This is a genomic window from Streptomyces sp. NPDC025833 (genome assembly GCF_055558055.1).
The window spans coordinates 221,696-277,859 of record NZ_JBVHNF010000007.1 but is presented as its reverse complement, the minus strand read 5'-3'; the positions used below and the strand labels follow the sequence as shown (position 1 = coordinate 277,859).

Sequence of the window (56,164 nt, the reverse complement as noted above, 5' to 3'; positions counted from 1 at the left end):
GCTCGGCGTCCGCCGTCAACGCCGCGCACCGGCGGAGCACTTCGACACCGCCGCCGCCCGGCAGATGGACGTCGAGGAGGACCACCTCGGGCCGCGTCGCGGTGATGACCGCCACCGCCTGGTCGACGTCCGCGGCCTCGCCGACCACCTCGACCCCGGTCTCGGCGGTCTGCCCGATCTCGGCCTGGACGCCGGTGCGGAACATCCGGTGGTCGTCCACCAGCACCACCCGCACGTGCCGGCCGCCCGCGCCCCCTTCGGACTGGCCGGCCCCGGCCGATCCCGCCGTGCCGCTCGCCTCGCTCATGACGTCTTCTCCGCCCTCTCCATCTCCAGCTCGACCTCGGTCCCGCCGCCCGGCACCGACCGCAGCCGGGCCGTGCCACCGTTGCGCTCCATGCGGCCGATGATCGATTCTCTAACGCCCATGCGGTCCGCGGGTATCGCGTCGAGGTCGAAGCCGGGGCCGCGGTCGCGCACGGACACGAAGACCGTTCTCCCCTCGACTTCGGCGTAGACCTGGACGGCACCGCCCTCGCCACCGTACTTGGCGGCGTTCACCATCGCCTCGCGCGCGGCCTGCATCTGCGCCCCCGTCCCCTCGTCCAGCGGGCAGTCGCCGACGACCACGACCTCGATGGGCACGCCGTGCTTGTCCTCCACCTCGGCCGCGTTGCGCCGCACCGCCTCGGCCACCGTGTCCGGCTCGTCGGCTTCGTCCTTGCCGGTGCCCTCCGGCTTGTACAGCCACGTGCGCAGGTCGCGTTCCTGTGCGCGGGCGAGGCGGCGCACCTCGCCGGCGTTGTCGGCGTTGCGCTGGATCAGGGTGAGGGTGTGCAGCACCGAGTCGTGGACGTGGGCGGCGACCTCGGCGCGTTCCTGTGCGCGGATGCGCATGAGGCGCTCCTCGGACAGGTCCTGGGTCATCCGGACCAGGTAGGGGCCCGCGAGCAGGGTGATGCCGACGAGCACGGCGAGCGCGGCCTGCAGCACCGCGCCCAGGTGGGCGGTCGAGCCCTGCAGGACGAAGACGGCCGAGACACCGGCCGTGACGAGCAGGACCCCGGCGGCCGCGCGCAGCAGTGTCAGGGTGCGGCGCCGGCGGCCGGCCTCGGCCCAGCGGGCCCGGCGGGCGTTGTCCGCCTGGCGCCAGACGAGGGCGACACCGGCCGCGACGAGAACGGCGGGCACCAGGTACGCCTTGGCCGCGCTGCCCAGGTTCACGCTGCTGACGAAGACCATGGCGACGATGACCATGAGGAGCAGGGCGACGATCTGGCCCCGGTCGGGCTTGCGGGCCACCAGTCTGCGGCGGCCGTCCGGCGAGGTCTCCGTGCCCACCAGCGACCGCTTGTGGTCGCCGACGCCACCGATGCCGAGCGGGACGAAGAACCAGAACGCGGCGTACAGCAGCGCTCCGAGTCCGTCGGCCATGAACAAGCCGACGAAGACGAGCCGCACCCAGACGACGGGCAGTCCGAGATGCCCGGCGAGGCCCCGCGCCACTCCGCCCAGCCAGCGTCCGTCGCTGCTGCGGTAGAGCTTGCGCGGGGGCCGCGGGTCGTCGAGTGGCAGGGCTGCGGCTTCCGGCATGCCAATGATGGTCACACGCCCGGCGGGGCAGGGCATCAGGGTCGGTCCCGGAGACGCCCCTGATCTTCCCTCGGGACCGGTGCGGGACGCCCACCCGGAGGGTCCGCCGTGGCGGTCCGGGGCCGCTCGAACACCTCCCCGCCCCGTCTCAGGGCCGATTTCAGGGTTGGCCCAGGGTCGACCCGACTGCCGCGGCGACGGCCCGGCCGTCACCATGGACACATGACGGATCACGAGCACGCCGCGACGGGTCCGGGACCCGGCACCGGCCCGCGCCCGGCCCCGGGCACCGGACCGACGGATGCCGCGCCCGCCGCGACGGGGAAGACAGGAGCGGACGGTCCCGGCACCGGCGGACCCGACGACTACGGCACCGAGCCACCCGCCCACGACCGCCCCGGCGCCGACGCCGGCGACCCCCGTGCGCAGGCCGGTTCGCACGCCCGCTCCCGGACCGGCGCCCATCCTCCCGTGGACGAGCCGGAGCAGGGACGGGAAGCCGGGCTGCCCGTCCGGTTCCGGCGGGACCGGCGGCACAAGATGATCGCGGGCGTGTGCGCGGGCCTCGGCCGGCAGACCGAGATGGACCCGGTGATCTTCCGGATCACCCTGGCCGTGCTCTCCGCGGCCGGCGGCCTGGGGCTGATCTTCTACGGTTTCGCCTGGCTCCTCGTGCCCTACGAGGACGAGGAGGAGAACGAGCTACGCAAGCTCTTCACGGGCCGGGTGGACGGCCAGGCGCTTGCCGCCGTGCTGTTCGCGCTCGTCGGTTGCGGGATCTTCCTGACGATGCTGAGGAACGGGAGCGTGCTGGCCTTCGCCACGGTGCTCTCGCTGCTGCTCGCGGGCGCGGGGTACTGGTCGCAGCACCGCGGCGCCCCCAGCCCCGACCCCCTGGCCGCCCAGGCCGCCGCCGACGCGCCCCCGGAGGCCCAGGCGCCGCCGGTCGTCACCGCCTACCCGTCCTGGTGGCGGGACCCGATCGTCAAGGACGGCACCCACGTCGGCGGCACCGGCTACCTGTGGGGGCCCGGCAGCGCCCGCGAGCGGGACCTGACCTCGGTCGTGGACGTCGGCGTCGCCTTCCCGTGGACGCATGACGGGGCGATACAGACGCCCCGCGCCACGCCCCCGATACCGCACGGCTCGCACGGCCCGCGCGGCCCGCGCTGGATCGGTGGCTGGGTGTTCCTGCTCGCCCTGCTGGCGGGGGGCGTGGGCACCGGGCTCGGCTGGCACAGCCATCCGCTGGGCACCAGCCTGCAGACGGGGCTGGCCTGCGCGCTGGGGGTGTTCGGGCTGGGCATCGCAGTCAGCGCGTTCCTGGGCCGGACGGGCGCGGGGACGGTGTTCCTCGCACTGGTCACGGCGGCCCTGCTCGCCGGGGCGGCGGCCCTGCCCCGGGACATCACCGCCGACTGGCGCGAGACGTCCTGGAAACCGGCCGCGGCGACCCAGGTGCGCTCCGGCTACGACCTCGGCACCGGGCGGGGCACCCTGGACCTGACCCGGGTGCGCCCGGCCGCGGGACGGACGGTCGCCACGGAGGCGCGGGTGGGAGCGGGACAGCTGAAGGTGATCGTGCCGGCGGACGTGACCGTGCGGATGGCCATCGACGTGGGCGTGGGCGACATCCAGTTGCCCGGGGACGGCGACAAGGACGTGGACGTGCAGCCCGGCCGGCACAAGGACGTGACACTGACGGTGCCCGGCGGTGCCCGGAACTCGGGCACGCTGGACCTCACGCTCGGTGTAGGAGTGGGACAGGTGGAGGTCAGTCGTGCTGCGTCATGAGTTCCAACCCGGGAAGCTGGTCGCCGGGCTCTTCCTCACCGCCGCCGGTGCGGTCTTCGCGGGGGACGCGGCCGGCGCGTGGGACACCCCCTGGATCGCGATCATCCCGCTGGTCGTGGGCGGCCTGTGCCTCGCCGGCGCCGCAGCCGTGCTGACCCGGGGCATACGCAGACGGGGCAACGCCGAACGCGGCTAGAGACGGGGCCTCGCCGGGCCGGCGGCCGGTTTCGGGCTGCCGGGGCCGGCGGCGGTTTCCGGGGACCACGACGGCTCACCTCGGGGGACGACGCCCGGCGGCAGCCAGCCCCGGCAACGTGCCCCCGGCGGCAGCTCTCGGCCCGAGTAACCAGGTCCCGTCAGTAGCCGCGGTTTTCCCGGCGAGGCACCACCAACGTGCCCCGCCAGTGGCCGCCTGCCGCACAAGGTGCTCCCCCAGTGGCCGCCTGCGCCCTGGCGCGTTCCACGTGCGCTACGACGCGGTCCTAGCGGTAGCCGCCGGACCACCGTCGGCGGCGCCAGGCGGCGTCCACGGAGAGGTAAGGGGTGCCGGCGAGAACGAGGGGGATCCAGGCCATCAGGTAGGCGAGGTCGTTTCCGTAGTAGTAGGGGGTGGTGGCCCAGCTCACCGTCAGCCAGAGGCTGAGCGAGATCAGCGCGCCGCCGAGCGCGGCCAGTCGGCCGAACAGTCCGAGCAGGACGCCGACGCCGACGGCCAGCTCCCCGAGGGACATGGCATAGCCGAAGCCGACGGGATTCTTCAGGGCCAGGTCCACCAGGGCCGGGAGCGCGGCGGAGTCGCGGGCGGCGCTCATGGTCTCACCGATCGACCCGGCACCACTGGACCGCATGAAGGCGCTGTCGGTGAGTTTGTCCAGGCCGGCGTAGAGGAAGGTGGCGCCCAGGAAGAGGCGCAGGGGCAGCAGGGCGTAGTGGGCGGCGGTCTCCCGCCGGCCACGCAGACCCTCCAGCCGGATGGTGTGCGTGTCCGTCCGCATGCCTTGAGTCATCGCTGCCAGCCGCCTCTCGTCCGCCGAGCCCTCCTTGTCCGACGATACGTATGACGAAGGGAGTCTGTTCAATCCTGTCCCGGGTGTTTTTCCGGATTTCGGGTGCTCGTCCGGTACTGCCCGGCGGTCACTCCATCACCCGGACTCCCGGACACCCCGGACTCTCGGACCGGACGGTCGCCCGAGCACCCGGACCGAACGGTCACACCAACTCGGCGGCCGCTCCCTCACCCGGACTCGACGGCCCCCCTCACCCGGGACCGACGGTCCTCCGTCACCCGGGCTCGACGGTCCTCCGTCACCCGGGCTCGGTGGCGGTCACTCCGTCACCTGAAGCGGGTAGCGGTTGGTCGCCACGCCGGCGGCGGTCATCACCTGGACGTCCACCGCGCCGGGCTCCACGTCGGGGGGCACCGGCACGGTCAGGGTGGTGTCGGTGGGGTTGCGGAAGCCGCCCGCGACGGGGACCAAGGGGACGTGGACGTCGACCGCGCCGATGCGGACGACCATCCGGGCGAGCCGGTCCGCGCTCCGGGCGCCCGGCGGGACGAAGCCGGTGCCGCGGATCTCGATGTCGTCGCCGGTGCGGACCGGGCCGTCCAGATCGCCGGGCTCGCGGGCGCGGACCACTGACAGGATCACCGGCCGGCCGCCCTCGGCATACTTGCCGGCCAGGTAGGTCGCGGCCGACACGAGCACGATCACACCCAGGCCCCAGGGCAGGTCGGGCAACTGATCGGGGCGGCGGGCCAGCCGTACGGCGGCGTACACCAGGGCTACGGCGCTGATGGCGACGTACTGGATGTCCGCGAAGGCACCCCGGCCGGAGTCGTCGGTGAGCAGGTCGGCGGCGCGCGGGCGGTGGGCCGGCACCTTCTGCAGCCGCTGGCCGAGAATGCGCAGGCCCACCACCCGGCGGACCAGGACGGCGATGCCGCACACCACGGCGAGGACGGTCACCACGCCCGCGCCGCGCGCCAGGTCGAGGCCCGAGATCAGCGCGTCCCGTTCGGCGTGGCCGGAGGCCGCGGCCAGGCGGACGGCCAGCAGCAGGACCGCGTACAGGACGAACAGGACCCAGCAGGCGGCGACGGTACGGGAGGTGGAGATGCGGTTGTCCTCGCCGATCACCGGGGCGAGCGCTCCGCCGCGCGCCCGGTGCAGGAAGCAGGCGGCGCTCAGCGCACCGGCGACCACGAGCGCGGCGAGCAGGGCCGCGGTGCGGGCGCCGGTCCAGCCGGCGCCGATCGCGGTGAGCGCCTCGACGAGCAGCAGCACGGTGACCGCGCCCCACACCACACACACCGTCCACAGCCACATCCGGGCGAGCCGGACCGCGCCCTCGGCGCGGCCCTGCTCGGCGACGGCCTCGGCCCGCTGGGTCAGTTCCTCGGACACCCACTGGCGGGATGCGGTGGACGAGTGCGCCACGGCGGCCGGCAGTCCCCGTCCGGCGGCGAACTCGTCCCGCCGGCGCAGGAACGCGGCGACGGCCCGCCGGTGTCCCTCCCGGGCGCCGTGCGGGCAGTCCCCGCAGGTGCAGCCGCCGTCGTGGGCACCCCCGGCGCCCGTGTCACCTCTCGCCTCCTGCACCGCCACGCCCGCCGCCCGCCTTCCCCGCGCCCCGCCGCCCCCGCCACCGGCGCCCTCGGGACGCGTGACGGCCGGGCAACTCCCCTCCGATGACGTCGAATTCTGCCCTACATCGAGCTCCCGGGGTGGCTGGTCCGAACCACTGCGGGTGAAGCCGGGACCGCCGTGTTGACCCGGCCGCGCGGACCACGGCAGGGGGCGGAACCGGAGCCAGGACCACGGCCGGGACCACGGCGACGGCAAAGGCCAGGGCCGACGGCGAGGTCAAAGGCGAAGGCGAGGTCAAAGGCGAAGGCGCCTGAAGTGAACGCGACAACGGCGACGCCCGTGACAGCGATGACACCGACACCGACGACCAAACGCTCAGCTCAGCAGGTCCGGTTCGCCGCGGCTGATGTCCTGCCACAGCGGCTGGTAGTTGATCCAGGCCACCAGGTCGCCGCCGAGCTGTTCGCGGGTGGCGACGGCCGCCTTGTGGTCGATGAGCACCGGCCGGCCCGCCGCCTTCGCCAGCAGCTGCACCTGGCAGGACCGGTCCAGGGACAGGAACCACCAGGCGGCCGCGTCCACCGAGTCCCCGACGGTGAGCAGCCCGTGGTTGCGCAGTACGAGCGCCTTGCGGGAGCCCAGCGCGGAGGCGATCCGGCGGCCCTCCTCGGCGTCGACGGTGACGCCGGTGTAGGCGTCGTACAGCGCGAGGTCCTCGTAGAAGGCGCAGCTCTCCTGGGTGATGGGGTCGATGAGGTCGCCGAGGGCGGCGAGGGCGCGGCCGTGCACGGAGTGGCAGTGGGCGACGGCGACGACGTCGGGACGGGCGGCGTGCACCTGGGCGTGCACGGTGAACGCGGCCTGGTTGACGTGGTAGCGGCCCTCGATGACCTGCCCGTCCTGGTTGGCGAGGACGAGGTCGCCGACCGTCACGTGCCGGAACGGCATCCCGAACGGATTGACCCAGAAGCAGTCGGAGTACTCCGGGTCCCGGGCCGTGATGTGGCCGGACACCCCGTCCTCGAAGCCCGCGCGACCGAAGATCCGCAGGGCGCCGGCGAGCCGTTCCTTGCGGTGCCGGCGTTCGTCCTCGGCGGACTCGTGCATCGGCGGCATGGCGAACCGCAGCCGGTCGGTGGGCACCGGCAGGGGTGGGGTGGGCCCAGGCATGGATCCTCCGGTCGGGGATTGCGGTACGCGCCGGAAGGTACCGCCGGTCGTCTCGGAAAGGCAGAGCGGAATCGTGAAGATGCCGTACGCGGCGCATACCCGACAGGAGGTGTCGGGTATCCCCGTGAGACTGGGCCGCATGAACTGGACGGACTTCCGTGCCGCCGCGCCCGCCCTCGCGCGGACCGCCGAGAACCGCTTCGGCGCCCACCGCCACCACGTCCTGGCGACGCTCCGCGCGGACGGCTCGCCCCGCACGAGCGGTCTGGAGGTGCGCTTCGTGGGCGGCGAGCTGTGGCTCGGGATGATGCCGGGTTCCCTGAAGGCCCTCGACCTGCGCCGCGATCCCCGTTTCACCCTCCAGGCCAACCCGGGCGACGGGACGGACCTGGCCGGGAGGGTGGACCCGGCCGGGGGGACGGACCCGGCCGGGGGGACGGACCTGGCCGGGAGGGTGGACCCGGCCGGGGAGGCGGGCCCGGGTGCCGGGACGGACCTGGGCGGTGGCGACGTCCGGATCGGCGGGCGGGCCTTCGAGGTCGGGGAGGGCCCGGTCAAGGCCGCGTACGTGAAAGAGGTGGAACCGCCGCAGCCGTTCCACCTCTTCCGCACCGAGCTGACGGAGGTCGTACGGACCTGCGTCGAGGACGGCACGTACCTGGTCGTCCAGGTCTGGAGGCCCGGAGAGCCGGTGCGCGCTCTCAGGCGGACGTGACCGTCACCCGCGGGAGGACTACTCCCACTCGATCGTCCCCGGCGGCTTCGACGTCACGTCGACCACGACCCGGTTGACGTCCCGGACCTCGTTGGTGATCCGGGTCGAGATGCGGGCGAGGACGTCGTAGGGCAGCCGGGACCAGTCGGCCGTCATGGCGTCCTCGGAGGACACCGGGCGCAGCACGATCGGGTGGCCGTAGGTGCGGCCGTCGCCCTGGACGCCGACGGAGCGGACGTCCGCGAGCAGGACCACCGGGCACTGCCAGATCTCGCGGTCCAGGCCGGCCGCGGTCAGCTCCTCGCGGGCGATGGCGTCGGCGTCGCGGAGGAGGTCGAGACGCTCCTTCGTCACCTCGCCGACGATCCGGATGCCGAGGCCCGGGCCGGGGAACGGCTGGCGGTGGACGATCTCCTCGGGCAGGCCGAGCTCCGCGCCGACCATGCGGACCTCGTCCTTGAACAGCTTGCGCAGCGGCTCGATCAGCTTGAACTCGAGGTCCTCGGGCAGGCCGCCGACGTTGTGGTGCGACTTGATGTTCGCGGTGCCGGTGCCGCCGCCGGACTCGACGACGTCCGGGTAGAGGGTGCCCTGGACCAGGAACTCCACGGCCGGGCCCTCGTCGGCGATGATCTCGGCCTGCGCCTGCTCGAAGACGCGGATGAACTCACGGCCGATGATCTTGCGCTTCTCCTCGGGGTCGCTGACCCCCTTCAGCGCGGTGAGGAAGCGCTCCTCGGCGTCGACGACCTTCAGCTGCACGCCGGTGGCCGCGACGAAGTCCTTCTCGACCTGCTCGGTCTCGCCCTTGCGCATCAGGCCGTGGTCGACGTAGACGCAGGTGAGCTGGGAGCCGATGGCCTTCTGGACGAGGGCGGCGGCGACGGCGGAGTCCACGCCACCGGACAGACCGCAGATCGCGCGCTTGTCGCCGACCAGTTCGCGGATCGCGGTGACCTGCTCCTCGATCACGTTGCCGGTCGTCCAGTCGGGCGCGAGGCCGGCGCCGCGGTACAGGAAGTGCTCCAGGACCTGCTGACCGTGCGTGGAGTGCATGACCTCGGGGTGGTACTGGACGCCGTAGAGCTTCTTCTCGTCGTTCTCGAAGGCGGCGACCGGGACGACGTCCGTGGACGCGGTGACCGTGAACCCCTCGGGGGCGGCGGAGCAGGCGTCGCCGTGGGACATCCACACGTGCTGCTCGTCCGGGGTGCCCTCGAAGAGGGTGGAGGAGTTCCGGGAGACGTGCAGGTCGGTGCGGCCGTACTCGCGCGCCCCCGTGTTGTCGACGGTGCCGCCGAGGACCTGCGCCATCAGTTGGAAGCCGTAGCACATGCCGAAGACAGGAACGCCGGCCTCGAAGAGCTCGCGGTCGAGGCGGGGAGCACCCTCCTCGTACACCGACGAGGGGCCACCGGACAGGACGATCGCCGCGGGGTTCTTGGCGAGCATCTCCCGGACCGGCATGGTGCTCGGCACGATCTCGCTGTAGACCCGCGCCTCGCGGACGCGACGGGCGATGAGCTGGGCGTACTGCGCGCCGAAGTCGACGACCAGGACGGTGTCGGGGGTGGCGGCAGTGGGAGTCACTGATGACACGGGGTGCCTTCTGGTGGTCGGGCGGGGGTCTGTGCTACCGAGTCTAACGGGGCGACGGCGGGGCTTCCCCTGCGCGGCCCGTGGCATACTGGCCACATGCTCCAGCACACGACCTTCGTCTTTACCTATGGCACCCGGCCCGCCGGCTGCCATGGTCGTGCTGCTTGAGCTGACGCCAAGCGACTTCCCAGGCGCCCCGGGCCGACAAGGCCCGGGGCGCCTGTCGTTGTTCCGGGTCATGTCGTCCCAGGGCCTCCGCCTTCCCGACCGAGGAGCCCACCATGACCACCACCAGTGCGGGGACGAGCACCAGCGCGGGGACGACCGCCGCCCCGGAGGCGACCATCGCCGACGCCCGGGAGCGCATCGACGTGCTCGACGACCGGATCATCGGCCTGATCCAGGAGCGGATGGCCGTCTCCGCCGTCGTCCAGCAGACCCGTATCGCCGCCGGCGGGCGGCGCGTGCACCTCTCCCGGGAGATGGAGATCCTGGGCCGCTACCGGGACGCCCTGGGCAAGCCCGGCACCTCCTTCGCGATGACGCTGCTGGAGCTGTGCCGGGGCCGCATCTGAGTTCGGCCCCGCTCTCACCCGTGCGGAGCGTGACCGGTCAGGGCGCCGCCTCGTTGAGGGGGTGTCCGTGCCGGCCAGGTGCGGGCCCGACAGAACCCACGCGTGGCTCGCCGGGGCGATGAGGTGTACGGGTCGTGCCGTATGCCGTGGACCTCGCCCCGGGCAGTGACCGGACGGCAGGGGACAGCGGCCCGGTCACGCAGGAGGACGGCCGGCTCCGGGGACGACCGGGGCCGGCCGGCGGAAGACTGCGGACAGATCCAGGGCACATCCGCCGGATCGCCGCGGAACTCGGGCGCAGCCCCTCCGCGGTCAGCCGTGGGACACGCGGCGTCAGCCCCAACAACCTGACGCGGTATAGCCCGCGTAGTTGTCGTTGTAGACGTAGAACCAACCGTTGCCGTTCGATGTCCCGCAAGCGGTGTACCGGCCGCCCAGGATGACGCTGTTCGCACCACAGGCCCACGTCTGCCCCTTCAGGGCGGTGGTCACCAGAGCGGCACTGGTACTGGTGGTGGTGCGGATGGCCACGTTCTCCGACGCTGTCGCCTTGCCGTCGTCGCAGGCCGTGTTGGACCTGAGCTGGGTCGAGCCGTCGGCCGCACCGGCGACTCCCGGGAGGGCAAGGCCGACGGCGGCGGCAACCGCCAGCGTGACAGTCAGCCTCGATCGCATGATCTTTCCCATTGAGCCCCCTTTGATCGGTATGTGCGCAGTGAGTACCGATAAGTAGCGCCCGAGCTCCGCGCCCCGTCAAGCACCCGGTATGAGGTTGACCTGTTTTCGCGTCCGCCCCTGGTCGAGGGACTGGAGACTCGTCGGCCGGGTGCGGCCGTCAGGAGCCGGACACCGCTGCCGCCGAACTCGGCAACGGCTATGTGACTCACCTCACACAGTGAATCCCGGGTATCCGGAGCAACCCTTCTCGCTTGCCGCCGATCAAACCTCGCGGAAACGGCGAGAGGGACCTGCCTTCGGAGGGGGATGCAGGTCCCTCTGGACCGTCGCGGTCACTTCTTGGGCGGTACCGCCGGCATCCCCAGGAACGGCAGCCGCAGCGCGCCGAACGCGTCCGCCGGCACCGCCGGCGCCTTGGGCTCCACCGGCCGCAGCCGCTCGTACGCCGCACCCGGCGCCGGCCGCGGGTCCTCCTCGCCCTTGTTCGGCCAGAACGACATCGCCCGTTCGGCCTGCGCGGTGATCGTCAGCGAGGGGTTCACCCCCAGGTTCGCCGAGACCGCGGAGCCGTCCACGACCGAGATGCCCCAGTGGCCGTGCAGCCGGTGGTACGGGTCGATCACGCCCGTCTCCGGGGAGTCGCCGATGGGGCAGCCGCCCAGGAAGTGCGCGGTGAGCGGGGTGCCCATCAGCTCGCCGACGTTGCTGCCGGCGAAGCCGTTGATCTCGGCGGCGAGCGCGGAGGCGGCCTCGGTCGCGGCCCGGATCTGCTTGGGGTTCGGCGCGCCGTGCCCCTGCCGGGCGGTGAGCAGGCCCTTGCCGACCCCGGCGGGCTTCAGGTACGTCGTCAGCGAGTTGTCCAGGGACTGCATGACCAGGCCGATGATGGTCCGCTCCGACCAGCGCCGGTTGGACAGCGAGCGGCCGACCAGCAGCGGGTGGCGGACGGCGTTCGCCAGCCAGGCCAGCACGCGCGAGGAGCCCTCGGCGTAGGGCACCTGGAGGATGGACAGGCCGCCCATCGAGTTGGAGCCCTTGCCGTAGCGGACCGGTTCGACGTGGGTGTTGCCGTCCGGGTGGATCGAGGACGTGATGGCGACCCCGCGCGTGAAGTCGGCCCGCGGCTCGCCGGTCGCCCTGCGGTAGCGGCGGTCGTCGGTCTGCGCGCCGACCAGCGCCTCGGAGTTGGTGCGGGTCAGGTCCCCGAGCCGGCGCGACACGTACGGCAGCCGGCCGTCGGCCTTCATGCGGTGCAGCAGGGTCTGGGTGCCGTAGGTGCCGGCCGCGAGCACGATCCGGCGGGCGGTGAACAGCCGTCCCTCGCTCTTCTTCCTCCGGTGCGTCGGCAGGGTCGCGACCGCGTACCCGCCGCGCGAGTCGTCGGTGACGGACACGACGGTGGTCATGGGGTGGACCACCGCGCCCGCCTTCTCGGCGAGGTGGAGGTAGTTCTCGTTGAGGGTGTTCTTCGCCCCGTGCCGGCAGCCGGTCATGCACTCGCCGCACTCGATGCACGCCCTGCGGGAGGGGCCCGCCCCGCCGAAGTACGGGTCGTCCACCTCGCCGCCGGGCGGGGCCGCGGCCGTGCCGTCGGCGTCCTCGCCGTCGCCGAAGAAGACGCCGACCGGGGCGAGGTGGAAGGTGTCGCCGACGCCCATCCGCTGCGCCGCCGCCTTCAGGTGGACGTCGGAGGGGGTCATGGTGGGGTTGAGCCGCACCCCGAGCATGCGCCGGGCCTGGTCGTAGTACGGCTTCAGCTCCTCCTGCCAGTCGGTGATGTGCCGCCACTGGGGGTCCTCGAAGAACGCTTTCGGCGGTACGTAGAGGGTGTTGGCGTAGTTGAGCGAGCCGCCGCCGACCCCGGCGCCGGCCAGCACCATCACGTTGCCCAGCAGGTGGATGCGCTGGATCCCGTACATGCCGAGCTTCGGGGCCCAGAGGTAGTTCCGCAGGTCCCACGAGTTCTTCGGGAGGGTGGCGCGGGTGAAGCGGCGGCCGGCCTCCAGGACGCCGACCCGGTACCCCTTCTCGGTCAGGCGGAGGGCGGACACCGAGCCGCCGAACCCCGAACCGACGACGATCACGTCGTAGTCGTACCCGTCCTCGTCCCGGGCCTGGACAGACTTCTCCTGCGACACGTGCTCTCCTCGTCGGGAACGGGGGCGGATGGGGAACGGAGCGGGTCGGGAACGGGGGCGGCCGGCCGGTGCGCGGGGACTAGCGGAACCGGAAGGCCTTCATCAGGCGGAGGCTGGTGCTCATGAAGGCGGCGTACTGCTCGTCCGTCATCCCCAGGGACGGCGCCATCGGCAGCAGCCGCTGCTGGGCGACGGTCTGGGCCTCGGTGTACTTGAGGATGCCCTCGGAGCCGTGCCGGCGGCCGAGCCCCGAGTCCTTCATGCCGCCCATCGGGGACTGCGCGCTGCCGTAGGCGGGCGCGTAGCCCTCGTTGACGTTGACCGTGCCGGTGCGCAGGCGCGAGGCGATGTCGCGGCCCCGGCGGGCGTCCTTCGTCCACACGGAGGCGTTCAGGCCGTACGGGGTGGCGTTGGCGCGCTCCACGGCCTCCTCCTCGTCGGCGAAGCGGTAGACCGAGACGACCGGGCCGAAGGTCTCCTCCCCGCACACCGCCATGGAGTCCTCGACGCCGTCGAGGACGGTCGGCTCGAAGAAGTACGGGCCGATGTCCGGGCGGGCGACACCGCCCGCGAGCACCTTCGCGCCCTTGGCGACCGCCTCCTGGACGTGCCGCTCCACGGTCTTGAGCTGGCGCTCGCCGGCCAGCGAGCCCATGTCGGCGCCGTAGGCTAGGGAGTTGCCGAGCCGCATGGCCCGGGTGCGGGCGGCGAAGCGGTCGAGGAAGGCGTCGGCGACGGACTCGTGGACGTACAGCCGCTCGATGGAGATGCACAGCTGCCCGGCGGAGGAGAAGCAGGCGCGGACGGCGCCGGCCCCCGCCTTCTCGATGTCGGCGTCGTCGAGGACCAGCATGGCGTTCTTGCCGCCGAGTTCGAGGGAGACGCCGACCAGGCGGGCGGCGGCACCGGTGGCGACCTCGCGGCCGGTGCGGGTGGAGCCGGTGAAGGAGACGTAGTCGGCGTGCCTGACCAGCTCCGGGCCGACGACCGGGCCCTCGCCGAGGACGACCTGGAAGACCCCCTCGGGCAGACCGGCCTCGATCAGCAGGTCCCGCGCCCACAGCGCGGTCAGGCAGGTCTCCGTGTCCGGCTTCATCACCACGGCGTTGCCCGCGGCGAAGGCGGGCAGGGCGTCGCCGACGGACAGCTCCAGCGGGTAGTTCCAGGGGGCGATCTGGCCCACGACCCCGCGCGGGTGGCGCAGTTCGGTGACCTTGGTCAGGGCCGGCACGGCGCCCGCGTGCCGCTTGGGCCGCAGGTAGGCGGCGGCCCGGCGGCCGTAGTGGCGGGCCGCGACGGCGACGGCCTGCACCTCCTCGTGCGCGTGCAGGCGGGCCTTGCCGGTCTCCAGCTGGATCAGGTCGAGGACCTCGGCCTGCCGCTCCAGGACCAGGTCGTGGAAGCGGAGCAGCACGGCGGCCCGCTGCCGTACCGGGGTCCGCTCCCACACGGCCTGGGCGGCGCGGGCGGCCCCGAACGCCTCGCGGACGTCCTCCGGGGTGGACTCGGGCAGATCGGCCAGCTTCTCGCCGGTGAGGGGGGTGTGGTTGGCGGTGCGGCCGGAGCCGACGACACCCTTGGTGAGCTGGGCGACCAGCTCCGGGGTGACCACGTCGGCCGCGGTGCGGACGCCCGCGGGTGCGGGCGCGAGCGGGTTGGTACCGGCGGTGTGCGGGGCCTGCGAGTCCGTCATGAGGCGCAGGGTATGCCGCGGCGCACACTTTGTGTACCCGTCGGTAACGGGATTCACCGGGTACTCACACGCTGCCAGTGATCACTGGCAGGAAATGCGCTGATCAGGGCGTCGACGGGAGACGATCACTCGGCTCCGGGTTTCTTCGCGAGCAGCGGGCGCAGGGCGTCGAGGGGAGAGCGGCGCCGGGTGCCCGGCACCGTCCGCGCCTCCGTCCCCCCGGCCTCGCCGGGCGCCTCGGCCGGCTCGGGCTCGTCAGCCGGCTCGGTCGGCTCGGGCTCGTCGGCCGGCTCGGCCGCCTCCGCCTCCGGCCGCGCCCGCGGTACGGCGGTGCGGGGGAGCTGGTCGCCGAGGACGGCGGCGACCTCCTGCGGACCGGGCCGGTCCGCCGGATCGTCGGCGCACAGCCGGTCCAGCAGCGGGCCCAGCGCGCCCGCCCCCTCCCCCACCGCGGCGCGCAGCAGCGCGCCGAGGGACCACAGGTCGGAGGCCGGGCCCGCGCCGGGGCCCGCCGCCCGCTCGGGGGCGACGAAACCGGCGGGCGCGTCCTCCGCGTGCCCGTCCCCGATGCCGAAGTCGGTGAGGACGACGCGTCCGGTGCCGGACTCCAGCAGGACGTTGGCCGGTTTCACGTCCCGGTGCACGATGCCGACGGCGTGGCCGGCGCGCAGCGCGCCGAGCACGGCGAGCCCGATGCGCGCGGCCTCGGCGGGCGGGAGCGGACCGCGCCGCAGCACCTCGCGCAGGGACTCGCCCGCCACCAGTTCCATGACGATCCAGGGGACACCGTCCTCGGTGACGACGTCGTACACCGTCACGGCCGAGGGGTGGCGCACCCGGGTGACGGCGCGGGCCTCGTGGCGGAGCCGGTGCGCGGCGCGGCGGCTCTCCTCGTCCTCGGCCGGATCGCCGGGCAGCAGCGGCTCCTTGACCGCGACCGGCCGCCGCGCCTGTTCGTCCCGGGCCCGCCAGACCGTCCCGGTCGGGCCGGAGCCCAGACGTCCGGCAAGCCGGTACCGACCGCCGATCAGCCGTGCGCCGGGCGGGTGTTCGCCGTCTTCGGTCATGTCACATGAGTACCGTGCGCACCGCGCCGTTGTCGAAGCGGGCGCCCGGGCGGTACGGCGCCCTCCGCCCGCGCTCCCGCTCCCCTGTCCACGGCGGCGGGGCGGGTGAACCGGTCACCGGCGCGTGACCGAGAACGTGTCGACCGCCACGTCGAAGTACTCCCGCGCCTCCCGGACCTTGCCGACCGGCGCCGACACCCAGACGTCGTACAGCCGGCCGTCCTCCTCCCAGCACAGGTCGTAGGTGTGCCGGGGTCCCTCCGCCGGGCTGAAGCCGTTCCAGGTGAACTCCCAGAGCGCGGCGCGGTGCCCGGCGCGCGTGGCCGGGGTGACGCGGCCGTCGTGGTAACCGGGGTTGCTGGCGGGGCCGTCGGCGGCGGCCCGGTCCAGCACGCCCCGCGGGCCGTCCGGCTGCGTCTCGAAGACCCTGACGCCCAGGCGGAAGGTCTGTCCCGGCGAGAGGTAGAAGACGCGCTCGTCCTGCGGGCTGCGGGTGAAGTCCTCGGGTACGGCGAGGGAGAAGCCGGCCGGGTCCCGCGCGGTGCGGTAGCCGGAGGGCGCGGTGCGGACACCGGGGCCGGGCGGGAGGGAGGGCCGGGGGACGGACGTGCCGGAAGTCGACGTGGACGGCGACGGCGTGCCGGGAGGGGTCGTGGACGGTGCGGGTGACGGCGTGCCCGTGGGGCCGGTGCGCGTCCCGGGCGCCGGGCTCGTCGCCGTGCCGCCCGGGGCTCCCCCACCGCCGTCCCCGCGCCCGTGCAGCAGCAGCGCCGCGGCGGACACGCCCGCCCCGGCCAGCGCGGCGACGAGCAGCGCCGCCACCAGTAACCCCCGCGGGGACGACCGGGTCGCGAGCAGTTGTGTCGCGACGGGGAGCGGCCCGCCGTGCGGCAGGTCCGGCAGGGCCGGCGGGTACGGCTCCGGGGTCTTCGGCGTACGGCCTCCCCCGAGCAGGTGGATGAGTCCGGTGCCGTGCGGTCCCGCCGCGCCCGGTCCGGCGGGCGCGGGCGGGGTCCGGCCGGTCTCCAGGTACGTCCGCAGCATCCGCTCGGCGTCCACCGCGCCCAGCCGCCGGTCGGGATCGCGCTCCAGCAGGCCGCGGACGACGGGGAGCAGCGGGTCGGCCTGCGCCGGCGGGCGGATGTCGTCGCTGACGACGGCGTGCAGGATGCCGCCGAGCGAGTCGCGCCGGAACGGCGACTCGCCGCTCAGCGCCGTGCACAGCAGCGCGCCCAGGGACCACAGGTCGGACTCCGGGCCGGTGCGCAGCCCGGACATCCGCTCCGGCGCGGTGTACTCGGGCGAGCCGACGAAGGAGCCGGTCTCGGTGAGCGTGGTGGCGCCCTCGACCTGGGCGATGCCGAAGTCGGTGAGGACGACCCGGTCGGTGCCGTCCTCCAGCAGGACGTTCGCGGGCTTGATGTCCCGGTGCAGGACGCCCGCCTCGTGCGCGGTGTGCAGCGCGCTCAGCAGGGCGATGCCGATCCGCGCGGCCTCGCCGGCGTCGACGGGCCCGTGCCGGGAGATCCGGTCGGCGAGCGAGCCGCCGTCGACCAACTCCATGACCAGGTACGGCCGCTCGTCCTGTTCGATCACGTCGTGCACGACGATGATGTGCGGGTGCCGAAGCTGGCAGACCGCGCGGGCCTCCCGGAACGTACGGTCGCGGCGGCGCCGCATGTCGTCGTCCGGGAGCGAGTCGTCCGGCAGGAGTTCCTTGACCGCCACCTGACGGCCCAGTACCTGGTCGCTGGCCCGCCACACGACGCCCATGCCGCCGCGCCCGACGCGTTCCTCCAGGCGGTAACGGCCCGCGATCAGCCGGAAGCCGGCTCCCTCGGTCCCCATGCGCCCATCATGCCGCAGCGGGCGTCCGCCTCCCCGGAAACCGGGCGCCGCCCGGGCACATCCGGCCCGCCCACCGGCGGCTTCCGGCCGCGGCCGGGGTCCCCGGGTGCGCCGGTGCCATCCGCCCGCGCGGGCGCACGGGACCGGCGCGCGGTGCCGGCGCTACTGCTGCCAGCCCTGGAGCACCGACTTGAACTGCGCGCTCGTCGTCGCCCAGTCGGCCGCGGGCGAGGACATGTAGATGACGTACTCGACGCCGTCCCGGGAGATGTACATCTCCTCGACGGCGCGCCGCGGCCCCGGGAAGGGGGTGTCCTTGGGCTGTGCGGTCCAGGTGTACTCCCAGACGGAGCCGTCGATGTCGCGGTAGAGGTTGTTCTCCAGCCGCACCCGCCGGTAGTCGACCAGCCGGCGGCTGATCTGGTCGTCCAGGTCGAGCTGGTGCGACCTGGCGTCCTTGAAGTCCGGTGAGGTGTCGATGGCGATGCGGACGAAGTGCTCGCCGCCGTCGGGCGTGTAGTCGACCTGCCTGAGGTCGCCGGAGACGCCGACCACCTCGCGCGACCAGCCCTCCGGCAGGTAGACGCTGAAACCCCACTCGTCATCGTAGCGCCGCCAGGAGGAGGGGATCGTCCCGTCCTGGCCCGGTTCGGCACTGCCGCCGGCGCTGGCGGAGGGCGACGTGACGACCGGGGTGACGGTCCCGCCCCGCCCGTCGGTCCGCTCCATGTCGCCCCAGAGCTGGAAGGCCGCCGCCGCGCCGGCGCCGAGCACGGCGGCGGTGACGACGACGAGCGCGAACGTGCGCAGCCGGCGCCGCGGCCGGGCCGGTGCCGTACCGGCCGGGGGCGGGAACACGGGGGACACGGGTGTCACGGACGTCGGGCCGGTCGCGGGCCGGCCCGCGCCGCCCGGCGCCCCGGGGAAGGGACCGGCGCCGGGGGTCCCGGGCACGCGACCGGCGGACGGGCTTCCGTGGAAGGGACCGGCGGCCGGGTGGCCGGCGGAGCCGTGGCCCGGGTCGCCCGGCCCGCCCGGGGGCGCATCGGGCATCCGGGCCGGCACGAACACCCGCGTGGTGCCCGGCCGACTGCCCTCCGCCACGTCGGCGAGCATCCGCTCGGCCTCTTCCGGGGCCGGCCGCCGGGCCGGGTCCTTGTCCAGCAGGGCGGCGATGACCGGTCCGAGCGGACCGGCGTGGCGCGGATCCGCCACGTCCTCCTCGACGATCGCCTGCATGGTGCTCAGCGGCGAGGTGCGCCGGAACGGGGAGCGCCCCTCCACCGCCGTGTACAGCGTGGCGCCGAGGGCCCACAGGTCGGAGGACGGGCCCGGGTCGTGGCCGCGCACCCGCTCCGGTGCCAGGTAGTCGACGGAGCCGACGACCTCCCCGGTGCGGGTGATGGTGGTGTCGCCCTCGATCTGGGCGATGCCGAAGTCGGTGAGCAGCACCCGGCGGTCCGTGCCGAGCAGCACGTTGCCGGGCTTGACGTCCCGGTGCAGCACACCGGCGGAGTGCGCGGCGCACAGCGCGCGCAGCACCCACAGGCCGATCCGCGCGGCCTCCTGGGGCTCGATCCGGCCGCGCTCCTTGACCGCGTCGGCCAGGGAGTTGCCCTCCACCAGCTCCATCACGATCCACGGGCGGCCGTCGTGTTCGAGGACGTCGTGGATGGTGACCACGGCCGAGTGGTTGATGCGCGCGGCGGCCCGCGCCTCGGCACGGGTGCGGGCGAGCAGCACGGCCTGGTCGCTGTCGGACACGTAGAGCGCGGCGGTCAACTCCTTGATGGCGACCTGCCGGTGGAGCACCTCGTCGTGGGCGCGCCACACCCGGCCCATGCCGCCGCTGCCGATGGAGTCGGCGAGCCGGTAGCGGCCTGCTACGAGCAGGCCCTGCATCTGATTCACGTTGCCCCGCAATGCTTTTGACAGGGCCAGACTAGGGACCGGCCCGCACGCGGGGAACCAGCGGGGTGCGAAGTAGAGCGCACTGTGACGATGGTCATTTCCGCGCGAGAGGGGGAACCGGACCGCCGTGCCCCGCACATGGATACACGTGCTCAACCGGTGTAGCGATAGGTCGCGGTGGCCTGCTCGTACAGCCGCGTCACCTCGTCCCGCTCGGCCTCCGGCCCCCGCACCTGGACGATGTGGTAGCGGCCGTTCAGCAGCAACGCCATGTTCCGTACGAACAGGTCCCTGCCCTGTCCGTCGGTCCAGGTGAACTGCCCCTCGGCCATGGTCCGTCCGCCCACCTCGGTGGTCCGCAGCCCGGTCGCCGTGGCCCAGCTGGAGTCGCGGTACGGCTGCAGTTCGCGCTCCTTGTCCCGCTGGTAGACCATCGGGTCGCCGCCGAACGCGGACGCGCCGTCCCGGCCCGGTACGACGATCATCTCGAAGTTGCCGTGTGCGTAGACGACTTGGCCGCTGCCGTTCTTCGGGGTGTGCTGCCAGCCGTCGGCGACGGCGACCTGGAAGCCGACCGGGTCCTTGCGCAGGGTGAACCCGTCGGGGACGGCCGGGTCCCCGCCGGTCTGCGTCTCGGTCGCGGGCGTGGACGCGGAGGCGTCGCCCTCCGGTGCGCTCTGCCCGGACGACGGCTGCCGGGTGTGCGAGGGCACGGGACTCGGCTGCCCGGCGTTGCCGGTGCGGTCCGCGCCCGCGGTGTCGCCGCCGTCCTGCTTCGGCATGAAGAGCATCGCGTACGCGATCGCGCCGGCCAGCAGGGCGAGGACCAGCAGGAGCAGGCTCCGGCCGAGGCTGCGGGGCGAGCGGGCCTCCGCCCGCTCCCGGGCCCGCTTGTGCCGGCCGGCCGGATGGGCGGCGGGCAGCCGGGCGCGGCGGCGGCGCACCAGCTCGCCGCGGCGCCGGACGATCGGCAGCCGGGCCGGGTCGGCGGGCGGCACCGGGACGACGTGGACGCCGGCGTCCGGCTCGGGCGCGGACCGCACCAGGGAACGCAGCCAGCCGCTCAGCTCCTCGACGTCCGGCCGGTCCAGCGGGTCCTGGCGCAGCAGCGACTCCACGACCGGGCGCAGCGGGCCGCACTCCTCGGCGAAGGCGGGCGGCTCGGCGCACACCAGCTGCACCAGCTCGGCCGTCGAGTCCTCCGGGTAGGGGGCATGGCCCTGCACGGCCCGGAAGAGCAGCGCACCGAGTGCCCACAGGTCGGTGGCGGGGCCGATCGGCGCGGCGAGCTGCCAGTTCTCGTGCACGGAGCCGGCCTGTTCCGGTGCCCACCGCTCGGTCACCGGGCCCACCACGGTCATCCGCACCTGCCGCGCCCGCTCGGCGGCGAGGGCGGTGCCGGGTCCCCGGGACCCGGGTCCCGGCTCGTCCCAGCGGTCGGCCGGCTGCGCGGGGACCGGGGCGGGGGCGAGTCCGGCACGGGCGGGGGCGGGGTCCGGCCGGTTCCCGGCGCCTGCCGGGCCGCGGCCGTACCCCTGGACCGGCACCTGTCCGGGACGTCCGGCGCCGGCGCCCGGGGCCGGGGCGGTGCCGCCGGGTCCGGGGCGCGGTGCGGCGCCGTGCCAGGGGGCGCCGCCCACCCCGTAGGGGTCGACGGTCCGGCCGGGCGGCACCGCGCCGCCCGGCTCCGCGGGGTACGGCGGCCGTACCGCGGCGTCGGTGCCGGGGGTGCCGGTCCCGCTCTCGGCGGGCGGGCGGGCACCGGGCAGCGCGGGGCGCGTGTCGCCCTGGGCCTCGTGCACCCGGGCGGCGGCGCGGGCACCCGCCCGGTACGCGGCGATGGCCCCCGCCCGGGCGGCCCGGATGTCGGCACCGGGCTCCAGGGCCGGCTGCGGCACGCCCGGCGCGGCGCCGCCGCCCGGGGCCGGTCCGCCCGCCGACCGCGCCTGGATGGCGGCCCGCCGCGCGGCCTCGGGGTCGGTCCCGGCGGCCGCCGCCGGGGCGCCGCCCGCACGGACGCCGGGCCCGTCGGGGGTGCCGGGTGCGGAGCCGGGAGCATGGTGCGGGGGGCCGCCGTCACCGGGTGCGGCCGGACCGGTGCCGGGCGCCCCCTCGGGAGCCGGCACCGGGTCGTACCCGCACAGCGCCTCCTCCGCCGCGCCGGCCGCCAGACCGGTCAGCATCACACGGCCGTCGTCGCAGACCAGGACGGTGCGGACGGTGATGTTGCGGTGCACCCAGCCGTGGGCGTGCAGCACCCGGAGCGCCATGAGCACGTCGGCGGCGACCTCGGCCGCCCGGTACGGCGACAGCGGCTTCCCGGTGAGCAGGGCGGCCAGCGGGCGCGCCGCCACCATCTCGCTGACGATCCACAGGGACCCGCCCTCGGCGAAGACGTCGAAGACCTGGTCCAGGCGCGGGTGGTCGGGTATGCGGGCCGCCGCCTGGGCGGCCTCGACGGCGCGCCGCACCGCCGGATCGGCGGGCTGCCGGGTGGCGCCCCTGGCCTCCGGCGCCCGGCGGGTGGTGCGCTCACGCGCGGTGAAGCCCTCGGGCAGTCCCTCGGCGTCGAGCACCTCGGCCTCGACGACCTCCGGCAACGGCACCTGGCGGATCAGCACTTCCTGACCGCTGTAGGTGTCGAAGGCGCGGGTCTCGGTGAGTTCGTACTCCTCGGACGGCGGCAGCGGCAGGCGGTAGCGGTCGGCGAGCACCCGACCCGCGTAGTCGTCCACTTTGCCTCCCCCGGCCGCCCGGTTGGTCGCATCCGTTCGCCTCGCGGTCCGTCTCGCACACGCATGCGGCTGCGTACGGTCCGCGATCCTTCACGATACGTGCCGCAGGCAACCCGCAAGAAGCGGATGACGGATTCTCACGCACCAAACCGGTGCGCGGCGCCTACGACTTCGGCGTGAAGGACTTGGTCAACGTCTTCCAGGTGTCCTTGCGCGGGCCGCCGTGCCAGTCGGCGGCCTTCGCGGTGTACATCAGCGCGTAGCCGAGGTGGCCGCCGACCACGAAGCCCCGGTCGATCGTCCGGTAGGCGGTGCCGTCCTCGGTGTAGGTGAACTCCCAGTCGGCGGTGTTCCAGCCGCGGTAGCCCACCTTCTCGATGCGGATCCGGTGGTACTGCTCGCGCACCATGTACCGCTCCTGGTTGCGCCAGTCCGCCACCGGGTCGTCCTTGGGCGTGCCGGTCCAGGCGACGAGCAGCTTCTGCCCGTCGGGGCCGGTGTAGCGGTCGCCGGCGTCCGCGGCGGTCCGGAACGACCACCCCGCGGGCAGCCCGATCGAGTAGCCCTGGCCGCTCTTGTGCGTCTTCACGGCGGGCGCGCTCCCGCCGCCCTTCGCGCCGGCGTCGGCGGAGCGGTCGGCGGACCGGCTCGCGCCGGTGTCCGGTGCGGTGTCCGACGCCGACGCCGACGCCGACCCGGGGCCGGGGGACGGCGGGACGGCGTCGTCCGTACGGGGGCCGTTGTCCGCGCCGCCGTCCGTCCTGGTGTTCCGCTCGGCGGTCGTGGTGGCGGTGACCGCGCCCTTGGCCCCGCCGGCGCCGTCCTCGCCGTCACCGTTCAGGGTGAGGGCCAGTACGGTCCCGATCACCGCGAGCACGACCAGCACGGCGATGACCACGAGCGTGCGCCTGGGCACCACGTCGGTCAGCGGCGCCCTGGGCGCCTGCCGGGGCGGCAGGTCCAGGTCCGGCGGCGGCACCACGGGCCAGCCCGAGTTCGTCCGGCCCGCACCGGAGTTCGGCGCGCCGACGGCACCGGGCACCGGTCCTCCCGGCCGCCCGGCGCCCGCCGCGGCAGCCGTGCCGGGGCCGCGTCCGGCCGGGTCGCTCCCGCCGCCGCGCGCCGCCGCGCCCGGGGCCGCCGGCCCGGTCGCCTTGCGCGCCGGGCGCAGCGCGCCGCGCGGCTTCTCGCCGGGCCGCTCGCCCCGGCGGCCCGCCGGGGCGCCGGGCTGCGCCGGCAGCGGCACCACCTGCGTGGCGTCCAGCGGCCGCACGTCGGGCGCGTTGACGACGGCGGCGAGCAGGGCGCGGGCCCCGGCGTCGTCGAGCCGCTTGGCCGGGTCCTTGGTCAGCAGGCCGTAGATGACGTCCCGCAGCGGTCCCGCGTGCCTGGGCTCGTCCAGGGGCTCGGTCATCACCGCGGTGAGCGTGGCGATCGCCGAGCCCTTGTCGTAGGGCGGCGTGCCCTCGACCGCGGCGTACAGCAGGCCGCCGAGCGACCAGAGGTCGGCCGCCGGGCCCGGCTTGTGGCCGCGGGCCCGCTCCGGGGAGATGTAGGACGGGGCGCCGACGAGCATGCCGGTGGAGGTGATGGACGGGTCGCCCTCGACCTGCGCGATGCCGAAGTCGGTGAGGACGACCCGGCCGTCCTCGGAGATGAGCACGTTGGACGGCTTCACGTCCCGGTGCAGGATGCCCTCCCGGTGCGCGGAGCGCAGCACGTCGAGGACCGCCAGGCCCACCTCGGCGGCGCGCCTCGGCCCCAGCAGGCCGTCCTCGCGGATGACCTCGGCCAGGGACTTGCCCTCGACCAGCTCCATGACGATCCAGGGCCGGTCGTCCTCGTCGACGACGTCGAAGACCGTCACCGCGCTGTTGTTGCGGATCCGGGCGATCGCCTTGGCCTCGCGCAGGGTGCGCGTGATCAGGCGCCGCTTCTCCTCCTCGTCGATGTTCGACGGGAACCGCAGCTCCTTGACCGCGACCGTCCGGCCGAGGGTCTCGTCCTCGGCGCGCCAGACCGTGCCCATGCCGCCCCGGCCCAGTACGTCTCCCAGCCGGTACCGGCCCGCGAGGAGACGCCGCTCGTTCTTGTCCTGACGAGTCTCCTGACGAGATGTCCCCGCCCGCTCCGCCTCCGACATGCGTCCCCTCATACAACCCGCCCTGACAGAGCCTCCATTGTCTCTCACCCGGCAAGTGCCCGGCGCCCAGGGGGGCCCTGCCGGGTACCCGCCCCCGCCGCCCCGCGGCGTCGCCTGAAGGCGGTGTTCCGTTTGTCGGGATGACGGGGCGTAAGGGGGGAGGAACCGCCATTCCGGCGCTTCGAGCGGTCCTGTCCCCACCGGCGGCCCGGGACACCGGGGACGGGGAGCGCCCTTCCGGGTGCGGTCCGGACCGGGTCCCGGGGCCGGGCGTCCCGGGACGCGGGAGCGGCGGGCCCGGAGCGCCGGACCCGGGTGCTACAGCGGGACGATGTCCGGGGCGCCCAGCCGGGCCGCGTCGGCCGTCTGGTCGTCCGGCTGGAGCTGGGACTCGCGCTCGGCCTCCACCCGCTTCTCGTAGTGCTCCACCTCCCGCTCGATCCGCCCCTCGTCCCAGCCGAGGACCGGGGCCATCAGCTCGGCCGCCTCCCGGGCGCTGCGGGTGCCCCGGTCGAAGGTCTCGATGGAGATGCGGGTGCGGCGGGTGAGGACGTCGTCCAGGTGCCGGGCGCCCTCGTGCGAGGCGGCGTACACCACCTCGGCGCGCAGGTAGTCGTCGGCGGCGTGCAGCGGCGCGCCGAGCGCGGGGTCGGCGGTGACGAGGTCCAGGACCTCCTGGGCCAGCGAGCCGTACCGGTTCAGCAGGTGCTCCACACGGACCACGTGCAGTCCGGTGCGCGCGGCGATCCGCGCCCGCGCGTTCCACAGCGCCTGGTAGCCCTCCGCGCCCAGCAGCGGGGTCTCCTCCGTCACGCAGTCGGCGACGCGCGCGTCCAGGCCGTGCACGGCCTCGTCGACGGCGTCCTCGGCCATCACCCGGTACGTGGTGTACTTGCCGCCCGCCACGACCACCAGTCCGGGCGCCGGGTGGGCGACCGTGTGCTCGCGGGACAGCTTGCTGGTGGCGTCGGACTCGCCGGCCAGCAGCGGGCGCAGGCCGGCGTACACGCCCTGGACGTCGTCGCGGGCGAGCGGCACGGACAGCACCGAGTTGACGTGTTCCAGCAGGTAGTCGATGTCGGCGCTGGACGCGGCCGGGTGCGCCTTGTCCAGGTCCCAGTCGGTGTCGGTGGTGCCGATGATCCAGTGCCGGCCCCAGGGGATGACGAACAGGACGGACTTCTCGGTGCGCAGGATCAAGCCGGTGGTGGAGTGGATGCGGTCCTTGGGCACGACCAGGTGGATGCCCTTGGAGGCGCGGACGTGGAACCGGCCGCGCTCGCCGACCATCGCCTGCGTGTCGTCGGTCCACACGCCGGTGGCGTTGACGACCTGCTTGGCGCGGATCTCGTACTCCCCGCCGCCCTCCACGTCCCGCACCCGGGCCCCGACGACACGCTCGCCCTCGCGCAGGAACCCGGTCACGCGCGCGCGGTTGGCCGCCTTCGCGCCGTAGGAGGCCGCCGTGCGCACCAGCGTGGTCACGAAGCGGGCGTCGTCCACCTGGGCGTCGTAGTACTGGAGGGCGCCGACCAGGGCGTCCTTCTTCAAGCAGGGGGCCACGCGCAGGGCCTGGCGGCGGGTCAGGTGGCGGTGCGCGGGCAGGCCCCGGCCGTGTCCGCGGGCCATGGACATCGCGTCGTACAGCGCGACGCCCGAGCCGGCGTACAGCCGCTCCCAGCCCCTGTGCTCCAGCGGGTACAGGAACGGCACCGGTTTGACCAGGTGCGGGGCGAGGCGTTCGAGCAGCAGGCCGCGTTCCTTGAGCGCCTCGCGGACGAGGGCGAAGTCGAGCATCTCCAGGTAGCGCAGGCCGCCGTGTATGAGCTTGCTGGACCGGCTGGAGGTGCCGGACGCCCAGTCGCGGGCCTCGACCAGTCCGGTGGACAGCCCGCGGGTGACGGCGTCGAGCGCGGTGCCGGCCCCGACCACTCCGCCGCCGACCACCAGCACGTCCAATTCGCCCTCCGCCATGGCCGCCAAAGCCTCGGCGCGCTGGACCGGCCCCAGAGTCGCTGTCCTCACCGCTGCCTCCCGCTGTCGCAGACTCGCTCGCGTCGGCCGCGCCCGGTGGACGAAGCCCGGTTCATCCCCTCCTCATGCCCAGATTCTGACCGGGTTGCCCGGCCCCGGCCACCACGGGCTCCCCAGCTGTGGACAACTCCCACACAACCCGCAAGACACACAAACACAATCACACAGAACGGTCATATGTGTACCTAGTCTGACAGTGCACTCGCTCATGCTGTCCACAGCGGTTGCGCACCTGTCCCGCTTCGGCTACTGGGAAGGACGGCCCACGCATGCCCGCAGACCTCGCCGTCATCGGACTCGGCCCCTACGGCTCACCGCTCGCCCAGGCCGCCGTCGCCGCCGGGATCTCCACCGTCGGCTTCGCCACCGGACCCGAGGCGGGGCCGCTCAGCCCCGCCGAACTGCGCCGGATGCACGCGGCCGGTTTCCGGCCCGGCACCGACCCCGCCCAGCTCGGCCGCGTCCGCACCGCGGTGATCTGCGCGCCCACCCCGCGCGGCGCCGACGGCGGGCTCGACCTCGGCCAGGTCGAGGCGGCGGCCCGCGCCCTGGCGGAACGGCTCCGCCCGCACACCACGGTCATCCTGGAGTCCCCCGTGCTGCCGGGCACGACGGAGGAGTTCCTGCGCCCGCTGCTGGAGGAGGGCTCCGGCCTGCGCGCCGGCCGCGACTTCCACCTGGCGTACTCCCCCAGCCGGGTCGCCCCCGGCCACCGCGACCACCCGCCCGCCGGCACCCCGAAGGTCATCGGCGGCCTCACCCCCGCCTGCACCGAGTCCGCCGCGGCGTTCTACGGCCGGCTCACCGACAAGGTGGTACGCGCGCGTGGCCTGCGCGAGGCGGAGACCGTGCAGTTGCTGGAGACCAACTTCCGGCACGTCAACATCGCGCTCGTCAACGAGATGGCCGTCCTCTGCCACGAGCTGGGCGTGGACCTGTGGGACGTCATCCGGTGCGCGGAGACCAGGCCGTTCGGCTTCCAGACGTTCCGTCCCGGTCCGGGCGTCGGCGGGCACGGGGTCGCCCAGGACCTGACGGGGCACGCGACCCGCACCCTGCGCATGGTCGAGCTTGCCCAGCAGGTCAACAGCCGGATGCCCCGGTACGTCGTGCAGCGGGCCGCCACGCTCCTGAACGAACACGGCAAGTCCGCGCGCGGGGCCCGCATCCTGCTCCTCGGTGTCACCTACAAGCCCGACCTCGCCGACCTCCAGGGCACGCCCGCCCACGAGATCGCCGTCCGGCTCATGGAGTTCGGCGCCTCGGTGAGCTACCACGACCCGTACGTGCCGTCCTGGAACGTCCTGGACCGCCCGGTCCCGCGCGCGGACTCCCTGTACGAGGCGGCGGCCGACGCCGACCTCACGGTCCTCCTCCAGCCGCACCGCACGTACGACCTGCAAGGCCTGTCGGTGAAGGCGCAACTGCTGCTGGACACGCGCGGGGCCACGCCCACGGGGGCGGCGCACAGGTTGTGAGCGGGGGCGCGCGGACGGGCCGGGCCCCCGGGACCGCTGGCACCGGGGCCGCCGCGCGAGTACCTTACGGACACAGGTGGAGCCCACCGCAGCGGGTACTGCGGCAGGCTCCCGGATGGTTCACGGAGTGTCCGCCCCTAGTTTGCGTGGGGGCGGCCGCTCACCATCCGAAGATCCGCAAGATCCACCTCCTCCGGCACTTGACCGTCCACAGACGGATCCGGTCGCCCGCCGGCCGGATTCGCCTCGAACGCAACCACGCGCCCCCTCCGCACCACGCGCCCCGGGCCGTCCGCGGCCCCGGGCACGCGGAGGGGCCGGTCACCCGTTCGGGATGACCGGCCCCTCGGACGCCGCGGGGAGCGCGTGCGCGGTTACCGGCGGTGCTGGCTGTCCGCCACCGTCACCTCGACCCGCTGGAACTCCTTCAGCTCGCTGTAGCCGGTGGTGGCCATGGCGCGGCGCAGGGCGCCGAAGAAGTTCATGGAACCGTCCGGGATGCGGGACGGACCCGTGAGGATCTCCTCGATCGTGCCGACCGTGCCGAGGTCGACCTTCTGGCCGCGCGGAAGCTCCTCGTTGACCGCCTCCATGCCCCAGTGGTGGCCCTTGCCGGGCGCGTCCGTGCCCCGGGCCAGCGGGGAGCCCATCATCACGGAGTCGGCGCCGCAGGCGATCGCCTTCGGCAGGTCGCCGGACCAGCCGACGCCGCCGTCCGCGATCACGTGCACGTACCGGCCGCCGGACTCGTCCATGTAGTCACGGCGGGCCGCGGCCACGTCGGCGACGGCCGTGGCCATCGGCACCTGGATGCCGAGGACGTTGCGCGTGGTGTGCGCGGCGCCGCCGCCGAAGCCGACCAGGACACCGGCCGCGCCCGTGCGCATCAGGTGCAGCGCGGCGGTGTAGGTGGCGCAGCCGCCGACGATCACCGGGACGTCCAGTTCGTAGATGAACTGCTTCAGGTTCAGCGGCTCGTGCGAGGACGACACGTGCTCCGCCGAGACCGTCGTACCGCGGATGACGAAGATGTCCACGCCCGCGTCCACGACCGCCTTGGAGAACTGGGCGGTGCGCTGCGGGGAGAGCGCGGCGGCGGTGACCACGCCGGCGTCACGCACCTCCTTGATGCGGGCGCCGATCAGCTCCTCCTTGATCGGGGCCGCGTAGACCTCCTGGAGGCGGCGGGTCGCCTGCTCGGCCGGCAGCTCGGCGATCTCGTCGAGCAGCGGCTGCGGGTCCTCGTACCGGGTCCACAGTCCCTCGAGGTTGAGCACGCCGAGGCCGCCCAGCTCGCCGATGCGGATCGCGGTGGCCGGGGAGACCACGGAGTCCATGGGCGCGGCCAGGAACGGCAGCTCGAAGCGGTAGGCGTCGATCTGCCAGGCGATCGAGACCTCCTTCGGGTCCCGCGTACGGCGGCTGGGGACGACGGCGATGTCGTCGAAGGCGTACGCCCGGCGGCCGCGCTTGCCGCGCCCGATCTCGATCTCAGTCACGTTGGTGGCCTTTCCCTATGCGTTGCAGCGCCTTCCAGTATCGCCGACGGGTGCGGCGAGGGCGGCCCCGGATGCTCCGGGACCGCCCTGGCACGACCTCACGCGCGCGCGTGCGTCACCTCTTGCTGCTGTAGTTCGGCGCCTCGACCGTCATCTGGATGTCGTGCGGGTGGCTCTCCTTCAGACCCGCCGAGGTGATGCGCACGAACCGGCCGTTCTCCTGGAGGTCGGGAACGGTCCTGCCGCCGACGTAGAACATCGACTGGCGCAGGCCGCCGACGAGCTGGTGGACGACGGAGGACAGCGGGCCGCGGTAGGGCACCTGGCCCTCGATGCCCTCGGGGATCAGCTGCTCGTCGGAGGCGACGCCCTCCTGGAAGTAGCGGTCCTTGGAGAACGACCTGCGGTCGCCGCGGGTCTGCATGGCGCCGAGCGAGCCCATGCCGCGGTACGACTTGAACTGCTTGCCGTTGATGAACAGCAGCTCGCCCGGGGACTCCTCGCAGCCGGCCAGCAGCGAGCCGAGCATCACCGTGTCGGCGCCCGCGACCAGGGCCTTGGCGATGTCGCCGGAGTACTGCAGACCGCCGTCGCCGATCACCGGGACACCAGCCTCCCTGGCGGCGAGCGCGGCCTCGTAGATCGCGGTGACCTGCGGGACGCCGACGCCGGCGACGACGCGGGTGGTGCAGATGGAGCCGGGGCCGACGCCGACCTTGATGCCGTCGGCACCCGCGTCGACCAGGGCCTTGGCGCCGTCCCGGGTGGCGATGTTGCCGCCGATGACGTCGACGCCGGAGGAGTTCGACTTGATCTTGGCGATCATGTCGCCGACCAGGCGGGAGTGACCGTGGGCGGTGTCCACGACGATGAAGTCGACACCGTTCTCGATCAGCGCCTGGGCGCGCTCGAAGGCGTCACCGGCCACGCCGACGGCGGCGCCGACCAGGAGACGGCCCTCGGCGTCCTTGGCGGCGTTCGGGTACTGCTCCGCCTTGACGAAGTCCTTGACGGTGATCAGGCCCTTGAGGACGCCCTCGTCGTCGACCAGCGGCAGCTTCTCGATCTTGTGCTTGCGCAGCAGCTCCATGGCCTCGGGGCCGGAGATGCCGACCCGGCCGGTGACCAGCGGCATCGGGGTCATGACCTCGTGCACGCGCCGGCTGCGGTCGCTCTCGAAGGCCATGTCGCGGTTGGTGACGATGCCGAGGAGGCGCTTGTCCGCGTCGGTCACCGGGACGCCGCTGATCCGGAACTTCGCGCACAGCGCGTCGGCATCGGCGAGCGTGGCCTCCGGGTGGATGGTGATGGGGTCGGTGACCATGCCGGACTCGGAGCGCTTCACCAGGTCGACCTGGTTGGCCTGGTCCTCGATGGACAGGTTGCGGTGCAGGACGCCGACACCGCCCTGGCGGGCCATCGCGATCGCCATGCGGGACTCGGTCACCTTGTCCATGGCGGCGGACAGCAGCGGGATGTTGACCCGCACGTTCCTGGAGACGTACGAGGCGGTGTCGATCTGGTCGGGCGCCATGTCCGACGCGCCCGGCAGCAGCAGCACGTCGTCGTAGGTCAGCCCGAGTGTCGCGAATTTTCCGGGCACTCCGTCGACGTTGGCAGTCATGACACCTTCCCCAAATGGCCTTGATCGGTGCGGATGTCCATGCTAACGGGAAGCGTCGCTAGCAAATTCCACGGTAGGCGGTCACTTCAGGCTTCGTATGTTCGTACGGAATCCGTGGCACACCCGTGCGGCGCGGGAGCTGTGGGGCCCCGCGCACGGTGGTTACTGTTCGGCGAGCGCCCGGAGGCGGCTCAGCGCCCGGTGCTGGGCCACGCGGACCGCTCCGGGTGACATACCCAACATCTGTCCGGTCTCCTCCGCGGTCAAGCCCACCGCGATGCGCAGCAGGAGCAGCTCGCGCTGGTTCTCGGGGAGGTTGGCCAGCAGCTTCTTGGCCCACTCCGCGTCGCTGCTGAGCAGGGCGCGCTCCTCGGGGCCGAGGGAGTCGTCGGGCCGCTCGGGCATCTCGTCCGACGGCACCGCGGTCGACCCCGGGTGGCGCATGGCGGCGCGCTGGAGGTCGGCGACCTTGTGGGAGGCGATGGCGAAGACGAACGCCTCGAAGGGGCGGCCGGTGTCGCGGTAGCGGGGCAGGGCGAGCAGCACCGCCACGCAGACCTCCTGGGCGAGGTCCTCCACGAAGTGCCGCGCGTCGCCCGGGAGCCGGGACAGCCGGGTGCGGCAGTAGCGCAGCGCCAGCGGGTGGACGTGCGCGAGCAGATCGTGCGTGGCCTGCTCGTCGCCGTCGACGGCACGGTGCACGAGCGGGCCGATCGCCCCGTGGGCCGTGGCCGCATCGTCGTCGCGCATCGGTCCATGGTGCCTTGCGGCCGTCCGGTCCGTCGCATCGTGTTCGTGGTTGTGCACCGAAGCGTTATGAGCAGGTGCGCCGGCACTCATCCCCTGCGCCCTCCCCTTCCGCTCGACCGACTCGTCCCCGAGAGACTCCACATCTCAAGGATGCGGCATCCGCGCCGAAACGAGCAGCGCGCGTCCGGCGGGCCGCCTCGCCCGGCCCCCTCCGGGGGGCCGACGGCGGTGGTGCGCCGGTGTGCGGTGGTGCCCCGTCGAGGCGTTTCGTGCGCCGGGCGCGCGCGCTCGCCGCGGGGGGCCGCCGTTCCGCGCCGGGCCCGGTCCGCCCGGCCGTCCGCGGCGCGCCGGAACCCGCGCGCCGCCCGACACCCGTGCGGACGTGTCCGCCGGGCACCCGCGGGGAGCACGCCCGGTCGGCCGCTCGCACCCTGGTCACGGAAAGCCCTGTTCAGGACGGAGACCGTGGCATCTGGTGCGGTGCGGTGCGGTGCCGTCCGGCACCTCCGTCCGGGCGCCGCCGACGGGGGCGGGTGCCCGCGCGGGAGACCGGCCGGCGTACCGCGCGGTGCCCGGCAGCCCGCGCCGGGCGGGTACGCGCCGGACACCGTGAGTCACCGCGCCGGACCGCCACGCGGCGCGTCCGGCGCCGCGTCCCCGTGCGGTCGTCGTTCGGGCGGGAACCGTGCGCGAGGGGCGCGCGGAGGAGCACGGACGGCGGGGGGAACGGGAGCCGGGCCGGGTGCCGCCCGGCGTCGGGCGGCCCGCAGCGCCTGGCACCGGTTACCGGACCAGTCCCCAGCGGAAGCCGAGGGCCACCGCGTGTGCCCGGTCCGAGGCGCCCAGCTTCTTGAACAGGCGCCGTGCGTGGGTCTTGACCGTGTCCTCGGAGAGGAACAGCTCACGGCCGATCTCGGCGTTCGAGCGGCCGTGGCTCATGCCCTCCAGGACCTGGATCTCACGCGCGGTGAGCGTGGGCGCGGCACCCATCTCCGCCGAGCGCAGCCGGCGCGGGGCGAGCCGCCAGGTCGGGTCGGCGAGGGCCTGCGTCACCGTGGCGCGCAGTTCCGCGCGCGAGGCGTCCTTGTGCAGGTAGCCGCGCGCGCCGGCGGCGACCGCGAGGGCCACGCCGTCGAGGTCCTCGGCGACGGTGAGCATGATGATGCGCGCCCCCGGGTCCGCGGACAGCAGCCGGCGCACGGTCTCGACGCCGCCCAGGCCGGGCATGCGCACGTCCATCAGAATGAGGTCGGAGCGGTCGGCGCCCCAGCGGCGGAGGACTTCCTCGCCGTTGGCCGCCGTCGTCACACGCTCGACACCGGGCACGGTCGCGACCGCGCGGCGGAGCGCTTCTCGGGCAAGCGGGGAGTCGTCGCAGACGAGGACGGATGTCATGACCGCCCTCCGCAGCTGATGCGCGTCACCTTGAGCCTCCAGGCTGGTACGGAATCGTCACCTGTGCGGTCGACCGTCTCGGACGCCTGCCCGAGCGCTTGTTTTCTCAACCGCCTCCGCACTCTCAACGACGGTCACTCGAAAGAGTTACGGGGCCGCGTGCCGTCTTCGGCACTCTACGTGAGGGCGTCGACACGGTGCAGACATGCCCGACGGACTCTCAACTTTTCATCACAACCTATGCCCCATTCGGCCCCTTTTCTTCCCGTTTCGTAGTGTCCGGGGCTAGATTCGCAATGAGTCATATTTTCATCTCCTTAGACCGGAGATGTACGGTCGTTGGCACCGTATCCGCCCAGAACGGCGACAAGGGGTCACGTAATGGCAGATTTCTCCCGCCTTCCCGGACCGAACGCGGACCTGTGGGACTGGCAGCTGCTGGCTGCCTGCCGCGGGGTGGACAGCTCGCTCTTCTTCCACCCGGAGGGCGAGCGCGGGGCGGCTCGGAGCGCTCGCGAGAACTCGGCCAAGGAGGTCTGCATGAGGTGCCCGGTCCGTGCGGAGTGCGCGGCGCACGCGCTTGCGGTGCGCGAGCCGTACGGCGTCTGGGGCGGCCTGACCGAGGACGAGCGTGAGGAGTTGATGGGGCGCGCGCGCAACCGCCTGGTGGCGGCCTCGACCACCGGCGGGGACACCGCTCCGAATCACTGAAGGAACGTTTCAGCACCCACAGCCCACCGGGTGCGCACATCCATCCCCACTTGGGCACGCGCGCGCGTGCCCAAGACTCTGCCGCCGCCCCTGCCCCACACGCCGAACCCGCCGTACCCGCCGGGCCGGCCGGCCCCGCCGGCCCGCGCCGCGTACGGCACCCGCCGCCCGCCCGTCAGGCGCGCCCGGCCGCCCGGGCGAGCTGCTCCAGCGTCGCGGACACGGCCGGCACCTGTGCCAGGTCGGGCAGGGTGAGGGCGACGATCTCGCGCCGCACCGCCGGCTCCAGCCGGACCGTGCGGGCGCCCCGCGGCCGGACCGGCTCCACGGCGAGCTGGGGCAGCACCGCCACCCCGAGGCCCGCGCCGACCAGGCCGACCACGGCCGGGTAGTCGTCGGTGGCGAAGTCGATGCGCGGGGTGAACCCGGCCCCCTCGCAGACCTCGATCAACTGGCCGCGGCAGCGCGGGCAGCCCGCGATCCACGGCTCGCGGGCCAGCTCGCCGATGGCGACGGACTCCGCGCGCGCGAGGCGGTGCCGCTCGGGGACGAGGGCCACCAGCCGGTCCGTCAGCAGGGGGCGCACGACGAGGTCGTCCCAGTCCTCGGCGACCGCCGCGCCCTCGTAGCGGAAGGCCAGGGCCAGGTCGCAGTCGCCCTCGCGCAGCAGCTCGACGGAGCGCGGCGGCTCGGCCTCCTCCAGCGAGACGCGGGTGCCGGGGTGGGCGGCGCGCAGGGCGGCCAGGGCGGTCGGGACCAGGGTGGAGCTGCCGCTGGGGAAGGAGACCAGCCGGACCCGGCCCGCGCGCAGGCCGGCGATGGCGGCGACCTCCTCCTCGGCCGCGGTGAGCCCGGCGAGGATGCCGGAGGCGTGCCGGACCAGGGCCTCGCCGGCCTGGGTGAGGCGCATCTCGCGCCCGTTGCGGACCAGCAGCGGGGTGCCGACGGAGGCCTCCAGGGCCTTCATCTGCTGGCTGACGGCGGGCTGGGTGCAGCCCAGTTCGCGCCCGGCCGCCGAGAAGGAACCGGTGGTGGCCACGGCGCGCAGGACGCGGAGATGACGTGCCTCGATCACCCTTCGAGCATAAGCCCAGCTTGGACCGGCGGCCCGATATTCGCTCGCTCCTTTGGGATCGCTCCCGTACCGTGCTGCCATGAGGCTTCTCTCGGTCAATCTGGGCCGCGCGCGGACGGTGCCGTACACGGACCAGCCGCAGGGTGTGACGGGCATCGACAAGCGGCCCGTCGACGGCCCGGTGCGGGTGGCGGCCCCCGGCCCCAAGGGCACCGGCGGCAGCGGCCTGACCGGTGACACCGTGTGCGACCTGCGCCACCACGGCGGTGACGACCAGGCGGTGTACGCCTACGCGCGCGAGGACCTCGACGCCTGGGAGCGCGAGCTGGGCCGGCCGCTGGCCAACGGCTGCTTCGGGGAGAACCTCACGACGGACGGGCTCCTCGTCTCGGACGCGCTGATCGGCGAGCGCTGGCGGATCGGCCGCGAGGTGGTTCTGGAGGTGACCTCGGGGCGCATCCCGTGCCGTACGTTCCAGGGCCATCTGGGCGAGCGCGGCTGGGTCAAGAGCTTCACCCGGAAGGGCGCGACGGGTGCCTACCTCCGGGTGATCGAACCGGGCGAGATACGGGCGGGCGACCCGGTGGAGATCGTGCACCGGCCGGAGCACGGGGTGACGGCGGCCATGGAGTTCCGCGCGACCACCACCGAGCGGGACCTGCTGCCCCGGCTGCTCGCCGCGGGCGCCGCGCTGCACCCGGAGGCGCTGGCGAAGGCCCGCAAGTACGCCGCCGCGCACGGGGTCTGAGCCGGCGTCGGTCCGGGACGGCGCACGGGCGCTCGGACCACCGGGATCATCGGCCCGGGTCACTACCCTTGGGCCATGACAACGGCTCTGATTACGGGATCGACCGCGGGCATCGGCGCCGCGTTCGCGCGGCGGCTGGCGGCGGACGGGCACGACCTCGTCCTGGTCGCCCGGGACACCGGGCGGCTGCGCGACCAGGCGACCGAACTGCACGACCGGCACGGCATCGAGGTCGAGGTGCTGACCGCGGACCTGGCGCAGGACAAGGGGATCGAGGCGGTGGCCGACCGGCTCGGCGACCGGCGGAAGCCGGTCGACCTGCTGGTCAACAACGCCGGCTTCGGCAACAAGGGCCGCTATCTGGACGTGTCGATGGCCGACGAGCTCCGGATGCTGAAGGTGCACTGCGAGGCGGTGCTCCGGCTGACGTCGGCGGCGGCGGAGGCGATGCGCGGGCGCGGCCGGGGCGGGGTGGTGAACGTCGCCTCGGTGGCCGCCTTCCTCCCGCGCGGCACGTACGGCGCGTCCAAGGCCTGGGTCGTGCAGTTCACCCAGGGCGCGGCGAAGGACCTGGCCGGCACCGGGGTGCGGCTGATGGCGCTCTGCCCGGGCTTCGTGCGCACCGAGTTCCACGAGCGGGCCGGGATGGGCACGGACAACATCCCCGGCTGGATGTGGCTGGACGCCGACAAGCTGGTCGCCGCGGCCCTGACCGACCTCGCGCGCGGCAGGACGGTGTCCATCCCGGACCCGCGCTACAAGGCGCTGATGGGTCTGGTGAAGGTGACGCCGCGGGGGCTGCTGGGCGGGATCAGTTCCCGTACGGGGCGCAAGTACGGGCCGCAGTAGCCGGCGGGTGACGCCGCGGTCCCGGTGGGAGAATGGGCGGGACGGTTTCCGGGCCAGGGGGGCCTGAGCCTGAGGCGGGCGCCATGACCTTCGTACAGCTCATCGAGTGCAGGACGAGCCGGCTGGACGAGATGAACCGGCTCCTGGACGACTGGGTCCGGCAGGCCGGGGGGAAGCGGGCGGCGACGCACGCGCTGGTCGGCACGGACCGCTCGGACGCCTCGCACGTCGTCGAGATGGTGGAGTTCCCCTCGTACGAGGAGGCGATGCGGAACTCGAACCTCCCGGAGACCGACCGGGTCTACCGGGGGCTGGTCGCGCTGTGCGACGAGCTGCCGACGTTCACCGACCTGGACGTCGTCCGGGACGAGAACCTGTCCGAGCACGTCGTGCGGAGGTTCTTCGAGGCGCTGTGCGCCCCGGACGAGCTGCCCCCGCTGAACGACCTGCTGGACGAGGACGTGCACAGCCGCGATCCGATGAACCCGCAGGACACCATCGGGCTGGACCACGTCCGCGCCGAGTTCCGGATGTGGCGGGCGGCCTTCGACTTCCGGTTCACGGTCGAGGACGTCCTCGCCCAGGGCGGGCGGGCCTGCGCGCGCTGGAACTGGCGCGCCACGCACCGGGGCGACTTCCTGGGGATCGCCCCCACCGGCAGGCGGGTCGCCAGGACCGGGATGACCCTGTTCCGCTTCGGAGCGAGCGGCCGGATCGCCGAACTGTGGTGGCAGCACGACCAGCTCGGGCTGCTGGAGCAGCTCGGGGCGCTGGACGAGTGGGAGCGGTAGGCCGGGCGGACAGGGCGAAGGCCCGGCCCCCTCGACGGGGTGCCGGGCCTTCACTCACGGGCGGTCGCCTCAGTGGGCGTGGCCGTGGCCGTGACCGGCGGCGGCCGGCTCCTCCTCTTCCTTCTTCTCGACGACCAGGGTCTCGGTCGTGAGCAGCAGGGAGGCGATGGAGGCGGCGTTCTCCAGGGCGGAGCGGGTGACCTTGACCGGGTCGATGACGCCGGCCTTGACCAGGTCGCCGTACTCGCCGGTGGCGGCGTTGTAGCCCTGACCCTTGTCCAGGTCCTTGACCTTGGACACGATCACGTAGCCCTCCTGGCCGGCGTTCTCGCCGATCCAGCGCAGCGGCTCGACCACGGCGTTGCGGACCACGGAGACACCGGTGGCCTCGTCGCCGGTCTTGTCGAGGTTGCCCTCCAGGACCTTGGAGGCGTGCACCAGGGCGGAGCCACCACCGGAGACGATGCCCTCCTCGACCGCGGCGCGGGTCGCGGAGATGGCGTCCTCCAGACGGTGCTTCTTCTCCTTCAGCTCCACCTCGGTGGCGGCGCCGACCTTGATCACGCACACGCCGCCGGCCAGCTTCGCGAGGCGCTCCTGGAGCTTCTCGCGGTCCCAGTCGGAGTCGGTGTTCTCGATCTCGGCCTTGATCTGGGCGACGCGGCCGGTCAGGTCCTCCTGCTTGCCGCCACCCTCGACGATCGTGGTGTCGTCCTTGGTGACGGTGACGCGGCGGGCGGTGCCGAGCACGTCGACGCCGACCTGGTCGAGCTTGAGGCCGACCTCCTCGGAGATGACGGTGGCGCCGGTGAGGACGGCCATGTCCTGGAGCATCGCCTTGCGGCGGTCGCCGAAGCCCGGGGCCTTCACCGCGACGGCGTTGAAGGTGCCGCGGATCTTGTTGACGACCAGGGTCGACAGGGCCTCGCCCTCGAGGTCCTCGGCGATGATCAGCAGCGGCTTCGAGGCACCGGCCTGGATGACCTTCTCCAGCAGCGGCAGCAGCTCCGTGATGGCGGAGATCTTGCCCTGGTTGATCAGGATGTACGGGTCGTCGAGGACGGCCTCCATACGCTCCTGGTCCGTCACGAAGTACGGCGAGAGGTAGCCCTTGTCGAAGGCCATGCCCTCGGTGAAGTCCAGCTCCAGACCGAAGGTGTTGGACTCCTCGACGGTGATGACACCGTCCTTGCCGACCTTGTCCATGGCCTCGGCGATCAGCTCGCCGACCTGCTGGTCCTGGGCGGACAGCGCGGCGACGGCGGCGATGTCGGACTTCTCGTCGATCGGGCGGGCCGAGGCGAGGAGCTCCTCCGAGACGGCCTTGACGGCGGCGTCGATGCCCTTCTTCAGGGCGGCCGGGGAGGCGCCGGCGGCGACGTTGCGCAGACCCTCGCGGACCAGCGCCTGGGCGAGGACCGTGGCGGTGGTGGTGCCGTCACCCGCGATGTCGTTGGTCTTGGTCGCCACCTCCTTGACGAGCTGCGCGCCGAGGTTCTCGTACGGGTCCTCGATCTCCACCTCACGGGCGATCGTGACACCGTCGTTGGTGATGGTGGGGGCGCCGAACTTCTTGTCGATGACGACGTTGCGGCCCTTGGGGCCGATGGTCACCTTGACGGTGTCGGCAAGCTTGTTGACGCCGCGCTCAAGGGCGCGACGGGCGTCCTCGTCGAACTTCAGGATCTTCGCCATGGCAGCGGGAGCCCTCTCGGGAATCTGTGGGTGAAAAACGCCGCGCCCCGGGCGCCCGGCTTCATATCGATCGCGGGGGCCAGGGGCGCAGCTTCAAGCAGAGAGTCGCTTGAGGTGACTTACTTCTCGATGATCGCGAGCACGTCGCGAGCCGAGAGGACGAGGTACTCGTCGCCGTTGTACTTCACCTCGGTGCCGCCGTACTTGCTGTACAGGACGACGTCGCCGACCTTGACGTCGAGCGGCAGACGCTCGCCGTTCTCGAACCGGCCCGGGCCCACGGCGAGGACGGCGCCCTCCTGGGGCTTCTCCTTCGCGGTGTCCGGAATGACCAGGCCAGAGGCCGTGGTCTGCTCGGCGTCCAGCGGCTGGACCACGATGCGGTCCTCGAGCGGCTTGATGGCAACCTTGGAGCTGGCGGTCGTCACGATCCGACCTCCCCCTTCGGAGATCTCGCGGGGTTAACTGTCTGAGGTGGCGACCAGGTCGATCCGTCGTCGCGGGTGCCGGACCTGCCCGTCGCTTTGTTGGCACTCTCACCTGCTGAGTGCCAGAGCCGAGACTATGACCGTGATTAGCACTCGGTCAAGCGGAGTGCCAATTGCCGTGCGGCGCGTCGGCCGGGGACGGCCGCGGGCGGGCACCCCGGCGGCCTGCTGCCGCACCCCTGTTCCCGGCTCGGAGCCCGCTACACGTAGTCCTCCAGGCGCCCCACCGTCAGCCCGTCCTCCTGCGCCTTGCGGAGGACCCGCACCGTGCGCTCCCGCAGGGAGAGGTCCGCCGGCCCGCCGGGTCCCACCAGGACGATGTCGCCGGGGCCGAGCCGCCGGGGGCCGTGGACGCAGACCAGGCCCGCCGGGGTGAGGGCGGCGCGCCACAGGACGAGCGCGGTGATGCCGCAGTCGGCCGCGGCGCGCAGGGTGGTGGTGTCGTAGGAGCCGTGGGGCGGGCGGAGGAGGTGCGGGCGGACGCCGAGCCGGGTGCGCAGGCGGTCCTGCTGGCCGCAGATCCCGGCGCGCTGCTCGGCGTAGGGCAGTCCGGCCGGGGCCCGGTGGCCGGCGGTGCGGTTCTGGAGGCCGGCGCCGAGCGCGCGCAGGCGGGCGAGGCGGCGGCGGCCGGTGCCGGTGTCGGTGCCGGTGCCGGTGCCGGTCAGGAACAGGGTGACGGGCAGCCGGAGTTCGCGGACCATGTCGGCGAAGCGGGGGTCGCGCTCGGCGCCGTCGTCGTAGGTGAGGAAGACGACCGGGTCGCGGGTGGGGACGTGGTCGACCACCGGGGGCGTCCGGTGCGCCCCCGGCCGGCCGGACGGCCGGGCCGGGGGCGCCGGGACGTGGGCGAGCGGCCGGGCCAGCCCCCAGCGCAGGTAGCCGCGGTCGGCGGCGGGGCGGTGCGGACCCACCCCTTCGGCGGCCTTCCTGCCGAGGCGTTCGATGGGGTCGACGGACTGGGCGCAGCCCGTGAGGAGCAGCGCCGCGGCGAGGACCGCGGCCGGACCCCGCCCGCGCCTCACAGGTAGTCCTCCAGGCGGGCCACGGCGTAGCCCTCGCGCGTGACCTTGTCCAGGAAGCGGCGCATGTCGTCCACCATCGTGCCGTCCCACTCGTCGCGGCCGCGGAAGTGGGTGAGGACGATGTCGCCGGGGCGCAGCCGCTGGTCGTCCTCGCGGAACTCCCAGTGGTCGACGAAGACCTCCTCGTTCCAGATCGGCGCGTACTTGATGCCGCAGGACTTGGCGGCGACCAGGGTGTCCTGGTTGTAGTTGCCGTAGGGCGGGCGGAAGACCTCGGGCGCCCTGCCGTACTGCTTGCGCATGACGTCCTGCATGCCGCAGATCTCGGCCCGCTGCTCCTCGTAGGACAGGCCCGGCAGGTAGGGGTGGTGCAGGGTGTGGTTGTTCAGCGTGTTGCCGTGGTCGCGCATCCTGCGGAAGTACGCGTAGTCGTCCTTCACCAGGTAGTCGCTGAGGAAGGCGGTGTACGGGACGTTCAGCTCCCGCATCATGTCGAGGAACCGGGGGTCCTTCTCGGCGCCGTCGTCGATGGTCAGGAAGACGATCTTCCGGTCGGTGGGCACGGTGGTGAAGACCGGGGGCAGGTTCCAGTCCTGCTGGTGGTCCACCTCGAACCCGTCGCGGGCGGTGATCCTCGGCTTCTTCGCGGGCGGCGGCGGGGGCGCCAGCGGAACCTGCCCCAGCCCCCAGCGCCGGGCGGCGGCGGCCTGGCGTGCGCGTTCGGCGGCCTGGCGTGCGCGTTCGGCGGCCTGGCGGGCCTCGGGCCCCATGGCCTGCGCGGGTTCGCGCCCGGCGGGTGCGGAGTGCCCGGAGCCGGCGCCGGCGCAGCCGGAGAGCAGGGCGGCGGTGGCGAGCGCGGCGGCTCCGCCGCCCAGGGCCAGCCGCCGGAAGCGTGTCCACTTTTTGTCATTTTGTACTACTGCTCGCATGGTGCCGGATCCTCGCAGGCGCCGGGCCGCGCCGGGGGCCGACACCGCCGCCGGAGGCGCACCATCCACCGACTGGCCCACAATGACCCGGTGAACGACCTCGCTCTGCTCCTCACCCCCGAAGGCCGCGCCCTCCTCGACGAGGTGCGGGACACCGAGCCCGCGCGGGAGCTGGCCGTGGCCACCCGGCTGCGCCGCGACCACCCGGCCGAACTGGTCTCGGCCGCGCTCGGCCAGGCCCGGCTGCGGCAGCGGGCGGTGGCCAAGTTCGGCGCCGAGGACGCCGGGCGGATGTTCTTCACCCCGAACGGGGTCGAGCAGTCGACGCGGGCCAGTGTGGCGGCGTACCGGGCCCGCCGGCTCGCGGAGCTGGGGGTGGCCTCCGTCGCCGACCTGTGCTGCGGCATCGGCGGGGACGCCGTCGCGCTGGCCCGGGCCGGGATCCGGGTGCTGGCCGTGGACCGGGACCCGTCCGCCGCGGCGGCCGCGCGCGCGAACGCCGCGGCGCTGGGGCTGTCCGGCCTGATCGAGGTGCGCGAGGCCGACGTCACGGAGGTGGACACCGCCGGGTACGACGCGGTGTTCGTGGACCCGGCGCGCCGGGGCGGGCGCGGCCGGGTGTTCGACCCGGAGGCGTACTCGCCGCCGCTGTCCTGGGCCGTCGAGGCCGCCGCCCGGGCGCCCCGCGCAGCCCTGAAGATCGCCCCGGGCATCCCCCACGAGATCGTCCCGGCCGCGGCCGAGGCGGAGTGGATCTCCGACGGCGGGGACGTGAAGGAGGCGGTGCTGTGGTTCGGCACCGGCGCGCCGGGCGCCGTCCGGGCCACCCTGCTGCCGGGCCCGCGGACCCTGCTCGGCCGCGGCCTGCCCGATCCCGCGGTGCGGCCGGTCGGGCGCTACCTGTACGAGCCGGACGGCGCCGTCATCCGCGCGCACCTGGTCGCGGAGGTGGCCGAGGAGGTCGGCGGCGGTCTCGTCGACCCGACCATCGCGTACGTCACCGCCGACGAGCCGCGGCCCACCCCGTACGCCACCGCCTACGAGATCACCGACCGGCTGCCGTTCAACCTCAAGAGGCTGAAGGCCCTGCTGCGGGAGCGCGAGGTCGGCACGCTGACCGTGAAGAAGCGCGGCTCGGCGGTCGAGCCGGAGGAACTGCGCCGCAAGGTCAAGCCGCAGGGCCCTAACGCGGCCACGGTGTTCCTCACCCGGGTGGCCGGGGCGCCGACGATGCTGATCGGGGCCCCGGTGCGGGCGCGGACCCCGGGCGTCCCGCCCGGCTGAGCAGCAGTTCCCGCTCCCTGCCGTTGTGGGCCAGCCCCGCCGCGCGGACGAACTCCTCGCGGGCCTCGGCGGTGCGCCCGAGCCGGGCCAGCAGGTCGCCGCGGACGCTGGGCAGCAGGTGGTAGCCGCGCAGCGCGGGGACCGCGGCCAGCGCGTCCACGAGCGCCAGGCCCGCGGCCGGGCCGTCGGCCATCCCCACGGCGACCGCGCGGTTCAGCTCGACCACCGGGGAGGGCGCGCGGGCGGCGAGCAGGCCGTACAGGGTGGCGATGGCACGCCAGTCGGTCTCCTCGTAGGCGTACGCGCGCGCGTGGCAGGCGGCGATGGCCGCCTGGAGGACGTACGGGCCCGGGGGGCCGGCCGCCGCGGCCCCGGCGCGCTCCAGGGCCCGGACCCCGCGCGCGATGAGCATGCGGTTCCAGCGGCGGCGGTTCTGGTGCTCCAGCAGCACCGGCGCGCCGTCCGGGCCGGTGCGCGCGGCGGTGCGGGACGCCTGGAACTCCAGCAGCGCGGTCAGGCCGTGCACCTCCGGCTCCTCCGGCATCAGCGTGGACAGCACGCGGGCCAGCCGCAGCGCGTCCTCGCACAGCCCGGGGCGCAGCCAGTCGTCGCCGGCGGTGGCCGCGTACCCCTCGTTGAAGATCAGGTAGATGACGTCCAGGACGGAGCCGAGGCGTGCCGCGCGGTCGGGCCCGTACGGCACCTCGAAGGCGACGTTCCTCGTGGCGAGGGTGCGCTTGGCGCGGACGATGCGCTGGGCGACCGTCGGCTCGGGGACGAGGCAGGCCCGGGCGATCTCGGCCGTGGTCAGGCCGCCGAGCAGCCGCAGGGTGAGCGCGGTGCGGGCCGCCGGGGACAGCACCGGGTGGCAGGTGGTGAAGACCAGCCGGAGCAGGTCGTCGTCGATGTCGTCCGGGGCGGCCGGTTCCGGCGGCGGGGGTGCGTCCGCCAGGTCCCGGCCCACCTCGGCCAGTTTGCGGGCGTAGGTCTCGCGGCGCCGGACGAGGTCGACGGCCCGGTGCCGGGCGGTGGCCATGAGCCAGGCACCGGGGTTGTCGGGGACCCCGTCCCGGGGCCACCGCTCCAGGGCGGCGACCAGGGCGTCCTGGGCCAGTTCCTCGGCGATGCCGACGTCCCGGACGAGGCGGGCGACGCCGGCGACGACCCTCGGGGACTCCAGCCGGAAGACGGTCTCGATCGCGTGTGCCGCGGTGGTCTGTGCTTCCACGGGCCACCATGCAACACCCCCCGGGCGGCCCGTGGCCAGGAATCAGCCCTCCGCGATCTCCCGCACCTCGCAGGTGACGGTCCAGAACTCCTCGTGGACCCGGAGGAACCGCTTGGTCCACTCCAGGGCCTCGGCCTTGTCCTTGCACTGCATGAGCGCGTAGCCGCCGACGACCTCCTTGGACTCGGTGAACGGCCCGTCGGTGACCGAGATCCGCCCGCCCTCCCAGCGCACCCGCGTGCCCTGGGCGGTCGGGGTCAGGCCGGCGGTGTCGAGCATGACGCCCGCCTTGGTGATCTCCTCGATCAGCTCGCCCATCCGCCGCATCAGGTCCTCGCTGGGGCCCTCGGCGGGCGCGGTGGACTCGTCGATGCGCACGAGCGACAGGTAGCGGGGCATGGTGTCTCCTTCGGCCGGGCGGCGGGTCCGTTCCCGCCGCTCACCCCTGCGTCGAACGGGGGGCACGCGGATCGACACGTCCGCGGAGGAATCTCCGGAATGTTTTTCCGGGAGCCATGTCCGGGGAGCCCCGTCCGGGACCGCTCCCCGCAACGCCGACACCCCGTCCCCGGAAGTCCGGGAACGGGGTGTCGTATGGAGCGCCGGGCAGGCCTTGCACCTGCATTTCCCCGCAGGAAGCGGGGCGTCTTTCCTTGGACCACCAACGCACTGCGTCCGGGCCGGTGTTCCGGCCGTTCGCTGTGTGATGATCATAGCGCGATCGGCGGGGATTCCTCAACTCCCGCCGGACGGACCGCGATCGCCGTCCGCCACCGCCTCGAACCGCCACCGGTGCACGGCCCTGGTCACCAGCCCCGGCTCCGGCTCCGGCAGTTCGGGCAGCTCGGCGTCGTACGGCGCGTCCCACCACGTGATGACCAGGACCCGGTCCTGCGGCGCGCGGAAGGTCTCGCGCCGCAGCGGCTCCGCGGCGAGCCGCTGCTCCCGCGCCCAGGCGAGCAGCTCCCCGCCCCGGCCCCCGGCCGCCCGGGCCTCCCACATCAGGGCGACCGTCACGAGTACAGGTTCTCCTTGCTGACCTCGTGCACGTGGTCGTGGCCCGGGACGTGCGGGTCGGTCACCGGCAGGGAGGAGTCGGCCGACAGGTCCCAGTCGGAGGCGGACCGGTTGCGGGCCACCATCTCGGCGCCCAGCGCGGCCACCATGGCGCCGTTGTCCGTGCACAGCTTGGGACGCGGCACGCGCAGCCGGATGCCGGCCGCCTCGCAGCGTTCCTGGGCGAGGGCGCGCAGCCGGGAGTTGGCCGCCACCCCGCCGCCGATCATCAGGTGGTCCACGCCCTCGTCCTTGCAGGCGCGGACGGCCTTGCGGGTCAGCACGTCGACCACGGCCTCCTGGAAGGATGCGGCCACGTCCCGGACCGGGACCTCCTCACCGGCCGCGCGCCTGGCCTCGATCCAGCGGGCCACGGCGGTCTTCAGCCCGGAGAACGAGAAGTCGTACGCCGGGTCGCGCGGGCCGGTCAGACCGCGCGGGAAGGCGATCGCCGCCGGGTCGCCCTCCCTGGCGTACCGGTCGATGACGGGGCCGCCCGGGAAGCCCAGGTTCAGCACGCGGGCGATCTTGTCGAAGGCCTCGCCGGCCGCGTCGTCGATGGTCGCGCCCATCGGCCGGACGTCGGAGGTGATGTCCGCGGACAGCAGCAGCGAGGAGTGGCCGCCCGACACCAGCAGGGCCATCGTCGGCTCGGGCAGCGGACCGTGCTCCAGCTGGTCCACGCAGATGTGGGAGGCGAGGTGGTTGACGCCGTACAGGGGCTTGCCGAGGGCGTAGGCGTACGCCTTGGCCGCGGAGACGCCGACGAGGAGGGCGCCCGCGAGGCCGGGGCCCGCGGTGACCGCGATGCCGTCCAGGTCGCGGGCGCTGATCCCCGCCTCCTTCAGCGCGCGGTCGATGGTGGGGACCATCGCCTCCAGGTGCGCCCGGGAGGCGACCTCCGGCACGACACCGCCGAAGCGGGCGTGCTCGTCGACGCTGGAGGCGATGGCGTCCGCCAGCAGGGTGGTGCCGCGGACGATGCCGACGCCGGTCTCGTCGCAGGAGGTCTCGATGCCGAGGACGAGGGGTTCGTCAGTCATGGGTGTCGGTTCCTTGTACTGGGGGTGAACCCGCGGCGGGGCCGCTGCCGGGGGCCGCGGGGCCGCTGTCGGGGCCTGGGGTCAGGCGCATCACCAGGGCGTCCACGTTGCCGGGCTGGTAGTAGCCGCGCCGGAAGCCGATGGGGACGAAGCCGAAGCGCTCGTAGAGCTTCTGGGCGCGCACGTTGTCGACCCGGCATTCGAGCATCACCTCGTGGGCCTCGAACGCGGTCGCCGCGCGCAGCAGCTCGGTCAGCAGCCGGGCGCCGAGGCCGGTGCCCTGGTGGTCGCGGGCGACGGCGATGGTCTGGACGTCGGCCTGGTCACCGGAGGCGACGAGGCCGGCGTAGCCGACGACGCGGCCGCCGGACTCGGCCACGAGGTAGCGGCGGGTGGCGTCGGCGCCCCGGGCGTGGGCCAGTTCGGACCAGAACATGCCCCGGGACCAGGCGTCCTCGGGGAACAGGTCCTTCTCCAGTCCCAGGACCGCGTCGATGTCCCACCAGCGCATCTCGCGCAGTCGGGGGGGTGCCGGCTCTGTCACTTGGGGGTGACCACCTTGTAGTTCTTGGGGACCTGGGCGTCCGGGCGGCGCAGGTAGAGCGGCCGGGGCTCGGGCAGCTCCCCGCCGGCGGCCAGCCGCTCCGCCGCGAGCGAGGCGAGGGCGGCGGCCGACACGTGCTCGGGCTCGTGGGCGGCCGGGAACGTGTCCGGGTAGAGCAGCGCGCCCGCGCCGACCGCCGGCAGTCCGGCGACCCGCTCGGCGATGTCGGCCGGGCGGTCGACGGCCGGATCCGTCAGCCGGGTCCGGGAGTCGGCGTACGTGGCCCAGTAGACCTCCTTGCGCCGGGCGTCGGTCGCCACGACGAAGGGGCCCTTCTCGATGTCGGCGGCGTACGCCAGGGCGTCCAGCGTGCACAGGCCGTGCACCGGGACGCCGAGCGCGAGGCCGAAGGTGTCGGCGGTCATCAGGCCGACGCGCAGGCCGGTGTAGGGGCCGGGCCCGGTGCCGACGACGATCCCGGTGACGGCCCCCAGCCTCAGCCCCGCCTCGGCGAGGACCCGGTCGACGGCCGGCAGCAGCAGCTCCCCGTGCCGGCGCGCGTCCACCTGGCCGGAGGAGGCGATGACGTCCGTGCCGTCGTGCAGCGCGACGGTGACGGCGGGTGTGGCGGTATCCAGAGCGAGCAAGAGCACGCGAACAGCCTACGGCGCCCGCGGCTCGCGCACGGCCGACCCGTACGGAGGGTCACCGGCTGCTACGGTCTGCAGAAGTACGACATACGGTGCGAAACAGAGGTGGGCGCAGGTGGCAGGGACCAGCTCGGGCATCGTGGCCGGCCTCACCGCGGCGGCGCTGGCCGCGGTCGGATTCCTCGCCTACCAGGCCGAGGCGACCGTCCCGGCGGCCCTGCGCGGCGGTCCGGAGGCGAGCGCGTCCGCGGCGGCCACGCGGAAGGCGCCCCGGGACCGGCGGAACCCGACGGCCCTGCCGGGCAACTCCGGATCGGGTGAACGCGTGGTGTACTCGGTGGACGACGACCGGGTCTGGCTGGTCGCCCCCGGGAACCAGGTGCGGCGCACCTTCCCGGTGCGCCCGGGCAGCGTCGACCCGCCGCCGGGCACCTACTGGGTCATGTCCCGCTCGAACACGGCCACCGGCACCGACGGGCTGCCCATCGAGCACGTGGTGCGGTTCACCAGCGTCGACGACGTGGTGATCGGCTTCAGCGCGGCGGTCGGCGACGGCTCGGAGGCGATGGCCGACCCCGACGTGAGGACGGGCGGCATCCGCGAGGGCCGGGGGGACGGCGACGCGCTGTGGCAGTTCGCGACGATCGGCGTGCCGGTGGTCGTGATCCGCTGAGGACCGCCCGCGGCCACCCGTGAACGCTCAGGCCGCCCGGGGAGGCTCCGCCGCCGGCTCGCGCCGGCCGGGCTCCGGGGCCCGCGGCGGCCGGGAGACCGCGTCCGCCGCGGCGCACGAGGCCAGCAGGTCGCGCATCGGCACTCCGGCGGGCACGGCGGGCCGGGGCGGCTGGGGGGCGCGTACCGGGGTCGTCGGGATCATGGACGCCTCCTGGGTTCGGGGGCGGTCGTGGTTAGGCAGACCTAACCACGGGCTGACCACCATGTCACCACGGCCGGGACGTCCCGCGCAATAGGTTGCCGACGGCTTGTCGGTACGGCGTCTCAGCCGGTCAGCGTCTCCAGACCGGCGTCGGCCCACCGCTCCCCCTGGCCGGTCAGGGTCACGTGCCGCACCTCGTCGGTGGTGTCCCCGACGGCACGGTGGATGACGACCTGGAGCCGCTCCTCGGTCAGTTCCTCGACCTTGCCCTCGCCCCACTCCACGACGATTACCGAGTCGGTGAGCGAGACGTCGAGGTCGAGGTCCTCCATCTCGTCCAGGCCTCCGCCGAGCCGGTAGGCGTCGACGTGGACGAGGGGCGGGCCGTCGCCGAGGGACGGGTGCACCCGCGCGATCACGAAGGTCGGCGAGGTGACCGCGCCGCGCACGCCGAGCCCCTCGCCGAGCCCGCGGGTCAGGGTGGTCTTGCCCGCGCCGAGCTCCCCGCTGAGCATGACCAGGTCGCCCGCGCGCAGCAGCTTCGCGAGCCGGCGGCCCAGCTCCCGCATCTGCTCGGGCGAGGTGATCGTCAGCCGGATCTCAGCGGCCTGGTGCGCCGCCGGCGCTGCTGGTCGTTCCATAGCCACTTACGGTAGCCCCTGCGGGCACCGCGCCCGCGCGGGTCAGCAGGTCGGCGAGGCGGTCGGTGACCACCTCCGGGTGCTCCAGCATCACCAGGTGCCCGGCGTCCGGCACCAGCACCAGTTCGGCGTCGGGCAGCAGGTCGGCGATGGCCTCGCTGTGCTCGCTGGGCGTGACCAGGTCCCGCACGCCGGCCAGCACCAGCACGGGCATGTCCCGGAAGCAGGCGAGCGCCCCGGTCTTGTCGTGGTCGGTGAAGGCCGGGTAGAACTCGGCGACCACGTCGATGGGCGTGGACTCGATCATCCGCTCCGCGAACCGCTCCACCGCCGGGTCGACGTCCCGCCCCGCGAACGAGTACCGCTTGATGATCCCGGCGAACAGGTCGGCGGTGGCCCGGCGCCCCTTCTCCACCAGCTCCGCCTGCTGCCCGAGCGCCTTCAGCACCCCGGGGAGGATCCGGCGCACCGCGTTGACGCCGGCCACCGGGAGCCCGAAGTTGACCTCGCCGAGCCGCCCGGACGACGTCCCGACGAGGGCGGTGGCGACGACCCGGTCCCGGATCAGTTCGGGGTACCGGGCGGCCAGGGCCATCACGGTCATCCCGCCCATGGAGTGGCCGACGAGCACCACCGGCCCCTCGGGCACGGCGGCGTCCAGCACGGCCTTCAGGTCCTGGCCGAGCTGGTCGATCGTGACGGGCTCCCCGTCCCGGGTCTGGGCCACGCCCCGCCCGGACCGGCCGTGGCTGCGCTGGTCCCAGTGCACGGTCCGCACCACCCCGCGCAGGGCCGCCCGCTGGAAGTGCCAGGAGTCCTGGTTGAGGCAGTAGCCGTGGCAGAAGACGACGGTGACCGGGGCGGGCGCCTTGCGGCCGAAGAGGCGGCGCCTGCGGGGCGAGACGTTCGGCCCCGGGTCGGGCTCCACCTCGTCGACCTCGTAGTACAGCTCGGTGCCGTCGTCGGCGTACGCCTTGCCGGGGGTGCCGCGCAGGGTGCCGTAGGGGCCCGCCGAGTCCAGCGCCAGCCGCGCCTTCCTGCGCATCCCGCGGCCGACGGTCATCCGCTCGACGGCCACCCCGGCCGCCGCGCCCGCGGCGAGCACGCCTATCGCGGCGCCGGCGATGCCGGTCGCCCTGCGCCAGCTCCCGGCCGTCGCCCCCGCGGCGGAGGCGACGGCCGCCGCGGCGACGTCCGCCACGACCTCCGCGCTGCTCTCGCTCACGTACCGCTCCTCTTCGCCGTACTGCAGTTCGCCTGGATGGTTGAAACGGATGGTGCCGCCGGGCCGTGGTGCGACCGGTGGCGCGGGTGGCACGGGGCGGCGCCCCGTCCGGGTTACCCGGCTTCCTGCCCGCTCACCTGGACGCGTTCACATAGACGCGCGGGACGCGGGTTCCGATGCGCGTGACGATCTCGTAGGCGATCGTGCCGCACGCCTGCGCCCAGTCCTCGGCGGTGGGCTCCCCCCGGTCGCCGGGTCCGAACAGCACCGCCTCGGTGCCCACGGGGGGCTCGTCGCCGCCCAGGTCCACCACGAACTGGTCCATGGCGACCCGCCCGGCGACCGTCCGCCACTTGCCGTCGACCAGCACCGGGCCGGTGCCCGAGGCGTGCCGCGGGATGCCGTCCGCGTAGCCGACCGGCACCAGGCCGAGGGTGGTCCGGCCGGGGGTGACGTAGTGGTGGCCGTAGCTGACGCCGTGACCGGCCGGGACGTGCTTGACGAGGGCCAGCGAGGCGCTGAGCGTCATCACCGGGCGCAGTCCGAAGTCCGCCGGGGCGCCGAGTTCCGGGCTGGGCGAGACGCCGTACAGGGCGATGCCGGTGCGGACCAGGTCGAAGTGGGTCTCCGGGAGGGTGAGGGCGGCCGGCGAGTTGGCGATGTGCCGCACCTCGGGCCGTACGCCCCGCTCGTCGGCGTACGCCGTCATCTCCCGGAACCGGTCGAGCTGCGCGGCGATGGACGGGTGCCCGGGCTCGTCGGCACAGGCGAAGTGCGACCACAGCCCGGTGATCCGCACCAGCCCCTCGGCCTCGGCGCGCAGGGCCTCGGCGACCAGTGCGGGCCAGTCCTCGGGCTGGCAGCCGTTGCGGCCGAGCCCGGTGTCGGCCTTGAGCTGCACGCGCGCGGTCCGGCCGGCCGCGCGGGCGGCGGCGGTGACCTCGCGCAGGGCCCACATGCCGCTGAGCGACACGTCCACGCCGGCCTCGATCGCCTGCCGCCAGGGCCCGCCGGGCACCCACAGCCAGCACAGGACGGGGCCGGTCAGCCCGGCCGCGCGCAGGGCGAGCGCCTCCTCGGGCGTGGCCGTGCCGAGCCAGGTCGCGCCCGCCTCCAGGGCGGCGCGGGCGCACGGCACCGCGCCGTGGCCGTACGCGTCGGACTTGACGACGGCCATCACGGCGGCGCCCTCCGCCGCGCGGGCGCGCAGGGCCCGAACGTTGGCGCGCAGGGCACCCAGGTCGATCTCGGCGCGGGCGCGCAGGGCGGCGGTCGGCACAGCTGCTGTCTCACTCATGGCGCCCCCAGTCTCTCAGAGCCCACGGAGCGCCTCCGGCTTCCGGTGCGGAACCCCCCACCACCCCGGAAGCCCGAACCACCCGGCCCCGCCGACGGAACCGCCTCACCCGACCGCGCGGTTCCCCGCGCCCCCGGGGAGGCGCACCTCCCTCCGGCCCCGAACCGGCCCCACCACGGCCGCCCCCGTCCGCGGGCCCGCCTTCGGCCGGGCGCGCAGTTCCCCGCGCCCCTGTACGGGCGCGCCTCCCCCGATACCGGACCGGCTCCGCCACAGCCACGAGCGCCGCCGTCCGCGGGACTGGCCCTGACACAGACCGCACAGTTGCCCATGTCCCTGCGCAGGCGGCGTCCCTGGCCCACTCGGGAACGACCGGACCCGCCACGCGAGTCCGGACCGGTGGCCGACCACAGGCCCCCGACCGACCGCGCAGTTGCACCTCCCTCGCCGCCCGCGGCACCGACCGGCCCCACCACGGCCGCCCCCCGTCCGCGGGACTGGCCCTGACACAGATCGCACAGTTGCCCATGTCCCTGCGCAGGCGGCGTCTCCGGCCCACTCGGGAACGACCGGACCCGCCAGGCGAGTCCGGACCGGTGGCCGACCACAGGCCCCCGACCGACCGCGCAGTTGCACCTCCCTCGCCGCCCGCGGCACCGACCGGGCCCACCACGGCCGCCACCCGTCCGCAGGCCCGCCCGTGCCCGGGCGCGCAGTTCCCCGCGCCCCTGTACGGGCGCGCCACCTCCGATACCGGACCGGCTCCGCCGCGGTGGCCACCCGGCCGCAGGACCCGCAGGACTCTCCATGCCCGGCGCGCGGTTGCCCGCGTCCCTGCGCAGGGGCCCTCCGCCACCGCCCCGGCGCCGACCGAGCCCGTCACGACCGCCGTCCGGGCCCGCGGTTCCCCGCCCCCGTGCGGACGCGCGACCCGCCCGACCCGGGGGCCAGGGTGGTCAGGCGTGGATGCTTCGCCAGGCCGTCGGGATGTGTGCGGCCACGTCATGGGCGCCCGCGGGGGCGCCGTCGGCGGCGAAGCGGCCGGCCAGGCCGTGCAGGTACGCGGCGACGCTTCCCGCGTCCACCGCGCGCAGGCCCGCCGCCAGCAGGGAGCCCGCCAGCCCGGACAGCACGTCGCCGCTGCCCGCCGTGGCCAGCCACGGCGTGCCCGTGGCGTTCACCCGTACCGCGCCGCCCCCGGAGTCGGCGACCAGCGTCGTCGACCCCTTCAGCAGCACCGTCGCCCGGTACACCGCCGCCAGTTCCCGCACCGCGGCCAGCCGGGCGCCCTCGACCTCCTCGCGCCGCACCCCCAGCAGCGCGGCGGCCTCGCCCGCGTGCGGGGTCATCAGCGTCGGCGCCGTACGCCGCCGCACCGCGTCCCGGTCGGCCAGCCGGAGCCCGTCCGCGTCCAGCAGCACCGGCACCTGAGCCGCCAGCACCTCGGCCACCGTCGCCGCGTCGTCCCCGGCCCCCGGGCCGACCACCCACGCCTGCACCCGCCCGGCCCCGGCGCGCCCGCTGTCGGAGACCAGGGTCTCCGGGAAGCGCGCGAGGACCGCTTCCCCGGCCGGTCCGACGTACCGCACGGCCCCGGCCCCGCCGCGCAGCGCCCCGGAGACCGCCAGCACGGCCGCCCCCGGGTACCGCGCCGAGCCCGCGGCGATCCCGACGACGCCCCGCCGGTACTTGTCGCTCTCCGCGGCCGGCGCCGGCAACAGCGCGGCCACGTCGGCGTGTTGCAGGGCCTCCAGCTCGGCGTCGGCGGCCGGCGGTTCCAGTCCGATGTCGACGAACCGCACCACCCCGGCGTACTCGTGCGCGGGGTCCACCAGCAGTCCGGGCTTGTACGCGCCGAAGGTGACGGTCAGGTCCGCCCGCAGCGCGGCCCCCCGCACCTCCCCGGTGTCCGCGTCCACCCCGCTGGGCAGGTCGACCGCGACGACGGCGGCACCGGAGCGCGCCACCAGGCCGGCGAGCCGCTCGGCGTCCGGCCGCAGCCCGCCCGTGCCGCCGATCCCGACGATCCCGTCCACCACCAGGTCGGCCCGCGCGATCAGCTCCGGCGCGCCGTCCACGGCGGCGACCGCGCCGCCGGCCCGGCGCAGCGCGTCGAGCCCTCCGGCATGCGCCCGTCCGGGGACCAGCGGCACGGCCGTCACCCCGGCGCCCCGCCGGGCCAGCCGGGCCCCGGCGTACAGGGCGTCCCCGCCGTTGTCGCCGCTGCCGACGAGCAGCACCACCCGGCTGCCGTACACCCGCCCGAGCAGGTCGGCGCAGGCGGCGGCCAGTCCGGCGGCGGCCCGCTGCATCAGCGCGCCCTCCGGCAGCCGCGCCATCAGCGCCCGTTCGGCCGCCCTTACCGTCTCCACGCTGTACGCAGTACGCATGGCACCGAGTCTGCCCCGCCGACCCCACGGTCCACACCCGGACGACCGCCGGGTCAGCCTTCGGCGATCACCACGGCGGAGGCCACGCCCGCGTCGTGGCTGAGCGACACGTGCCAGGTCCGCACGCCGAGTTCCGCGGCCCGCGCGGCCACGGTCCCGTTCACCCGCAGCCGCGGCTGCCCGGTGTCCTCCACGTACACCTCGGCGTCGGTCCACTGGAGCCCCGGCGGTGCTCCCAGCGCCTTCGCCAGCGCCTCCTTCGCGGCGAACCGGGCCGCCAGCGAGGCGTACCCGCGCCGCTCCCCGCTGGGCAGCAGCAGCTCCCGCTCCACGAACAGGCGGTCGGCCAGCCCCGGCGTCCGCTCCAGGGACGCCCGGAACCGGTCGATCTCGGCGACATCGATGCCCACCCCGATGATGCTCATGCCGAGCACCCTACGACTCCGGCGCCCGGCTGCCGGTGACACCACGTCGCCTACGCTTCCGGCATGACGTCATCGCGTGCCTACCTCCACGGCCTCTTCTCGCTGGACGACCGGACCGCCCTGGTCACCGGGGGGAGTTCCGGCATCGGCCGGGCCGTCGCCGGGGCGCTGGCCCGGGCCGGGGCGCGGGTCGTGATCGTGGCGCGGCGCGAGGACGAACTGGCCGCGGCGGCCGGGGAGCTGACGGCCGAGGGCTGCCGGGTGGCCTGGGTGAGCGCGGACCTGAGCAGCCGTGAGGGGGTGCGGACGGCGGCCGAGGAGGCCGTCGCCGTCTTCGGCGAGCCCGACATCCTCGTCAACTCGGCCGGGATCAACCTCAGGCCGCCGATGGGCGAGCTGGGCGAGGACGTCTGGGACACCACCATGGCGGTGAACCTGGAGGCGCCCTTCCTGCTCGGGCAGCGGTTCGGTCCCGGCATGGCCGAGCGGGGCTTCGGCCGGATCATCCACATCACCTCCCAGCAGGCGCACCGCGCGTTCGTGCAGAGCGGTGCCTACGGCGTCTCCAAGGGGGCGCTGGAGTCGCTGGCCCGCTCGCAGGCCGAGGCGTGGTCCCCGCACGGCGTCACCTGCAACACCCTGGTGCCCGGCTTCGTCATGACCCCGCTCAACGCCAGGCTGTCCGACGATCCCGAGCGGGTGGCGGCGCTGGCGGCGCGCACGATGACCGGCCGCAACGGCCTCGCCGAGGACTTCGCGGGCGCGGCGGTGTTCCTGGCGAGTGGCGCCTCCGCCTACGTCACGGGCCAGTCCCTGCACGTGGACGGCGGCTTCTCGGTCCACTGAGCGCCACCCCGGGGCGGGCCGGCCGGCCGCCCCCAGTAGTCTTCCTCGCGATCGGCGCTCCGTCCCGGGACGGGCGTCCTCGCACACAACGGGAGGAAACAGCTTTGAAGTTGAAGTCTCTGGGTACCGCGCTCAGCACCGCGGCCCTGATCGGCACGGCCCTCACCGGTACCGTCGCCACCGCCGGAACCGCGTCCGCGGCCTCCCTGCCGAGGGACTGCAGCAAGGCGATCGTCAACGTCAAGGCCAAGGAGACGGTCAACGTCCGTACCTCGGCGAAGACGTCCGCCACGGCCGTCGGCATCTGGGGCAAGGGCAAGAAGGGCGCCGTCTGCAACGACGGCAAGGCCTACAAGGGCGGTTCGTACAAGGCCTGCGGCAAGAAGAGCAACCTGTGGTACTACGGCGGCGACAAGAAGACCGGCTGGGTCCCCAAGACCTGCATCAACTGGTGACCCGCTGACCGGCTGACGGACGGCGGGGGGCGAGCGGCACGCGGCCGTTCGCCCCCTTTTCCCCGCCGCCGCGCCCCCGTCGTCCTCCCCGCCGCTCCGCCCTCCGCGGCCGCCCTACTCCACCGTCACCGACTTCGCCAGGTTCCGCGGCTGGTCCACCTCGTTGCCCCGGGCCGTCGCCAGCTCGCACGCGAAGACCTGCAACGGGACCGTGGCCACCAGCGGCTGGAGCAGCGTCGGCGTGGCCGGGATCCGGATCAGGTGGTCGGCGTAGGGGACGACCGCCTCGTCGCCCTCCTCGGCGATGACGATCGTGCGCGCGCCCCGGGCGCGGATCTCCTGGATGTTCGACACGATCTTGTCGTGCAGGACGGAGCGGCCGCGCGGCGACGGCGCGACCACCACCACCGGCAGGTCCTCCTCGATCAGCGCGATCGGGCCGTGCTTCAGCTCGCCCGCGGCGAAGCCCTCGGCGTGCATGTAGGCCAGTTCCTTCAGCTTGAGCGCGCCCTCCAGGGCCACCGGGTAGCCCACGTGCCGGCCGAGGAAGAGCACCGTGTCCTTCGACGCCAGCGTGCGCGCCAGCGCCCGTACGGGCTCCATGGTCTCCAGGACCCGGTCGACGTCCTCCGAGATCCGGGACAGGTCCTTGATGACGGCCTGGATCTCGTCGCCCCACTTGGTGCCCCGCACCTGGCCCAGGTACAGGGCGACCAGGTAGCAGGCGACCAACTGGGTGAGGAACGCCTTGGTCGAGGCGACGGCGACCTCGGGGCCCGCGTGCGTGTAGAGCACCGCGTCGGACTCGCGCGGGATCGTCGAGCCGTTGGTGTTGCAGATCGCCAGCACCCTGGAGCCCTGCTCGCGG

At 74.2% G+C, this 56,164-nt stretch carries 50 protein-coding genes (2 of these 50 cut by a window edge); 13 read left to right on the top strand and 37 right to left on the bottom strand.

Translation table 11 applies throughout. From position 1 onward, the window contains the following. Positions 1–307: the beginning of a LuxR C-terminal-related transcriptional regulator gene (locus ACZ4K2_RS14725; RefSeq protein WP_467478140.1), read on the bottom strand. Its footprint begins 419 nt before the window's first position; 307 of the gene's 726 nt are visible here — the first part of the coding sequence; its start codon is at positions 305–307; the stop codon falls past the left edge of the window. After that, positions 304–1,593, bottom strand: a complete 1,290-nt coding sequence (locus ACZ4K2_RS14720; RefSeq protein WP_467478142.1) for an ATP-binding protein — start codon at positions 1,591–1,593, stop codon at positions 304–306. Before ACZ4K2_RS14720 ends, ACZ4K2_RS14725 begins: the two co-directional genes overlap by 4 nt. A 222-nt stretch (positions 1,594–1,815) precedes the next feature. Here ACZ4K2_RS14720 and ACZ4K2_RS14715 point away from each other — a divergent pair, with 222 nt between their 5' ends. Then, entirely contained in the window at positions 1,816–3,387 is a 1,572-nt protein-coding gene (locus ACZ4K2_RS14715; protein ID WP_467478144.1) for a PspC domain-containing protein, read from the top strand. Next, the gene (locus ACZ4K2_RS14710) at positions 3,374–3,583 is read left to right on the top strand and encodes a hypothetical protein (RefSeq protein WP_467478148.1); all 210 of its coding nucleotides are present in this window, start codon (positions 3,374–3,376) and stop codon (positions 3,581–3,583) included. Before ACZ4K2_RS14715 ends, ACZ4K2_RS14710 begins: the two co-directional genes overlap by 14 nt. Positions 3,584–3,869: 286 nt before the next feature. Here the strand turns inward: ACZ4K2_RS14710 and ACZ4K2_RS14705 are convergent, their stop codons facing one another. The 3 genes from ACZ4K2_RS14705 to ACZ4K2_RS14695 all read right to left on the bottom strand — a co-directional run bounded on the left by ACZ4K2_RS14705 (position 3,870) and on the right by ACZ4K2_RS14695 (position 7,145). Then, positions 3,870–4,394 carry a DoxX family protein gene (locus ACZ4K2_RS14705; protein WP_467478151.1) on the bottom strand — a complete coding sequence of 175 codons (525 nt, stop codon included), beginning with the start codon at positions 4,392–4,394 and terminating at the stop codon, positions 3,870–3,872. 318 nt (positions 4,395–4,712) lie between these two features. Continuing rightward, entirely contained in the window at positions 4,713–5,993 is a 1,281-nt protein-coding gene (locus ACZ4K2_RS14700) for a hypothetical protein (RefSeq protein WP_467478155.1), read from the bottom strand. Positions 5,994–6,350: 357 nt separating this feature from the next. Beyond that, a complete protein-coding gene (locus ACZ4K2_RS14695) occupies positions 6,351–7,145 on the bottom strand; it encodes a class II aldolase/adducin family protein (protein WP_467478157.1) in 795 nt (264 codons plus the stop codon). 139 nt (positions 7,146–7,284) lie between these two features. Between ACZ4K2_RS14695 and ACZ4K2_RS14690 the strand changes: the two genes are divergently transcribed. Further along, on the top strand, positions 7,285–7,860 hold the full coding sequence (locus ACZ4K2_RS14690) for a pyridoxamine 5'-phosphate oxidase family protein (protein WP_467478159.1): 576 nt from the start codon (positions 7,285–7,287) through the stop codon (positions 7,858–7,860). A gap of 18 nt (positions 7,861–7,878) precedes the next feature. Here ACZ4K2_RS14690 and guaA read toward each other — a convergent pair whose 3' ends face one another. Then, complete coding sequence (gene guaA, locus ACZ4K2_RS14685) at positions 7,879–9,459, bottom strand: glutamine-hydrolyzing GMP synthase (RefSeq protein ID WP_467478164.1); 1,581 nt, start codon at positions 9,457–9,459, stop codon at positions 7,879–7,881. A gap of 281 nt (positions 9,460–9,740) precedes the next feature. Here guaA and ACZ4K2_RS14680 point away from each other — a divergent pair, with 281 nt between their 5' ends. Beyond that, complete coding sequence (locus ACZ4K2_RS14680; RefSeq protein WP_467478166.1) at positions 9,741–10,034, top strand: chorismate mutase; 294 nt, start codon at positions 9,741–9,743, stop codon at positions 10,032–10,034. A 333-nt stretch (positions 10,035–10,367) separates the two neighbouring features. Here ACZ4K2_RS14680 and ACZ4K2_RS14675 read toward each other — a convergent pair whose 3' ends face one another. The 9 genes from ACZ4K2_RS14675 to ACZ4K2_RS14635 all read right to left on the bottom strand — a co-directional run bounded on the left by ACZ4K2_RS14675 (position 10,368) and on the right by ACZ4K2_RS14635 (position 26,272). Beyond that, a complete protein-coding gene (locus ACZ4K2_RS14675; RefSeq protein WP_467478169.1) occupies positions 10,368–10,721 on the bottom strand; it encodes a hypothetical protein in 354 nt (117 codons plus the stop codon). A gap of 323 nt (positions 10,722–11,044) precedes the next feature. Then, the gene (locus tag ACZ4K2_RS14670; RefSeq protein ID WP_467478171.1) at positions 11,045–12,850 is read right to left on the bottom strand and encodes a GMC oxidoreductase; all 1,806 of its coding nucleotides are present in this window, start codon (positions 12,848–12,850) and stop codon (positions 11,045–11,047) included. A 79-nt stretch (positions 12,851–12,929) separates the two neighbouring features. Then, on the bottom strand, positions 12,930–14,543 hold the full coding sequence (locus tag ACZ4K2_RS14665) for a succinic semialdehyde dehydrogenase (RefSeq protein ID WP_467478174.1): 1,614 nt from the start codon (positions 14,541–14,543) through the stop codon (positions 12,930–12,932). 125 nt (positions 14,544–14,668) lie between these two features. Beyond that, entirely contained in the window at positions 14,669–15,610 is a 942-nt protein-coding gene (locus tag ACZ4K2_RS14660) for a serine/threonine-protein kinase (RefSeq protein ID WP_467478177.1), read from the bottom strand. Positions 15,611–15,724: 114 nt separating this feature from the next. After that, a complete protein-coding gene (locus ACZ4K2_RS14655) occupies positions 15,725–17,458 on the bottom strand; it encodes a serine/threonine-protein kinase (protein ID WP_467478178.1) in 1,734 nt (577 codons plus the stop codon). A 162-nt stretch (positions 17,459–17,620) separates the two neighbouring features. Continuing rightward, on the bottom strand, positions 17,621–19,360 hold the full coding sequence (locus tag ACZ4K2_RS14650; protein ID WP_467478181.1) for a serine/threonine-protein kinase: 1,740 nt from the start codon (positions 19,358–19,360) through the stop codon (positions 17,621–17,623). A gap of 161 nt (positions 19,361–19,521) precedes the next feature. Beyond that, the gene (locus tag ACZ4K2_RS14645; RefSeq protein ID WP_467478183.1) at positions 19,522–22,104 is read right to left on the bottom strand and encodes a protein kinase; all 2,583 of its coding nucleotides are present in this window, start codon (positions 22,102–22,104) and stop codon (positions 19,522–19,524) included. 163 nt (positions 22,105–22,267) lie between these two features. Beyond that, entirely contained in the window at positions 22,268–24,247 is a 1,980-nt protein-coding gene (locus ACZ4K2_RS14640; RefSeq protein WP_467478186.1) for a serine/threonine-protein kinase, read from the bottom strand. Between the two features lie 318 nt (positions 24,248–24,565). Beyond that, positions 24,566–26,272 (bottom strand): glycerol-3-phosphate dehydrogenase/oxidase, encoded by a 1,707-nt coding sequence (locus ACZ4K2_RS14635; protein WP_467478187.1) that lies wholly within the window; start codon positions 26,270–26,272, stop codon positions 24,566–24,568. 278 nt (positions 26,273–26,550) lie between these two features. Between ACZ4K2_RS14635 and ACZ4K2_RS14630 the strand changes: the two genes are divergently transcribed. Beyond that, entirely contained in the window at positions 26,551–27,759 is a 1,209-nt protein-coding gene (locus ACZ4K2_RS14630; protein ID WP_467478190.1) for a nucleotide sugar dehydrogenase, read from the top strand. A gap of 374 nt (positions 27,760–28,133) precedes the next feature. On the opposite strand, the gene ACZ4K2_RS14625 is transcribed toward ACZ4K2_RS14630, so the two are convergent. From ACZ4K2_RS14625 to ACZ4K2_RS14610, 4 genes are all read right to left on the bottom strand, one after another. Then, positions 28,134–29,258: a GuaB3 family IMP dehydrogenase-related protein gene (locus ACZ4K2_RS14625; RefSeq protein WP_467478193.1), complete on the bottom strand. Its 1,125-nt coding sequence runs from the start codon at positions 29,256–29,258 to the stop codon at positions 28,134–28,136. Between the two features lie 115 nt (positions 29,259–29,373). Next, entirely contained in the window at positions 29,374–30,882 is a 1,509-nt protein-coding gene (gene guaB, locus ACZ4K2_RS14620) for an IMP dehydrogenase (RefSeq protein WP_467478196.1), read from the bottom strand. Positions 30,883–31,044: 162 nt separating this feature from the next. Further along, positions 31,045–31,632, bottom strand: coding sequence for a sigma-70 family RNA polymerase sigma factor (locus ACZ4K2_RS14615; RefSeq protein WP_467478199.1), 588 nt, complete (start codon positions 31,630–31,632; stop codon positions 31,045–31,047). A 783-nt stretch (positions 31,633–32,415) separates the two neighbouring features. Then, positions 32,416–33,027 (bottom strand): response regulator transcription factor, encoded by a 612-nt coding sequence (locus tag ACZ4K2_RS14610; RefSeq protein WP_003948568.1) that lies wholly within the window; start codon positions 33,025–33,027, stop codon positions 32,416–32,418. Positions 33,028–33,408: 381 nt separating this feature from the next. On the opposite strand from ACZ4K2_RS14610, the gene ACZ4K2_RS14605 reads away from it, so the two are divergent. After that, positions 33,409–33,738: a WhiB family transcriptional regulator gene (locus ACZ4K2_RS14605; RefSeq protein WP_467478201.1), complete on the top strand. Its 330-nt coding sequence runs from the start codon at positions 33,409–33,411 to the stop codon at positions 33,736–33,738. Between the two features lie 175 nt (positions 33,739–33,913). On the opposite strand, the gene ACZ4K2_RS14600 is transcribed toward ACZ4K2_RS14605, so the two are convergent. After that, entirely contained in the window at positions 33,914–34,813 is a 900-nt protein-coding gene (locus ACZ4K2_RS14600; protein ID WP_467478204.1) for a LysR family transcriptional regulator, read from the bottom strand. A gap of 79 nt (positions 34,814–34,892) precedes the next feature. Between ACZ4K2_RS14600 and ACZ4K2_RS14595 the strand changes: the two genes are divergently transcribed. The 3 genes from ACZ4K2_RS14595 (at position 34,893) to ACZ4K2_RS14585 (ending at position 37,201) form a co-directional block, all read left to right on the top strand. Next, a complete protein-coding gene (locus ACZ4K2_RS14595) occupies positions 34,893–35,561 on the top strand; it encodes an MOSC domain-containing protein (RefSeq protein ID WP_467478206.1) in 669 nt (222 codons plus the stop codon). 75 nt (positions 35,562–35,636) lie between these two features. After that, on the top strand, positions 35,637–36,410 hold the full coding sequence (locus tag ACZ4K2_RS14590) for an SDR family NAD(P)-dependent oxidoreductase (RefSeq protein WP_467478210.1): 774 nt from the start codon (positions 35,637–35,639) through the stop codon (positions 36,408–36,410). Between the two features lie 83 nt (positions 36,411–36,493). Continuing rightward, positions 36,494–37,201, top strand: coding sequence for an ester cyclase (locus ACZ4K2_RS14585; protein WP_467478213.1), 708 nt, complete (start codon positions 36,494–36,496; stop codon positions 37,199–37,201). 69 nt (positions 37,202–37,270) lie between these two features. Here ACZ4K2_RS14585 and groL read toward each other — a convergent pair whose 3' ends face one another. The 4 genes from groL to ACZ4K2_RS14565 form a co-directional block, all read right to left on the bottom strand. Further along, complete coding sequence (gene groL / locus ACZ4K2_RS14580; protein ID WP_467478216.1) at positions 37,271–38,896, bottom strand: chaperonin GroEL; 1,626 nt, start codon at positions 38,894–38,896, stop codon at positions 37,271–37,273. A 119-nt stretch (positions 38,897–39,015) separates the two neighbouring features. Next, the gene (gene groES / locus ACZ4K2_RS14575) at positions 39,016–39,324 is read right to left on the bottom strand and encodes a co-chaperone GroES (RefSeq protein WP_004955293.1); all 309 of its coding nucleotides are present in this window, start codon (positions 39,322–39,324) and stop codon (positions 39,016–39,018) included. Positions 39,325–39,584: 260 nt separating this feature from the next. Continuing rightward, positions 39,585–40,406 carry a polysaccharide deacetylase family protein gene (locus tag ACZ4K2_RS14570; protein ID WP_467478221.1) on the bottom strand — a complete coding sequence of 274 codons (822 nt, stop codon included), beginning with the start codon at positions 40,404–40,406 and terminating at the stop codon, positions 39,585–39,587. Then, the gene (locus ACZ4K2_RS14565; RefSeq protein WP_467478225.1) at positions 40,403–41,335 is read right to left on the bottom strand and encodes a polysaccharide deacetylase family protein; all 933 of its coding nucleotides are present in this window, start codon (positions 41,333–41,335) and stop codon (positions 40,403–40,405) included. The genes ACZ4K2_RS14570 and ACZ4K2_RS14565 overlap by 4 nt, the downstream gene beginning before the upstream one ends. Before the next feature lie 90 nt (positions 41,336–41,425). On the opposite strand from ACZ4K2_RS14565, the gene ACZ4K2_RS14560 reads away from it, so the two are divergent. After that, positions 41,426–42,619, top strand: a complete 1,194-nt coding sequence (locus tag ACZ4K2_RS14560; RefSeq protein ID WP_467478228.1) for a class I SAM-dependent methyltransferase — start codon at positions 41,426–41,428, stop codon at positions 42,617–42,619. Here ACZ4K2_RS14560 and ACZ4K2_RS14555 read toward each other — a convergent pair. From ACZ4K2_RS14555 to tsaB, 6 genes are all read right to left on the bottom strand, one after another. Further along, positions 42,540–43,847, bottom strand: a complete 1,308-nt coding sequence (locus tag ACZ4K2_RS14555) for an RNA polymerase sigma factor (protein WP_467478231.1) — start codon at positions 43,845–43,847, stop codon at positions 42,540–42,542. The genes ACZ4K2_RS14560 and ACZ4K2_RS14555 overlap by 80 nt on opposite strands. 42 nt (positions 43,848–43,889) lie before the next feature. Then, a complete protein-coding gene (locus ACZ4K2_RS14550; RefSeq protein WP_467478232.1) occupies positions 43,890–44,246 on the bottom strand; it encodes a YciI family protein in 357 nt (118 codons plus the stop codon). Positions 44,247–44,582: 336 nt separating this feature from the next. Beyond that, positions 44,583–44,864 carry a hypothetical protein gene (locus tag ACZ4K2_RS14545; protein WP_467478235.1) on the bottom strand — a complete coding sequence of 94 codons (282 nt, stop codon included), beginning with the start codon at positions 44,862–44,864 and terminating at the stop codon, positions 44,583–44,585. Further along, positions 44,861–45,946, bottom strand: coding sequence for a tRNA (adenosine(37)-N6)-threonylcarbamoyltransferase complex transferase subunit TsaD (gene tsaD / locus ACZ4K2_RS14540; RefSeq protein ID WP_467478239.1), 1,086 nt, complete (start codon positions 45,944–45,946; stop codon positions 44,861–44,863). The genes ACZ4K2_RS14545 and tsaD overlap by 4 nt, the downstream gene beginning before the upstream one ends. Continuing rightward, entirely contained in the window at positions 45,939–46,457 is a 519-nt protein-coding gene (gene rimI, locus ACZ4K2_RS14535) for a ribosomal protein S18-alanine N-acetyltransferase (RefSeq protein WP_467478292.1), read from the bottom strand. Before rimI ends, tsaD begins: the two co-directional genes overlap by 8 nt. Before the next feature lie 29 nt (positions 46,458–46,486). Continuing rightward, positions 46,487–47,143, bottom strand: coding sequence for a tRNA (adenosine(37)-N6)-threonylcarbamoyltransferase complex dimerization subunit type 1 TsaB (gene tsaB / locus ACZ4K2_RS14530; protein ID WP_467478242.1), 657 nt, complete (start codon positions 47,141–47,143; stop codon positions 46,487–46,489). A gap of 112 nt (positions 47,144–47,255) precedes the next feature. Between tsaB and ACZ4K2_RS14525 the strand changes: the two genes are divergently transcribed. After that, positions 47,256–47,813, top strand: a complete 558-nt coding sequence (locus tag ACZ4K2_RS14525) for a hypothetical protein (protein WP_467478244.1) — start codon at positions 47,256–47,258, stop codon at positions 47,811–47,813. Between the two features lie 27 nt (positions 47,814–47,840). On the opposite strand, the gene ACZ4K2_RS14520 is transcribed toward ACZ4K2_RS14525, so the two are convergent. The 6 genes from ACZ4K2_RS14520 to ACZ4K2_RS14495 all read right to left on the bottom strand — a co-directional run bounded on the left by ACZ4K2_RS14520 (position 47,841) and on the right by ACZ4K2_RS14495 (position 53,995). Next, a complete protein-coding gene (locus tag ACZ4K2_RS14520; protein ID WP_467478247.1) occupies positions 47,841–48,017 on the bottom strand; it encodes a hypothetical protein in 177 nt (58 codons plus the stop codon). A gap of 122 nt (positions 48,018–48,139) precedes the next feature. Next, a complete protein-coding gene (tsaE, locus tag ACZ4K2_RS14515; protein ID WP_467478250.1) occupies positions 48,140–48,658 on the bottom strand; it encodes a tRNA (adenosine(37)-N6)-threonylcarbamoyltransferase complex ATPase subunit type 1 TsaE in 519 nt (172 codons plus the stop codon). Continuing rightward, positions 48,618–49,883 (bottom strand): alpha/beta fold hydrolase, encoded by a 1,266-nt coding sequence (locus ACZ4K2_RS14510; protein WP_467478253.1) that lies wholly within the window; start codon positions 49,881–49,883, stop codon positions 48,618–48,620. The genes tsaE and ACZ4K2_RS14510 overlap by 41 nt, the downstream gene beginning before the upstream one ends. 133 nt (positions 49,884–50,016) lie before the next feature. After that, positions 50,017–51,180, bottom strand: coding sequence for an alanine racemase (alr, locus tag ACZ4K2_RS14505; RefSeq protein WP_467478257.1), 1,164 nt, complete (start codon positions 51,178–51,180; stop codon positions 50,017–50,019). Positions 51,181–52,136: 956 nt separating this feature from the next. Continuing rightward, entirely contained in the window at positions 52,137–53,570 is a 1,434-nt protein-coding gene (locus tag ACZ4K2_RS14500; RefSeq protein ID WP_467478259.1) for an NAD(P)H-hydrate dehydratase, read from the bottom strand. Between the two features lie 53 nt (positions 53,571–53,623). Continuing rightward, on the bottom strand, positions 53,624–53,995 hold the full coding sequence (locus ACZ4K2_RS14495) for a holo-ACP synthase (RefSeq protein WP_467478261.1): 372 nt from the start codon (positions 53,993–53,995) through the stop codon (positions 53,624–53,626). A gap of 63 nt (positions 53,996–54,058) precedes the next feature. Between ACZ4K2_RS14495 and ACZ4K2_RS14490 the strand changes: the two genes are divergently transcribed. Both ACZ4K2_RS14490 and ACZ4K2_RS14485 read left to right on the top strand, forming a co-directional pair. Further along, complete coding sequence (locus ACZ4K2_RS14490; RefSeq protein ID WP_467478263.1) at positions 54,059–54,841, top strand: SDR family NAD(P)-dependent oxidoreductase; 783 nt, start codon at positions 54,059–54,061, stop codon at positions 54,839–54,841. 104 nt (positions 54,842–54,945) lie between these two features. Further along, positions 54,946–55,296: a hypothetical protein gene (locus ACZ4K2_RS14485; protein ID WP_467478266.1), complete on the top strand. Its 351-nt coding sequence runs from the start codon at positions 54,946–54,948 to the stop codon at positions 55,294–55,296. A 114-nt stretch (positions 55,297–55,410) separates the two neighbouring features. On the opposite strand, the gene glmS is transcribed toward ACZ4K2_RS14485, so the two are convergent. Next, positions 55,411–56,164, bottom strand: the 3' portion of a protein-coding gene (gene glmS, locus ACZ4K2_RS14480; protein ID WP_467478267.1) for a glutamine--fructose-6-phosphate transaminase (isomerizing). Its footprint extends 1,094 nt past the window's final position; only the last 754 of its 1,848 coding nucleotides appear in the window; the start codon falls outside the window, past its right edge; it ends in the stop codon at positions 55,411–55,413.

Bases quoted from the DNA above. Each gene is read 5' to 3' on its own strand.
- ACZ4K2_RS14675 (WP_467478169.1), bottom strand. From the start codon at position 10,721: ATGGGAAAGATCATGCGATCGAGGCTGACTGTCACGCTGGCGGTTGCC.
- groL (WP_467478216.1), bottom strand. From the start codon at position 38,896: ATGGCGAAGATCCTGAAGTTCGACGAGGACGCCCGTCGCGCCCTTGAG.
- ACZ4K2_RS14565 (WP_467478225.1), bottom strand. From the start codon at position 41,335: ATGCGAGCAGTAGTACAAAATGACAAAAAGTGGACACGCTTCCGGCGG.
- tsaD (WP_467478239.1), bottom strand. From the start codon at position 45,946: ATGACTGACGAACCCCTCGTCCTCGGCATCGAGACCTCCTGCGACGAG.
- ACZ4K2_RS14585 (WP_467478213.1), top strand. From the start codon at position 36,494: ATGACCTTCGTACAGCTCATCGAGTGCAGGACGAGCCGGCTGGACGAG.
- guaB (WP_467478196.1), bottom strand. From the start codon at position 30,882: ATGACTGCCAACGTCGACGGAGTGCCCGGAAAATTCGCGACACTCGGG.
- ACZ4K2_RS14495 (WP_467478261.1), bottom strand. From the start codon at position 53,995: ATGAGCATCATCGGGGTGGGCATCGATGTCGCCGAGATCGACCGGTTC.
- ACZ4K2_RS14610 (WP_003948568.1), bottom strand. From the start codon at position 33,027: ATGACATCCGTCCTCGTCTGCGACGACTCCCCGCTTGCCCGAGAAGCG.
- ACZ4K2_RS14520 (WP_467478247.1), bottom strand. From the start codon at position 48,017: ATGATCCCGACGACCCCGGTACGCGCCCCCCAGCCGCCCCGGCCCGCC.
- ACZ4K2_RS14500 (WP_467478259.1), bottom strand. From the start codon at position 53,570: ATGCGTACTGCGTACAGCGTGGAGACGGTAAGGGCGGCCGAACGGGCG.
- ACZ4K2_RS14665 (WP_467478174.1), bottom strand. From the start codon at position 14,543: ATGACGGACTCGCAGGCCCCGCACACCGCCGGTACCAACCCGCTCGCG.
- ACZ4K2_RS14490 (WP_467478263.1), top strand. From the start codon at position 54,059: ATGACGTCATCGCGTGCCTACCTCCACGGCCTCTTCTCGCTGGACGAC.
- ACZ4K2_RS14650 (WP_467478181.1), bottom strand. From the start codon at position 19,360: ATGCAGGGCCTGCTCGTAGCAGGCCGCTACCGGCTCGCCGACTCCATC.
- ACZ4K2_RS14690 (WP_467478159.1), top strand. From the start codon at position 7,285: ATGAACTGGACGGACTTCCGTGCCGCCGCGCCCGCCCTCGCGCGGACC.
- ACZ4K2_RS14605 (WP_467478201.1), top strand. From the start codon at position 33,409: ATGGCAGATTTCTCCCGCCTTCCCGGACCGAACGCGGACCTGTGGGAC.
- ACZ4K2_RS14640 (WP_467478186.1), bottom strand. From the start codon at position 24,247: ATGTCGGAGGCGGAGCGGGCGGGGACATCTCGTCAGGAGACTCGTCAG.
- ACZ4K2_RS14680 (WP_467478166.1), top strand. From the start codon at position 9,741: ATGACCACCACCAGTGCGGGGACGAGCACCAGCGCGGGGACGACCGCC.
- ACZ4K2_RS14660 (WP_467478177.1), bottom strand. From the start codon at position 15,610: ATGACCGAAGACGGCGAACACCCGCCCGGCGCACGGCTGATCGGCGGT.
- rimI (WP_467478292.1), bottom strand. From the start codon at position 46,457: ATGCGCTGGTGGGACATCGACGCGGTCCTGGGACTGGAGAAGGACCTG.
- ACZ4K2_RS14550 (WP_467478232.1), bottom strand. From the start codon at position 44,246: ATGCCCCGCTACCTGTCGCTCGTGCGCATCGACGAGTCCACCGCGCCC.
- ACZ4K2_RS14630 (WP_467478190.1), top strand. From the start codon at position 26,551: ATGCCCGCAGACCTCGCCGTCATCGGACTCGGCCCCTACGGCTCACCG.
- ACZ4K2_RS14595 (WP_467478206.1), top strand. From the start codon at position 34,893: ATGAGGCTTCTCTCGGTCAATCTGGGCCGCGCGCGGACGGTGCCGTAC.
- alr (WP_467478257.1), bottom strand. From the start codon at position 51,180: ATGAGTGAGACAGCAGCTGTGCCGACCGCCGCCCTGCGCGCCCGCGCC.
- ACZ4K2_RS14695 (WP_467478157.1), bottom strand. From the start codon at position 7,145: ATGCCTGGGCCCACCCCACCCCTGCCGGTGCCCACCGACCGGCTGCGG.
- ACZ4K2_RS14615 (WP_467478199.1), bottom strand. From the start codon at position 31,632: ATGCGCGACGACGATGCGGCCACGGCCCACGGGGCGATCGGCCCGCTC.
- tsaE (WP_467478250.1), bottom strand. From the start codon at position 48,658: ATGGAACGACCAGCAGCGCCGGCGGCGCACCAGGCCGCTGAGATCCGG.
- ACZ4K2_RS14590 (WP_467478210.1), top strand. From the start codon at position 35,637: ATGACAACGGCTCTGATTACGGGATCGACCGCGGGCATCGGCGCCGCG.
- ACZ4K2_RS14715 (WP_467478144.1), top strand. From the start codon at position 1,816: ATGACGGATCACGAGCACGCCGCGACGGGTCCGGGACCCGGCACCGGC.
- ACZ4K2_RS14720 (WP_467478142.1), bottom strand. From the start codon at position 1,593: ATGCCGGAAGCCGCAGCCCTGCCACTCGACGACCCGCGGCCCCCGCGC.
- ACZ4K2_RS14705 (WP_467478151.1), bottom strand. From the start codon at position 4,394: ATGACTCAAGGCATGCGGACGGACACGCACACCATCCGGCTGGAGGGT.
- ACZ4K2_RS14655 (WP_467478178.1), bottom strand. From the start codon at position 17,458: ATGGGGACCGAGGGAGCCGGCTTCCGGCTGATCGCGGGCCGTTACCGC.